A 57,671-nucleotide genomic window follows, 5' to 3' on the forward strand; every position below is an offset into this window, starting at 1 on the left:
CCTGGTGCTTGACTTGTTTCGCGTGTTCTGCGAGTATCTCCAGAATGAGAAGTTCGGCGACACGTCGTTGCTGGAAGACACGTTCGAGGGCGACAGGCTCCATCCCGACATGGTGACCACGGAACTGACTTCGGAGGCGAATTCCGACAACTTCATCCGCTTTGTGCGCGATAAGATTGAAGCCCACATGGCTCTGAACGACGGCTACAACAAGCCTTACGTGTTCATCCACGGCATCGGCAAGATGTTCCCTTACCTGCGTACCAACGTGTTTCTCACCCGGTACGAGAAATACAATGATACCTCGCGGTATAAGATTATCCTCTTCTATCCGGGACATCAGGAGGGAAATTCCTTCAGTCTGTTCGACATACTGGAGGATTCCCATACCTACCGTGCCATCTTATTAGTCAACAAATAACGCTTCCGATATGAAATTCAAAGAACTATATTCAAAAGGTCTCGACCGCAAAGTTAATCCGGCTGTGTCGGCATCCGACCTCAGTGAAGATACCGTGATGACTGAAATCGTGGAATACGTGTTCACCGAAGAAATCGTCATCAACCTCTATGACATTCTGGTCAATATCCGCCAGAACCAAGGCAGCCACGTAGGCATTTGGATTAACGGCTATTTCGGTACGGGTAAGTCCCACTTCCTGAAATATGTCAGCTACTGCCTCAATGCCCATTACAGCGAAATGGCTTTCATGCGTCTGGAAGAAGCCATCGAGGAAATCATGCGCAATTCCAATGGCATGACCAAGCTCGACGACCACGGCGTTTCCCTTTCTGAAATCCAAGCGTTGAAGAAATGGTATTCCACACAGGCCGATGTGCAGATGGTGATGTTCAACATCGGCGACGTACACGATGCCAACGCCAACCAGGCCCAGGCATTCACCACCATCTTCTGGAACCAGTTCAACGCGCAGCGTGGCTACAATTCGTTCAACCTCGCTTTGGCGCAGTATCTGGAAAAGGCGTTGGACGATGACGGCAAGTTCGGCGAGTTCAAGGATTATCTGAAATCCAAAGGTTATGATTGGGAACGTAACATCTCACGTTTTGCCGCCGGACGGTTAGACCTGGCCTTGCAGATGGCCAAGGAGGTAGACCCCACGCTGGCTACAGATGTTATTCGTACCAAAATTCTAAACAACGACATCAACGTATCTGTGGAATCGTTTGCGGCGGAGATGAAGGAATATATTGACGCCAAGCACAACCACAACTTCCGCTTGCTCTTCTTCGTCGATGAGGTGAGCCAGTTCATTGGCGAGCACCGCGACCTCCTGCTACAACTCCAATCGCTGGTCAAGCGGTTGGAAGAAGTCTGCGAGTCGCGGGTATGGATAGCCTGCACCGCCCAACAGACACTGGAAGAGGTGGTGAGCCACGTGGGCGGCAGCACCACCAACCCGGAGGATGAGGTCGGAAAGATTCTCGGACGTTTCGAGGTACGCGCTTCCCTGCAAGGCACTTCGCCGGAATATATCACGCAGAAGCGTATCCTCGACAAGAAAGGCGAAGCTGAAGTGATGCTGGCCGACATGTATGCGAAGGACAAGGCCAAGCTCGACGCGCAGTTTGTCCTGCCCAGCACCTACAAGACCTATCGCGACAAGGACAACTTCGTGGCCTACTATCCGTTCGTACCCTATCAGTTCCAGCTCATCAAGAAGGTACTCGACTCCTTCGAGACCATGAACTATGTAGACAAGCAGGTGAAGGGTAACGAGCGTTCGCTCATCAACATCACCTATTCTATTGCCCGTGAAACCCAGGATATGGAGGTGGGCGAGTTCATTCCGTTTGACAAGTTCTTTGGCGCTATGGTACAAGGCTCCATGCAGCACCTGGGGCAGCGGGCTTTCGAGAACGCGCGCCAGGCACTCGATGTCATCGAGGACGAGAAGAAACAGGCGTTCTACCGCCGCGTGGTCTATATCCTCTTTATGATATGTAACTTGAAGGAGGAAGACAAGCAGCAGTTCTCCGCCACCATCGACAATGTGGTCACCCTGCTCATGTCGAAAGTGGATGCCAGCAAGGCGGCCATCAAGCAGGAAGTGTCTGCCGTCCTGGCCTATCTCATCGACAAGGCCGTCATCCGGAAGGTGAAGACCGACGCAGGCAGCGAAATCTACGAGTTCTTTACCGAGGAAGAGTCGAAGGTGGCCCAGATTATCAAGAACCAGCAGGTGGACAGCAACACCTACAGCGACGAGCTGCGCAATATCTTCTTCGCCCATTTCGGCAATCCGTCCAACAAGGAGCAGTTCGCCACCCGTTCCTTCACGGTGGGCATCAGCATCGACGGACGGAATTACCTCAGTAATAATGCGGACATCCAAGTGGACTTCGTGACAACGGCCAGCACGGACAACCCCGACCTGTATGCCTTCAGCCTGAACAACAGTCCGCAAGGCACCCACTTGGTGTTCTTCCTTTACCCGTTGTTCAAGGAGAACCAGGAACTCCGCGCCAACTTCCTTTACTATTGCCGGGTGCAGCGGTTCGCCCAGGAGCCTGCCATCAGCGAGGAACGCCAGCGCACCAAGGAAATCTTCAAGCAACGTGCCAAGGAACTTTACGAAAAGGAAATTAAGCCCCAGTTCCAGCAGATGCTCGACACCTGTCCCGTCATCTCCTGCGCCAACGCCCTCTCGACTTCCGAGACGGGAACGGCACGGAAGGCCGAGCGTTACAAGACTCTACTCGCCCGGCACATGGAGATGCTTTATCCATTCGCCAAGCTCGCCGACAACAGGGAAGTGCCGCGCACCAACTCCGAACTGTCCGCCAAAATACTTCGCCCGATAGATCCGGGTCTGCTTGTGACACCCACTGCAGCAGAGGAGAAGGTGAAGAACTGGCTCGACCGCCAGCCGCACGATGTCACTGTGGCCGATGCCTTGCGCCAGTTTGCCCGTGTGCCTTATGGCTGGAGCGACTTCGCCACCATCTATTTCCTGAACGAGTTGGTGCGCCGCCATCTCTATGCCTACAACTACATGGGCAACCCCAACGTGAGCCGTGAGGACACGGCCCGGAACATTGTGCGCGATGCCGCGAAGTTCACCGTAGAACGGGCCAAGGCCATCTCGCAGGAACTGCTCAACGCATTCATCGAGGCGTGGAAGCACATCTTCAACGTGGTCTCCGTGAAGGGCAGCAACGACAGCACGGAGCTGTTCCGGGCTTGCAAGGAGACCGATGACAGTGCACTCAACCAGCTATTGAAGAACTATCGCGACCTTTCACGTAAAATCAACGGATGCCCCTTCGCGCATACCATCGACGAGGCCATTATGCTGATGGAGCAATGGCTCACGGTGCGCGACCCTCAAAAGTTCTTCGAGACCATCATTGCCGCCCGTGACGAGGCCGCCCGTCTGTTCGACCGCTGCAAGAGTATCAACATGTTTTACGGCGAACAGTTCGACCGCTACAACGGGGTGTGCAAGTTCATTGACGACAACCGCGACAACTTCGACTTTCTTCCTGCTGAGGGACAAGAGGCTGTCGCCGCCCTGCGTGCCATCCACACTGATGAAGAGCCTTGGACGAAGATGCCTGCCTACATTAAGATGAGAAAGGCCATAGAGGCACAACTGCAGCAGAAACGCAAGGAATTGGTGGAAACCGTCACTGCCCGCTACAACGCCGTGTTCGACGAACTGGAGAAGTATGCCAGAGAAATGCACGTGAGCCGCGACAAATTTGCCCGTCGCGATACCACCATTTCCCTTAATACGGGCACTAACAACTTCTATGCCCTGCAGGCCAATGCCGATACGTCGTCTTTCTACGAGGAACAGATGCACCGCATCAATGCCGCCATTCCTTCGAAGCCCTATACGCCTTCGATACCGCCTGCCAATGGAGGCGGCTCGGTACACGATGACGGCGGACAGCCAGCACCTCCACAGCCCAGGCCGCGTGTGCGGAAGATTGTCCGTTTGAACACGCACACCACCGAGCCGATGCACACCGAGGCCGATGTAGACCGTTACTTGCAGTCGCTCAAGGCGCAACTGATGCGGTATATCAATGAAGACAACGACATTATAGTAAGCTAAGCATGGAAACGAACAAACTGAAACGCTTCGCAACCGAAGCACGCAATATATTGATGCAGGGAGTGGTACACCGCTTCACAGCACTCGGCTTCCAACCGGACGGCACGCCCGTGGAAGAGCCGCAACTGTTGGGCGGCGGCGCCACCTTCATGGGCGACACCGTGACAGAAGATTTCTACCACAAGTGGCAGTCACTGGCCGCTGCCATCCGTCGGCATGGACTGAAAGACGTGGCGGAAGAAGCCGCCTACACGTGGTTCAACCGCCTGATGGCCATCCGCATCATGACCAAGAACGGACTGATACCGCCCGTGCTCCAGTACGAAAGTCCCGGTGTCTACGTGCCGCTCATCGTGAGCGAGGCGCGGCAGGGACGCTTGCCGCAGATGAGCGAGGAAGAGCGGAGCCGACTGATGCCGCTGCTCGACGACGACGGCCGGACGGCGGAGCAGTTCAGCCTGCTCATCGTGGCCTTCTGCCATGCCACGCCCATCCTCCACCGCTGCTTCGGCCACATCGCCGACTACACCGAGCTGTTGCTGCCGACCAACATCTTGGCCGAGGGTGGCTTCGTGGACCTCATCAACCACACGGACTTCATCGCTGAGGAGGACTACCGCTCCAGCGAGCTTATCGGTTGGCTCTACCAGTTTTATATCTCTGAGCGCAAGGACGAGGTGTTTGCCGCGAAGGGGAAGTTCACCGCCAGCGAGATTCCTGCCGCCACGCAGATATTCACGCCGGGCTGGATTGTGAAATACATGGTGCAGAACACCGTGGGTCGCATTTATCTGGACAACAATCCCTACGAGACGGAAGTAGCACAGGACTGGAAATATCTGGTGAATCCCTCTGAGCCTACCCCGAACGACCTTATCTTTCGTTACGATGACCTGACCGACCTGCGCCTGGCCGACCTGGCCTGCGGTTCCGGCCACATTTTGGGCGAGATGTTCGACATGCTCTATACATTATATATTAATGAAGGTTACAGCCGCCGCGAGGCCATCGAGCACATCTTCCGCCGCAACCTGACGGGCATAGACATCGACACCCGCGCCAAGCAGCTGGCGCAGTTCGCCCTGCTGTTGAAGGCCTGCCAGCGTGATGCCTCCTTCGCCGACTGCCACTGCATGCCGCGTGTGCTGGATATGCCCAAAGCCGGACTGCCCTTGCCGGCAGATACCCGTTTGGCAAACGAGATTGAAGCTATCAACAAGACGCTGGTCGATGCCGACACTTTGGGCAGCATCATGAAGTTCAGCCTCTCTCCGGCGGCCCGTGAATGGGTAGCTTCATTGGGAGAAGAGAACGAAGCGGCGCAGTTGGTGCTGGCACTGACGGAAAAGTACGCGGCATTGGTGATGAATCCTCCCTATATGGGTGGTGGCAATATGAATGCCGTGTTGTCTAACTATGTGAAGAAGAACTATCCTGAAGGTAAAGCAGATTTGGCGACCGTCTTTGTAGAAAGGATGCCGCAACTCTTGCAGAAAAACGGACGATATAGTTTTATCATACCGCCATCGTGGATGTTTCTCAGTACGTTTGAGGGCTTGAGAAAGCAAATCATAGAACATCAGACGATTGACTCGCTCCTGCATCTCAGTCGGGGTGTCTTTGGGGCTGACTTTGGCGCATCATCGGCTGTGATAGTCAATGCAGAGAGCAAGGAGGCATACGGTACGTATTTCCGATTGATTGAACGCACGTTCCAAGAGTTCGACCAAAAACATCTTCGTATGCTCTTTGAGCAAACATTGGCAGACCATGACTTTAAATACAACTTTAAGGAATACACAAAGGATGTTATTTCTCTGCCTTATTCTGAGGAAGGAAATCGCATCTACTATCCCCACGTCTCCCAACAGAACTTCGAGAAGATTCCGGGATGCCCGATTGGGTATTGGGTGAGTGAAAAAGTATTGTATGCTTTTAGAGAAGAAAATCTTATATCAAATAAAGCAATTGCACGTTCTGGCTTTTCAACAGGGGATAATAGTAGATACATAAGATTTTGGACAGAAGTATCTTTCAATAAAATAGGTTTAGAACTATCAAACAATGAAGAGTATAGAGCTTCTGATTTTAAGTTTGTGCCATTTACCAAAGGAGGAAGTTATAGAAAGTGGTATGGAAATAATGATTCTATAGTTGATTGGACTAATCCTGAATCAATGCATCGCCCACGTACAACATACATGAATTTGTATTTTAAGCCAGCTATTACATGGAATGCAATATCTTCAGGAAATTTTAGTAGTCGGTATTATGGAAAGGGATTCTTATTTGAGCATGCTGCTGCAAGCTTGTTTGTTAATAACAAATATAACAAAGAAGATTTTTTGGCTTTCTTAAATACGAATGTGTTTAATTATATTTTGAGAATCCTCAATCCAACACTAAATACTGGTGCAGAAGTTGTATCTTCTATACCTATTATAATAAATGAGGGAAGTTTCATTGATATAGTTCAGCAAAACATCTCTATCAGCAAATCCGACTGGGACGCTCACGAAACCTCTTGGGACTTCCAAGAGAACGAACTTGTCCGCCTCAGCAAGGAGCAGGGCGAAGGTTCGCACCGCCTGTCCGACCTGATGGATGCCTATCGGGAGCATTGGACGGAGCAGTTCCTTCAGCTTCATGCCAACGAGGAGGAGCTGAACCGCCAGTTTATCGAGATATACGGCCTGGAGGATGAACTGACGCCCGACGTGCCGCTGGAGGAAATCACCATCCTGCAACAAGGAGAGATATACATTGAGAACGGGCAAATTGTATGGCAAAATGATGTTATCGTGAAACAGCTTATCAGCTATGCCGTAGGCTGTATGCTGGGCCGCTATCGTCTTGACAAGCCCGGTTTGCACATAGCCCATCCTGAACCTACAGCTGAAGAAATAGCTGCTTATACCTTCAACGGAAAGCAATGGAGCATTGACGAGGACGGCATTTTGCCGTTGATGCCCAGCGATACAGACTTTGCAGATAATGTCACGGTGATGTTCAAGCGTTGGCTCGTGGTGGCCTTCGGCGAAGATACCTTGGTGGACAATCTCAACTGTGTGGAAGCCGCCTTGGGCAAGAGTCTTGACGACTATTTCGTGAAAGACTTCTGGAAAGACCACAAAAAGATGTACCAGAACCGCCCCATCTACTGGCTGTTCTCCTCAAAGAAAGGTGCTTTCCAATGCCTTGCCTACATGCACCGTATGAATGCCTACACAGCAGAGCGCATCCGCACGAAGTACCTGTTGTCCCATATAGAGTGGCTGGTACAGCAGCAAACCGAGATGGAAGCCAACGCCGCCAACCTCAATGCTCGTGAGCGCAAGCGGTTGGACAGCATCACGCGGCAGATAGCAGAGTGCCGCGAGTATCACGACCGCCTGCACACCGTGGCCGATGAGCAGATAGCTTTCGACTTGGACGATGGTGTGGTGGTGAACTATGCCAAGTTCGGAGATGTGTTGGCGAAATTGAAATAAATAGGAAAAAGTATGTTTGAAGAGCTTATCTCATTAGTTAGACGCGAACAAGTATCGCTATTTATAGGCGCTGGTTTCTCTAAGGAAGCCGGTGCCCCATCTGTTTGGGATCTCCAAAAGTCTATTTTAGAAAGAATTTACGATACAGAAAAAAGAAAATCCCATGAAAATGATAGTCTTGCTGATTTATCAAACTTTTTTGTTAATGAAATCCATTTAGGCAGTAGGAATCCGCTGATGAGGATATTGAGAAAGGCTTTTGATTTTGAGCCTACATGTATGGATGACCATAATTTGTTAGCAAAGATTCCACACTTTAGAAGAATCTTTACTACAAATTATGACACCCTACTAGAAGATTCTTATGCAAAGAATGATGTTTGCGTGGTCAGAAATGATGCTGATTGTGCTTATATGAATAAGCCTTTTACCGTTGTAAAAGTCCATGGAGATTTTACAGATCCTGATTCGGTAGTTATTACTTCCGATGACTATAAACAGTTTTTTACTGCCAGTAAAAATCCGATAATGTGGGATTTGGTAAAGACGGAGTTTGCAACAAAGAATATTCTATTTATTGGATATAGCCTTGAAGACAATAACATACTTGACATAATCCAAAAGGTTTCAGATGCACAAGGAAACAATCAAAATGAAATGTTTTTAATTGCTCCAGGCATTTCACCAGAAAAGCAGGAAAAGCTGAAAGAATTGAAGGTGCATTATTTTGATGCCGTAGCCAATGTTTTTTTGACGCAACTTATAGAGGAGTTGAAAGAGCATATTACTGAGGACTTCAAAAATAAATATATTTCCGGAGAAACTTGCACACGATTCTTAAAATCCTATCAGATTCTTCCCACAGTTCAAACTCCTGTTCAAGGAAATAATGCCATAAAAAATGTAGAATCGACAACCGAAAAGCCGTTGCTACATCAAATACAGATGTCTGTTAAGGCTGAAATTGGTGAAAAACTGAAAAATCTCGATTTTGAAAAGGATGGAGAACTTGTATCGAATCAATTCTTCCCACAAAGACCTTGTTTTAGAATTGCGGGAGAAAATCTACTGAAATGTCAACACCTTGTTAATGGCGTAGTCCTCACAAGTGATATTAAAGAAATTCTTGTTTCTCCTGTTGAAAAAAAATTTGATTTAACTTTCCAAATTCCATCGAGAGACTTTCTTGAAACAGTTACGGCAAAGGTTTATCTTTTGAACGATAAAGCGATAAGATTCTATGTTGATTGCGACGTTTATTTTATGAGAATAGAACTTCATGTTTTTCAAGAAGGTTCTCCTGCAACAGTTACATTTAATTTTGACTTCAAGAAACAATATAAGAATAACGATAATGCTATAAAGTGGATAGAGGTGCCATGTGCTTTATTTGCAAATGAAGCTTTTATTATTCAAGAGCTTTCAAAATTTCCATTAAATTTAACAAGTCCACTACAAAGTCTTGAGGATAATAATTATGAATGTTTTAAACGGTATTACAAAGATATAAAACGAATAGAACTGGCTATCGGAAAAAAATTCAAAGTCTATAATGAATGTACCGAACAAAGTTGGCGGATTGCAGCATACATATGTTCATATCTGTACCGAGAACCCATAAATGTTCGTTGTGATGATAAAGATGGACTCAATTTTTCTACGAAAACAGAAAAAGGAGGAGAACTTATTGAATCATTCAAAGTAAATGACCATATTTCTATTGTAACAACAGACGAAAGGGTATTTAAGTATGAATTGAATAATCGAACCTTTAATATTCCATTTGGATATAGAATACTTAATTCTTGCCAAATTACAAATATTCAAAAAGAAGAGAATGGTCTAATTTTTATAGAGTTTCACTACGATAGACCAACATTTTTGTTACTACTTTCAGGAAAATCTATGTCTGAAGAGTTCCCAGACATGAAACCATTGGATGCAATAATTAAAATGAATTGATTATGACAACAGAAGATATACTACGGCTCAGAGACCTCGGTGAAATAAGCAAGGTGCAGTTCAAGGAACGCATCTTGGACAAATATGACATAGGCTGCGAACTAGTTGCTATGAGTAATTATCGCGGAGGTCAGCTTGTAATTGGCATCAATGACAAGACAGGGGAATTTAACCCCTTGTCGTATGCTGAGGTGCAAGAAACGACCAACATGCTCGGCAATATCGCTTCGGAAAATGTCGTTCCAAGCATCTTGCTCGATATTGACACGGCTCAAGTGGAAGGCGGCAGCGTGGTGGTGGCTACCATCAAAGAGGGAAACAACAAGCCTTACCACGACAATAAAGGCATAGTCTGGATAAAGAACGGTGCAGACAAGCGCAAGGTGTTTGATAATGCTGAACTGGCGGAGATGATGTCCGAATGTGGCAGTTTCGCTCCGGACGAAGCGGTGGTGAAAGATGCTACGCTGGACGACTTGGATGAAGACACTCTCAAAGTATTCCTGCAAAACCGCTTTTCCATTGTATTGGAAAAGAAAGGTCTGGTCGGCGACGCTTTCCATGAGGCTTCTCTTGACGACATAGCCAATGCCATTGCCAAGGGACATGACCTGAACAAACTGATGCGTAATTTGCGATTTATTCGTCCGGACGGAAGTCTGACCGTAGCCGCCATGCTGCTGTTCGGTAAATACACCCAGCGTTGGCTGCCGGTCATGACGGCTAAGTGCATCAGTTTTGTCGGGAACCATATAGGCGGCAAGCAATTCCGTGACAAAGTGAACGATGCGGATATGGAGGGAAACCTGCTGCATCAGTTTGAAACCATCATGGCTTTCTTTACCCGGAATCTTAAAAACGTACAGGTGGAGAAAGAATTTAATTCGTTGGGCAGGCTTGAAATTCCTTATAGCAGCCTGGTTGAGTTTGTGGTCAATGCCCTTGTTCACCGCTCTCTGAACTGGAATGCACCTATCCGTATATTCATTTTTGACAACCGGGTGGAGATACACAGTCCCGGCATCCTGCCCAACGGCTTGCAAGTGGAAGACATAACCAACGGCACCTCCATGCCCCGTAACAATTTCCTTTTCAACAATGCCATCTATCTCCTGCCTTATACGGGAGCTGGTACGGGTATCCAGCGTGCCTTGGAAGATGGACTGCAAGTAGAGTTCAAGAATGACGAAAGGACACATGAGTTTTTGATTACGATAAAAAGGAATCCTAATTTAGAGGCGGACTCTGACACTATCCTTAGCAGAAACGAGGCTACCCCTGACACTATTCCCGGCAAAAACGAGACTACCCCTGACACTTTTGATGTGACCCCTGACACTCGCCCTGGCAAAAATGAGGCTACCCCTGACACTTTTGGTGTGACCCCTGACACTCGCCGGATGAAACTCACTCCCAAGCAAAAGGATGTGGTCAATTATTGCAACGTACCTCGTAGTAGTCGTGAAATACTTGAAAGAGCCGGGGTAAGTTATCATAGCAAGAATATCCAAACTTATATTACGGACTTGGTTGAAGCAGGGTATTTGGAAAGAACAATACCAGAAAGACCTTCCGACATGAACCAAAAATACCGGAAGAAATGAGCGCGATAGACAAAATATACAATTACTTTGATAGAGAGCCTGACTTGAAAGTCCTCTTTATCTTTAATGACGAGTTCCTGGCCGACGAGCTTCGCGAGGTGCAGTGGAAGGAAGGCTACCGCTTTGTGGACTTCCAGGGGGATTGGTTCACTGTGAAGTACAATCTGGACAACGCCTGGGCCGATGACCGGGTGGTGTTATACTTCCATCAGGAGTCCCCTTTGCAAAAGAAATCGTTGAGGGAGAATTTTCCGCTGCTCGACGTGCTGACGGCCAATATGGAATACAAAAGCCAAGATTATACCGCCTTTATGCAACAGTACGGATTACCCGACACGGACAAGCCGATGATGCGCTTTGTGGAAAGGAACATCATGGCGTTGCAGTCGGAAAGGATGCTGCGCCTGTTCGCCCCCTATTACCAGGACCGGAGCATCACGACCGACAAGCTGGTCCGAGGATTCATCAGCAGCTACATGGGCGTGCAGCGCATCCTGGAATGGGATGCTATCCTTTTGCGCGTCATCTTGTTGGGACGGGACGCGGAGCAACAGAAGCGGACGGACTTCTTCGTGAAGCTGCGCAAATGCAAGGATGCAGTCGAAGCCTTAGGACGGAAGCTGACAGACATTTTCGGCACAACCATCGATGACAATACGGAAGAAAAAGTGGCTGATGTGGTGAAGGTGTTGAAATACAACGCTATCGTGCAGAATCTTGCCCCCGTGGCAGCGGATAACTATAAGCAATGGCGCATAGACAACACCCTTGCCCTGCAACAGATGAACCGCCTCTTGGAACTGGCACTCAGTCAGGAAAAGACGGCGGACGCGCTGTTGGAGGTGATGGACGAACTGGGCGATGCCGTCCGCGATGATGAACTGATACGCTGGTACGGAACGGACGCCAACTACTATTTCGTGCCGCCACGCCTCTGCCAGCCCATCGTGGCCGGACTGCTCAAGGATAAGATGGAAACCGAGCCGGAGGCGGTCATCAGACGGATAGAAGACCTGATGCTGAAGCTGAACGGACGCGGCATGACGGCAGCGGCCATGGACTATTGCCTGACCGTGGCGCAATACTACCAGAAAGCATTGGCACTCGGCTCGCTCACGCTCAACACGCCCAACGAATACGTGATGCGCTATCAGGAGGATTATTACGTGTTGGACCAGCTTTACCGGCAGGCCACCGAACAGTATTTCAAGGTGGACCCTTCGTGCGGATTGTTCCCCGACATCCAGCAGGCCAAGCACAGTCTTGACCTGCATTACAGCAAGCTCAACAACCGCATGAATCAGGAATGGACTCGCTGCATTCAGGAAACCGGAGGCATGGGCGGAGTACACCTGTCCCGTCAGCAAGATTTCTATGAGAAGCGCATCCGGCCCATGCAGAAGAAAGTGGCCGTCATCGTGAGCGACGCCCTGCGCTACGAGGTGGCGCAAGAACTGATAGGCGAACTGGCCCGGTCCAAGCATGTCGCCACGCTGAAAGCCATGCTGGCCATGCTGCCCACGGAGACCAAATACGGCAAACCGGCGCTTTTACCCCACCGGGAGCTGAAACTCTATGGACAAGAGGACAGTCAGAATATGTCAGTAGACGACCATATACTGAGCACCACCGAAAAACGCTCGGAACACTTGCAAAGATACAAGGACGGAGCCATCTGTGTTCCGTTTGAAACCGTAGCGGAATACAACCAACAGAAGAACCGCGAGATATTCAAACATCCGTTGGTGTATATCTTCCACGACACGATAGACAAGGCCGGACACGACGGTACGGCCAAGCAAGTGACGCAGGCATGCCGGGAAGCCATCAACGAACTGGCCACGATGATTCCCAAAATCCTCGCAAGCTACAACGTCACGGAAGTGTATGTCACCAGCGACCACGGTTTCCTGTTCAATGACATCAACTTTGCGGAAAAAGACAAGCACAAGATAGAAGAGGAAACCATTGAGCGCAGCACCCGTTACTATCTGACCCGCTCGGATGCCGAAGCCACGGGGATGGTGAAGTTTCCGCTCAGTGAAGTGTCGGGTATCTTGAACGGAAGCGATGTGTATGTGGCCGTGCCGCAGGGAACGAATCGCTTGGCGGCACCTTCCGGGGGATATATGTTCACGCATGGCGGAGCTTCCATGCAGGAACTAATCATACCTATTATAATATGTCATCAGGAGCGCGATGACAACAAACAGCCTGTGGGGGTGATGGTGCTCGACCGCAAACTGTCCATCCAGGCATCCCGGCTGCGCTTCAAGCTGTTGCAGACGGAGGCTGTTTCCATGGACATGAAGGAAAGATACATCCGCGTGGCCTTGTATCACAACGACGAGCCGGTCACACCTGTCAAGGATATCCTGCTGGACAAGACCGACCCGTCGCTGGACAACCGGAAGATTCAGGTGGACCTGACCTTGAACCGGAACGTGGACGCCAAGGTGCTCCAACTGAAAGTGTTTGACGCAGCGGACGACCTGAATCCGCTCATCAAAGAAAATGTGACGAACAATACCTTAATTGAAAACGATTTTGACTTTGAATGATGGAACTGCAGCAAAAGATATTAGATGCCTTCATCGGCAAGGTGGTGCGGAAGGATCTGGCTTTCCTCGTGAAAGGCGGACTACCGGTACCCACCTACGTGTTGGAGTATCTGCTGGGACAGTATTGCGCCAGCGATGATGAAGAAATCATCAACGACGGACTGGAGAAAGTCAAGCAGGTGATACGAAACAATTATGTACACCGGGCGGAGGCGGAAAGCATCAAAGGCGTCATCCGCGAGCATGGCAAGCACAGGGTAATAGACAAAGTAACCGTCACCCTCAACGAGCGGAGCGACGAGTACAACGCTACCTTTGCCAATCTCGGCCTGTCGGGAGTGCCCATCGGGACGGAGTATGTCCGCAAGAATCCCAAACTGCTGTCGGGCAACGGCGTGTGGTGCATTGTCACCATCGGCTATGTGTCAGGCGAAGAGGTCAAGGTACGTTGGGAGATACAGAACCTGAAACCCATACAGATTTCCCACATCGACCTGGAAGGATACATCGAGCAACGCCGGAACTTCACCACGGAGGAATGGCTGGACTTCCTGATGCACACGGTCGGCCTGAACCCGGAGGTGATGAACCGCCGCGAGAAATTCATCACGCTGGCACGGCTGTTGCCTCATGTGGAAAACAATTACAATTTTGTGGAGCTGGGGCCTAAAGGCACGGGTAAGAGCCACGTGTTCCAGGAACTGTCGCCCTACGGTGTGCTGGTCAGCGGAGGTGATGTAACCTCTGCCCGGCTGTTTGTCAAGATGCAGGGCAACAAGGAGATATTGGGACTGGTGGGCTACTGGGACGTGGTAGCATGGGACGAATTTGAGCAGCAGAAAGGCCGCAACGTGGATGCCGTGCTGATAGACACCATGCAGAACTACCTGGCAAACAAGTCGTTCAACCGTGGCAAGGGAACGCATGAAGCCAGCGCATCGATGGTGTTCGTGGGAAACACCAAGCACACCGTGCCGTATATGCTGAAAAACTCACACCTGTTTGAGTCCATTCCCACGTCTTTCATCAAAGGAGCCTTCCTTGACCGCATCCACCTGTATAATCCCGGATGGGAAATCAGGATTCTGAAGAAGAACAGCTTCTCAACCGGATACGGGCTGATAACGGACTACATAGCCGCCGTGCTGCACGAGTTGCGGAATGACGACCGTACATCGGCGTTGAAAGAATATGCGCGGTTTGACGGCTCGCTGTCTGAACGCGACCATCTGGCCATCCGCAAGACTTTCTCCGGATTCAGCAAGTTGCTCTATCCAGACGGTCGGATGACCGATGAGGAAGCACGGGAAATCATAGACTTTGCCACCGAGGGGCGCAAGCGTGTGAAGGACCAGCTGTATGCCATTGACGAGACTTTCAATGCAGAGCCTGCAAAGTTTGTCTACACCTGGTTGCCCACGGGAGAAAGCGTGAAAGTGGAAACGCTGGAAGGCTTGGAGTTTGATTCTCAAAATGCCACGAGCCAAAATCAAGACAATGCCCATCCGTCTTCGGAGCAAGAGCAAAAGGCAGGCATGGAGGGAACCACATCCGAAACATCATCCTCTACCACCAAGGGAAAACGTCCCCGTATTCCTGCTTTGACTTCCAAGGTCATCACCATCCGCGAAAACCAGGGCGGCATCACCTATAAGGGACTCTTTGGCGACTATCTGCGCACGGCCAAGGAAATCAGGCTGACCGACCCGTTTATCCGTCAACCCTACCAGATAGACAACTTGGTAGACTTTATCCAGATGGTGCGTGACGTGACATCCGTGCAGGACACCATCAAGATTCACCTAAGTACACAGAACGAGGACGATGAGAAGGTGGCGGAAGTAATAGACAGCTTCAACGACCTGGCCGATGAACTGCTGCCCCTGGGCATTGAGTTCACCTACGACTTCAAGGCCGACCACGACCGCATGATACAGACCGACACGGGATGGACCATCACTTTGGGGCGCGGACTGGACATCTATGAAAAGTTCGGCCGTTTCTCCCTAAGTCGGGCCAACCAGCAGAACCGCCGTTGCAAGGCATTCAATGTGTCCATCAACCATACCCAAAACGAAACCAATAATTGAACAAATATGGAATACTTCAGACCCACATATACACCAGAAAGAATCACGAACCTAAGGGCGAATGAGATTTTTGTATTCGGAAGTAATCTGCAAGGAATGCACGGTGGAGGAGCGGCACGTATGGCATACGAAAAGTTCGGTGCCATCTGGGGCAATGGTGTAGGGTTGCAAGGTCAATGCTATGCCATACCGACCATGCAAGGTGGCGTGGAAACCATTCGCCCCTATGTGGATGAGTTCATTGCTTTTGCCAAGGAACGCAAGGAACTGACTTTTCTGGTGACTCCCATTGGTTGCGGAATAGCCGGATTCAAGGCAGAGGACATCGCTCCCTTGTTCAAAGAAGCGATAGTGGAAGAAAACATTGTGTTGCCGGAATCGTTTGAGGAGGTAATCATGCAAAGCCGTCCGTTAAGCAAGGCCGCTATTGACGTGTTGGCAAAGCGGATGCAAGCAAAGAATCCCTATTCCGCAGGTACGCTTTCTCACGGTATCTGGGAACATCAGCACTATTTTGAACTGTTGTGGGGCAGTTATGACCATTATGATTGGCACGAACACTTTGAAAAGTATGGTCTGTGCGAAGACTTTGAAAGAGGAGTGGTACTTACTGATGACCTCATGCACCAACCGGTCAATAAAGAATGGGTGTTCGGAATGTATATGTCGGCCGAGTTTCCACCACAGAAGCTGATGCTGCTGGAACAGTGCCATTATTATAAAGGAGAGCGATTATGTCCTTTTCGTTCACAGATGAAGGGCATGTTGTTTAATTATGAAAGATGCTGGGTGAAGTTCAATCTATTTCCACAAGACCATCCTCACATAGAAGAGGATTTGGATTATTACAAACATTGCGGACTTGCCGACTTATGCCCGGATGACGGTGTGCCCATGTCGATGAAAGCCCTGTTGCTTAACCGCTGGCTTCATTGGGGAGGTGATTTCGCGAATTTGGATAGTTTCAGGGAATGGTACCGCACTTTGGACTATACGAATGTGAATGGAGGATTAAGGAAAGAAGACCTCTATGATATTTCCAATCCGGATTTCTTGTTCTTTTGGGGACATCACGGCAAGCCGGGTGAAACGACCAAAGCCTGTCTCAGCCAATGGTTCCCTTGCAGGTTTACCGTAAATGGTATCCATTACAACTGTGCGGAACAGTTCATGATGGCAGAAAAGGCACGAATCATGGGCGATGAAGATACAAGAAAAAGAATCTTGGCATCTACAGATCCGAAAGAGATTAAGGCATTAGGTAGAGAAGTGCGGAATTTTGACGAATACAAATGGCAAAAGCATCGTATGGAAATTGTCATTACCGGCAATCTGCACAAATTCATGGATAATGAAGAGCTGAAAGTCTTTCTGCTTGGCACAAGAGATAAGATATTGGTGGAAGCCAGCCCCTACGATACAGTTTGGGGGATTGGCATGAAAGAAGATGACCCAGACTGCAGGAACCCCCGTTTATGGAAAGGAGAAAACCTGCTTGGGTTCGCATTGATGGATGTGAGAGAAAAACTCAATAAGATAAAATAAGTAGCATTCACTATGAAATCATCGGACAAGCATCAAGCGTTTCGTCTGGCTCACATCTTTGCCATAGACCGTCTACGGATGGGAACGGACGGCCATGGAATCACTACGTTGGTTTGTTTCATGGGTTGTCCGCTTCGGTGTGCCTACTGTCTGAACGACCGCTGTCATGAGGAAATCTATTCGTATGGCAACAATGGCCTTTCGTTGAAAAAAGAAATCATACAATTGGATGTCAATGAACTCTATGACCGTGTGAAGGTAGACGACCTTTACTTTCAGGCAACGGGAGGTGGCATCTGTTTTGGGGGCGGCGAGCCGACCCGATACGCCAGTTTCATAGAGGAATTTCGTCGGATATGCGGTAATGTCTGGAAAATCACATTGGAAACCTCACTTTACTGTCCTGAAGACACCATCCGACAACTCGCACCGATAGTAGACCATTGGATAGTGGATATAAAGGACATCAACCATGTTATCTACGAACGATATACCGGGCATCCGAGCCGTATCCGTGACCACTCACTGAGCGTACTGCTCCAGACCTGCCGGGTGAAGGATATCACCGTGAAAGTCCCCCTTATTCCTGGTTATAATACGGATAAGGATGTGGACTACAGCCTTGATGAACTGGAAAGAATGGGGTTTACGAATTTTGAATGTGTACGCTACCTTCAAAGAGAATCAAAATATCACCCTCAAACAAAAGGACTGCAACATGAACGGAAAGGATAAATGCAATTTGCTCAGAGAAATCCGAAAGCGGATAGCCACGCAGTATGGATTGACCTATCAGCCAGCAGAATGCCGCCACGAAGGGGATTGCGCTGGCACATGCCCCAAATGTGACACTGAACTGCAAGACCTGCAAAGGCAATTAAAGGAGAAAGGTATTGAAAATATTGAACTTGACCGACAGATGAAGGAGATGGTTGACACCTTCAATCCGGGCGGTGATACGGACAATGACCTCATTGCCCTACAAGGTGATGTTGCCCCACCCAAATACAATGACAAAATAGAAATTACAGAAGGTATGCCTGTACCGCTTCCTGAAGGAATGTCCAATTTTCCCGAACCCAAAAAGAAAAGGGCGTTTTTCAAGGAATGTGCTGTTGCCGGCTGGAACTTCCATCATCCGGAAGACTTTTGGGATGAGCTGTATGAAGGTGCGGAGCTAGTCTTGATTCGCGAGCGCGCCAATAAGCATGACCGCAATGCGGTGGCCGTGGCATTAGCCGATGATATGGAAGGTGATATGGAAAATTTTGACTTTGATTGCATCATCGGCTATGTACCACGAAAGGAAAACGAAATGGTGGCGAAAATGATGGATATGGGATGGGGTGACGCCTTTACTGCGGAACTTACCACTGTCAAGGATAATGGAACTTACGATGAACGCTTACGTATGACCATCTATATTAAAAGCAAGATAGAGAGTACGGAAAGTTGGTATGTACAAAAGATGGATAACAGTTCCTGCCAAAACCTTTTGGAATTTCTTTATCAAGATGGTATCACACATTTCCGTTGGGGTGGTTTCCCTCCTTGGGAAAGAGATTTACCCCGAAAAGGTGACAAGGTGGTATTCATTCACCAATGTGGAGCGGATGCTGAACTCTACCTGATGCACACAATTGCCATAGGCGAGGATGCCATGCTTTTCTTGGAGAATCCGGAGGAGGAACTGAACATGGTTGATGATTGCGCCCCGTATGTACTGACGTTGGTCAAAGGGCCGATTATAGTTGACTTGCAGGAACTAAACTTCTTGAGCAACTGTAAAATCGGTTCTTGCCAACCGGAAGAAAAACTGTCTGAAGATTGTATTGCCAAATTAAAAGATTTATTCTTCAAAAAATAACGCCTATGCCCAAACTTCGCTGTGTAGTGGAACGCATCACCTATCAGAATCCGGAGAACGGATATTCTGTCATGAAAGTCAAGGTGAAAGGTTATGACGACCTTGTGACCTTGGTGGGCAACCTGTTGGAGGTGCCTGCCGGAAGCGTGCTGCTGTGCGAAGGTGACTGGAAGGTGGACAAGCGTTATGGCAGCCAGTTCGTCTGTCTGACTTGGGAGGAAGTGATGCCTGCCACTGTCTATGGCATTGAGAAATATCTGGGAAGCGGTCTGGTGAAAGGAATCGGGCCGAAGTTCGCCCAACTCATTGTGAAGCAGTTCGGGCTGGATACCATCGAGGTGATAGAGACCGACATCGAACGGCTGTATGAAGTGCCGGGCATCGGCAGGAAGCGTGTGGAGAAAATCCGCGAGAGCTGGGAGAAGCAGAAGGACATCAAGAACGTGATGCTTTTCCTGCAAGGCTATGGGGTAAGCACGGCCTATGCAGCCAAGATATACCGCCAATACGGCAAGGAGAGCATCGACAAAGTGAAAGAGAACCCTTACCGCCTGGCGGATGACATCTGGGGCATCGGCTTCAAGACAGCTGACGGAATCGCAGGGAAGATGGGATATGAGAAGAACGACCTGTGTCGCTGCAAGAGCGGCATCATCTATACCTTGAACCAACTGGCCAATGAGGGACACGTGTATGCCGAGGAGGAGCAGCTGGTGAAAGCCGCCATCTGTCTGTTGGAAGCGGATGAGGACTCCATCCGCAAAACCCTGACCGACATGGCACGGACGGAAGACCTGAAGACAGAGGATGAAGCCATCTACCTGCCTCCGTTCTACTTTGCCGAGGTGGGCACGGCCAACCGTCTGCTTGCCCTGCTCCGTGAATCGGAAAGCAATCTCTTTGCGACCCGGTTCAATGCAGCGGAACTGTCCAAGGAAACTGGCATCACGTATGACGAGGTGCAGTTGCAGGCCATCGGGGAAGCCCTTCGCTCCAAGGTTATGGTGCTGACTGGCGGGCCCGGCACAGGCAAGACCACTACGACCCAAGGTATCATCGCCGCACTGAAACATCTGGGGCTACGCATCCTGCTGGCCGCTCCCACCGGACGGGCTGCCAAGCGGATGAGCGAGGCTACGGGCATGGAGGCCAAAACCATCCACCGCCTGCTGGAGTACAATCCGAAGGACGGCTACAAACGCAACGAAGAGAATCCGCTGGAAGGCGACGCGCTCATCGTGGACGAATGTTCCATGATAGACATCATCCTGATGAACAATCTGATGAAGGCGGTCTCCACTTCCATGCGCCTCGTCATGGTGGGCGACATCGACCAATTACCCAGCGTAGGAGCCGGCAACGTATTCCGCGATATTATCGACAGTAAAAAGATACCCGTCATCCGCCTGACGCGCATCTTCCGGCAGGCACAGTCCAGCCGCATTGTGATGAGTGCCCACGCCATCAACCAGGGCCGTTTCCCCGATACCAGCAACGGCAAGGACACCGACTTCTTCTTCATGCAACAGGAAGCCCCGGAGAAGGTAGCCGAGGAAATCGTGAACCTCGTGAAGAACCGCCTGCCCAAAGCCTATCACCGGAAAACAGCCGACATCCAGGTGCTGACACCCATGCAACGGGGAATAGTAGGCGCGGCCAATCTGAACATGGCCTTGCAGCAGGCGTTGAACCCTTCGGGCGTGTCGCTAAACCGCAGCGGCTATTCGTTCCGTCAGGGCGACAGGGTGATGCAGCTGCGGAACAATTATGACAAGGACGTCTTCAACGGGGACTTGGGCTTCGTAGAATCAGTCGATCTAGAAGAGCGCACCTTATACATCAACTTTGAAGGGCGCATCGTGAAATACGATGTTTCCGAACTGGACGAGCTGACACTGGCCTATGCCACCACCATCCACAAGTCGCAAGGTTCGGAATATCCCATCGTGGTGATGCCCGTCCTGATGACCCACTATGTGATGCTGCAACGCAACCTGATTTACACGGGCATCACCCGTGCCAAGAAGATATGCGTGCTCATCGGCACGAAGAAAGCACTCGCATTTGCCATCCGCAACATGACGGTGCTGAAACGCAACACGAGGCTGAAAGAACGGTTGAACCCGGCATTGGGGCAATCCGTATCACCCAAACAGATACGCCCCTACATCTTGGGAAATCCGGAGGATGAAACAGCCATTGCCGCCGAACCTACGGTGGGTTATGACAAAGGAGACAAATAAACATGAATACCGAACGCCAATACATAGCCATTGACCTGAAGTCATTCTACGCCTCGGTAGAATGTGTGGAACGGGGACTTGACCCGCTCAACACGTGCCTGGTCGTGGCCGACCCGTCGCGGACGGAAAAGACCATCTGTCTGGCCGTATCGCCTGCGCTGAAAAGCTATGGAATCGGCGGCAGGCCACTGCTGTTCGAGGTGGTGCAGAGGGTGCGTGAGGTGAACCGGCAGCGGGGACGCTCCGGGAAATCGCACTCGAAAAAGGAACTGGACGCACACAAGGAGCTGGCCGTGGACTATCTGGTGGCACAGCCACGCATGGCGCATTACATCCAATACAGCACACGCATTTATGAAATATATCTCCGCCACATCGCCCCGGAGGACATCCATGTCTATTCCATCGACGAGGTTTTTATGGACGTGACATCCTACCTGAAGAATTACCGGATGACGGCTCACGAGCTGGCCATGAAAATCATCCGGGAGGTGCTGGCCGAGACAGGCATCACCGCCACCGCCGGAATCGGTACGAACCTTTATCTCTGCAAGGTGGCAATGGATATTGTGGCCAAGAAAATGCCCGCCGACAAGGACGGCGTGCGCATCGCGGAACTGGACGAGATGACCTACCGCCGTCTGTTGTGGGAGCATACACCGCTTACGGACTTCTGGCGCGTGGGGCGTGGAATTGCCGCACGGTTGGCCACCTACGGCATCCTGACAATGGGCGACATCGCCCGCTGTTCCATTGAGCGTGAGGACTTGCTGTATAAACTGTTCGGGGTCAATGCGGAACTGCTGATAGACCATGCCTGGGGATGGGAACCTGTGACTATGGACTTGATAAAGGCATACCGTCTGGAAACAAACTCAGTCAGCAGCGGACAGGTGCTCCAGTCGCCCTATACGGCAGTCAAGGCACGGAATGTGGTACTGGAAATGGCGGACAGTGTCTCACTCGACCTGGTTGACAAGAAACTGGTGACCGACCAGCTTGTGCTGACCATCGGCTATGACACCGAATCGCTGACGGACAGGGATATCCGGGAAAAGTATCAAGGCAAAATAGCGACCGACCGCTACGGCAGACAAGTCCCGGTTCATGCTCACGGAACAGTAAACATGGAGCGTCCGACCTCTTCCGAAACAATCCTCATGGAAAAGGCCGGCGGACTGTTTGACCGCATTGTAACCCCCGACCTGCTGGTGCGCCGCATCACCCTGTCGGCAAACCATCTTATGCACGAGACGGATATACAGCCAAACAGCCATGTAGTCCAGCTTGACCTTTTCACCGACTATGAGCAACTAGAAAAGGAACAGCAAGCCGAAGAAGAGATGCTGGCCAGGGAACGCCGCCGTCAGGAGGCCGTGCTGCAGATAAAGAAGAAATTCGGTAAGAACGCCATCCTCAAAGGGTTGAACTATGCGGACGGAGCCACCCAAAGGGAACGCAACCAGCAGATAGGAGGACACCATGAGTAGATATGACGACATCATCCACCTGCCGCACCACGTTTCCAAGACCCGGAAGCCGATGCCGATGATAAACCGTGCTGCCCAGTTCGCGCCCTTCGCCGCCCTGACCGGGCATGACGAGGCGATAGCCGAGACCGCACGGCAGACCGCTCCGAAGCGGAAACTGTCATCGGACGAACAGGAGATACTGTCCAAGCGTATGGCCTATGCCATTAGCCATATCGGTGAGCGTCCCAACCTGACATTCACCTATTTTATTCCTGATATGTTGAAAGACGGTGGCAAGTATGCCAAAATTACCGGAGTGATACGGAAGTATGATGAATTGGGAAGGACTGTCATTTTAGAGACAAATGAAATCCTATTGATTGACAACATCTTATCAATTTCAGGAGGGATGATGGAAAAATTACAACAAGAATAACGAGTTTTCTATAAATTATATTTACCGTTGAATTTCAAAGATGTATGAGTAAAACTACATTCAATTATAAATGTACCATTAAATTAAGGTGATTATATACGACAATACCCTAAATTTTGCCACGGCAAACCTTTCCTGCCTCTAAAGTAGTTACGTGGCGAAGTTTGGGGTATGCCACGCTTTTTAGGGGCGTGGTTTATGTTATGCTAATGATAACGGTGGGGAGTGGCACTATTCTTTCGATAAATTTTGAACTATAAAATCAATAGGACTACAATCATTTGAATCATCAACATCTTGGGACAAATAATTGGCACTCGCAGGTTGTATAGGATAGCCTTTTATTTTGAAAAATGGCATTGTTTTTAATTCGTTTTGAAAATCCTTATACTTATTAGTGGAATCACTCCATATGAATGAAATCGAACTGGCTATTAAATCTGCTAATTGCACTCCAAAATTTGTAGCAGAATCAACCATAGTAATGGAATTAACAGGCAAAGGAAATGAATGTTTACGCGTATCATATCCAATATTCTGTTGTTCACAAGTAAGTTGCGACAATTGCTTTATTATCTCTAATCCTGCTGCTATTTGTTTAGAATTATCCGTTATTATGTTTACCTTCATTCCCAATTTTTTGAACCAATGTTCAATCATGCATACTAATGAAGTTACAGTCGTATCTAAACAAAATTTATTATCTTCAACTAATACATCATTTAATATACGATGACTTAATCTAATGTGCTGCAAAATGTCAGTCAAGTACTCGTTGGAATTTTCGCAGAGAATATCTACATTTGAATAAAAATCTTCTACGCTTTCTTGTGTTTGTTCTCTCATCATATTTACAAAAGAAGATAGAAAATCTTTTATAGATTTTTGGTCTGGATGATTTCGGCAAAATGTGTATAAGCAATTAGCAAGAATAATATTGCCACGCTTTTTATACAAATCATCATTATATATAAAGTGAAAAACAGGCTCAATTGTCATGTCAATAATTTGTGCATATATACAGAATTGCTTATCGACAAATTCAAATGAGATGTGTTCTTCATTCATTAATGGATGCTGCAAAACTTGTTTGATAACAGTTCTACCTTTAATGCTCTTCTTCATAGCTACAAAATGCATTTCTTTGTCATAAGAAATGTCTTTTTGAATGCACGCTAATTCTTCATTTGTGAAATGTATTGCGGATAATACAAAATATGGTTGGTTGATATTAAGAATATCAGACCCTGTATTGCCTGCTTCGTCTATGTAAATGTTAGGACATGTGTTCATATGCTGAATATATTAAAAGATATAAATATAACAACTGTCACGCTATTCATAATGCAAAATTACTGATTTTTTTGCTCAAAGCAAGGTGATAAGTCTTTTATTTATAGCATTATAATTCATTTACCTATCAGCAAAGTTCACCCAAAAAAGGATATAAAAAAGAAAAAGGATACATACTGCCACCGAAGACGTCAGACGAATTACAGAAAGTAGCAAATAACGTAGTTTGGTTGGATACTGAGTGTGGCTCATTCGGATATTGAAGCGTGCAGGATTTGTCATTAATGAGGCATAAGTTATGCGTTGTCTTAAAAATATGTATCTTTGTAATCCCATTAGCATCTTTGAATACTTAACAAACTTCAAAGGGAAAACTGTGGCGTTAAAATTATGGTAAAACATAATAATAGACATCTTCACTCCTTTTAGAACTGTTAGAGTGAGGCTCTGTCTCAAAACAAAAGAACAGTCCAGTGCTGTTGCGACAAGCCTGTACATGTTCGCTCCTATGTCCGTTTCAGATTTGGTAAATGGGAGCATGTGACAGAACATTGTAGAAGATTGCCACGCAGGTAATCAGTCGCTATTGGGGCTTCTACTATCGGCAATAGTAGAAGCTCTTTTTTAAGCAACCTTTCATTACCATTTTTCAGGATATACCCATACGACTGCTGGGGCATCAAAAGTAGAATATGCAATCCAATGTTTTGCCATAATTTCTATTTCCTCATCTAACATAAGTTTACGCGGTTTATAATTAAGCAGAATAGACTTTGCTCTAATATCATCAATAACTGTTATATTCGATGGACGTTTCAAATGTTTTCTGAACATCTCAATAAATTCCATTAGGGTGTTTTCGTCTTTATTTGGTGACTTATATAAAATCATATAGTTATCAACTGTTGGTCTTTGCTCAAAATTGACAATCTCATGTGTGTAATCGAATGATAATTTGGTTGCTTTTAACTGGTACAAATTCTCAATACGTTCTACTTGATAGAAATCTATACCACGTCCAGACATTTTCTTTATTATTTCACGTCTGTCTTCCAAACCTATCCTTAGTCCAAAATAAATGGCAGTTACGGCATTTTCAGGTATAATTTTTTCACCACATTTTTCAAACACTAAACGCACTTCATTTTCATACTTCCATGCTAATGATTTTGTTCCAAAAACCTTCTTTTGTATTTGAATAACATTGTCATTCCCAAGAACTTTTGGCCTTTCGTCTTCATATGAAACGTGTAAAACGTGACTTATGTCATAATTTGATTGTGCATAATTAGAAAGTTTATCTAAATCATACTCAATACAAAAGCCTTTATGTGTATTAGCATAATGCGCCCAAAGTAATTCATTGCACGGAAATGTTTCATCGTTTTTCGGCTTAGACAAAGAATAAATGCCTACGCTATACAGCTTTTGTATTATAGGAGTTACCCAATGTTCATGCTCATATGATTTAGGCAATTCAACAGAGCCTTCAAATGGGTCATTCAACTTTTGTATATCAGCTGCATATAAAATGTTCTTTGATAGTAAGGCGGTATCTCTTTTCTTCCCGTCTATTACCATATTTGCCCTGTATTTATATGCCTTATTCATAAAGATAGTCTTAATTTGCCACTCAACGATGAAAGAGTGGTTTAACTTGGACTGGAAGCGGAAAGTCTTTTACGCAGAAACCACAATTACATCATCTACGGCAACTGATTGAGTTGTTTGCTTTACACCGACTGCAATAAAATTGCCTTCATTGGAAACATCAAATACTTTTATAAATCTTGCCATTCAATCTCCGTGTATAACTTTTACACATGAGCCAACTTCTATTTTATCTTGCTCCAAATTGGCGATTTATCGAGTATAAGGCACTTCCTTTTTATTTCCGCAATGTCTGTCCCCAAAGGACTGTGCAAAGGTACGAAAGTTATTTGAAAGTTGTTATAAGTCAGGCAGATTTTGTATCTTTGCAAATAGCAAATTTTTACAATTATGAAGAATATAATAAAAGAAATCCAGTTTGATAACTTTGATTCTTTTGTAAAAGCCATATCATATGGTGGCGAAATTTATAACACTATCTATCCGAATTTTATTTTCAGAGGTGAATCTTCTGATAAATTCAAACTTATACCATCTGCATTGAGAGAAGATAATAGAAACAAGGTAATGCGATTGGGCAATTGTAATGGTTTAGAAAATCAGATGATGAGAATTGCCGCAGAATACAATATACTAAGGAAATTCTATTATTCATGCGATGATGCAAATTTATATGTGCCTAATTGTCGCATCAGAAAATACCCCATTGATGATGTTTCCGTTTTCTTGAATCATGAAACTTGGCTCCCTGAAGATTTATATGAGATTACTGGCCTTGCTCAACATTATGGATTGCCTACACGACTATTAGATTGGAGCAAAGACATATATGTATCTCTATACTTTGCTTGTTTAGGTGTGATGAATGAAATAAAGAAAGGAAATTGCATAAATGATGATAATATCGTTTTATGGGCTTTGAATGCAAAGAAAATAGAATCAGACAAGTCCATTGGTAAAATGATACCCTTGAAATTTATTAAACCATCCTATCATGGAAATCCAAACTTAGGCGCACAAAAAGGACTTTTCACTTTATGGGAGTTTGTTACAGATGAACAAAGACAAAATAAGGTTGAAGTAACTCCATTAGATACATTCTTAATAAATAAAGCAATAGATGACCAAACTTTGCTATACAAATTAACTTTGCCGACAAAATTCGTTCTTTGCCTATATGTTATGCTCCGCAATTTAGGATATGATGCTTCTCGAATCTTTCCTGGTTATAACGGAGTATCTCAACTTATTTCTGAAGATTTGTTATACAAACAAATTTATTCTATTATTGTCACCTAATCCACGCCCAACGTTACCCTTATTACTACATAAGCCATAGCGGAAAGCGTGGCATACCCCAAACTCCGCCACGTAACTACCTCAGAGGCAGGAAAGGTTTGCCATGACAAAATTTAGGGTATTGTCGTATATAGTCACCTAAATTAAATTCATTATGAGAAAGATTTTCGTGTTATTGACAGTGTTACTTTTGACAGCACAGCTTGCGTGTGCTAAAAAACTGTATGTGGAGATAGAATACAAGAAAAATTCCATAAAACTTGATGATGGCACAGATAGAAAGCCGCAAACTGTCAAGGGAACTGATGGCAAAGATTTGAAATTCAACTCCCTGATAGGGGCATTAAATTATATGTCTCTTCAAGGATGGGAATTAGTCGATACGAAATCTGTTACCACTGGGGGCGGATTTGTAGGCACATATGGAGGAGCAAGCTCAACCAGCACAACAGTATATTACATTTTTTGCAAGGAAGTTCCTGACGAAGAATTAGAAGAAACCGTGGCGAACTCTTACAGGAAAGACTGAACCACAGCAGCCATTACAAGTTGAACCTATAATGCAATTAGCTTATGATAATCCGCAAACGACCTATCATATCTTGGTTGCTCAATATTGATAATGTGGAAGATGAAGGAAAATTCGGTGTGCCCATGCTGAGCAACAAGCAACACTTTGGATATTTGGCCAACGGCCTGAAATTCTTGTCTGATGTCCGCCAGACACAACCGGATTGGGGCTTACCCGAACTTCTCATGCCTTCTTTTGAGGAGGTTATGAAGAAAAGTGCAAAATCATTTTATGGTATTGACCATCAGCTTTTTCAAGAATTTTACAAAGATAATGTCTGTGGCATACTACTTTCCAAAGACTGCGGGACGATTGTTTACGGATTTGGAGAAAATACATTGTATGTGTGGTTATTCAGGGAAGATGGCGGCATTAGCAATCTGTATATGTACTTTTACATAGAGTCAACTAAGGACAATGTTCGTCATATATACACGTGGCCGACATTGACGGAAGACGACCAGCTGTTTGCCGGAAATAAGGAGGAACGGGAGCAATTTTATGAGAAGTTGGCTAACAAATTGATGGTATATCTTGCAGTCAAAAAATATGTAAAGGTAGAAACAATCATCGTACCCGTTGGAACAACCACTAAATTGGATGATAAGATTTTAGGGTATAAAAAAGAAAAGGTCAGAAATGAGAGCGGTCAGGAAGTAATCGTAATGGATTCAAGGTGGTTCCGTAAGATTGTGAATGACAATGAAATATTTGTCAGAGGATTTTTTCGTTTCCAAAATAAAAAGGATGAAAATGGAGAATGGTACAAGGAATTGATTTTTGTGGACTCTTTTGTACGGCACGGTTATCATCGTAATGCCCTGATAGAAGAAGAAAATAATAATGAAGAGTAGAGCGGCACAATCCTTGTATCGGTTCTGTTTCACTTTTGGTGGAAGTCGGTGTGTAGTTTATATTTTCCTTGTGGATTATAGTTTGTATTTATCTGGATGTATGGAAAGCTTCATTCAGACTTCGAAAAATGAAAATATTGAAGCACAGTTTCACCTAAAGTGAAACAGAACCATTGTATCATATCAATCAATGAAATACATTACCCCGACCCGCGCCTCACGGCGCAGGTCGGGGTAAGAACATTCAAGGAATTATGCCGGTGTCCTCGCCTCCAGGAAGCGGTAGGCGTTGGCGTTTACAAGTCCCACAATCCGGTCGTGGTATTCCGTATTGGAGTTGCACAGCCCTCGGCTCTGTATGACCTTGCCCTGGCTCAACGAGAACTCCACGGTCTCGATGCGGTTGCCCTGACGGTCGTGTGCCGACAGGATAACGCTGTCCTTTTTTGCGTAATACTCGCATTGGAACACGCAATGGTGAAGGCTGCTTCCCTCGGCCTGAAAAGCCTCGATAGAGTCAAGCACGGATATTTCAATGTCATTGTCGCTGATGACAATCCCGAAGAAGCATGACTTTTCCCTGTAGAAGTCAGCCTCTTTCGCCTTGGCTCTCAACATCTGTTCCCTGTCTCTACGCTTCTCCTCCGCCTTGTTCCTTTTGTCCAGCCAACGGTCATGCGCGGCTTTGAGGTCTTTGGGACAGATATACTTGGCGTTGTGGATGTCCTTCCCACATTGCTCCAACAAACGGACGGTATCGCACCACAGGCCGTAGTCTGACGGGCGGTAATGATGCCGTGCGGCCACTTTGTACGACTGCCAGCACGTGTCCAAATCCAGCGGACGGCTCACAAAGTAAGCCACGGCCTGCAAGTCCTTGGACTTCATCATCGTCTCTATCCGGCTGTCCGTCAACAACGCTTTCATCAACCTTGCCGGATGGCAGTCATCGGGAAGCCTGCCTTTTATGCCGTTGCGCCTCAGTTCGGGAAGTACCTTGTAACGTGGGTAAACGTATGTGTCGGAAATCACCCAATGCACCTCGGACAAAAGCTTCAGGTCAATTCCTGTACACCAATTGAAACTGTCCACATACCAGCCCAATGTCCTCGCCCTTGATGTTACCGCCATCCTGCCCTCTGTATTGAGCCATAGGCGGCACACCTCCATGCAGGACGTTTCCAACTTCATCCCTTTCCGGCATACGGCTCTCAGCAGGAACACACGCTGCACCTGTAGGCCGTCCGCTACTTCAAGGGAAGAGAAGTAGACGGACTGCAACTCCTTACGCTTCAACGTGTCCTTTACCTGCAAGCGGTGTCCGCAATGGGGACAGCATACCGACTTGCCTTTTCCCCTATGGTCAAACTTCGCTCCGCAGTCACCGCAAGTGCAGTTATGGCCGGACGTGCGGAACGCAATATGTACAATGATATTTCCTAATGCCCATTCAATAGCCTTGGGGCTGACGGTTGACAGCTTCATGTTGGAAGCCGCCACCGCCTTTTCAAATCTGTTCCTCGGTTTCATGGCTCAAAATTGTCAAAGAGTGATGGTTGCAGTTTGGTTTCTTGTGCCTTGGCAGATTTTGGTTTATGGTTGCGTACCTGCAACTTGCGCAGTTCCCCGTCTTGGTAACGTTTGAGTGCGAGTGACCTCTGTTCTGCCTTTTCCTCTTCCGTCAGTTCCACATGGTGGTTGACCCACCACGTTGCAGGACTGCGGCTTGCCTATTTCAAGTTCCGGCTCGTCTATGCAGTGGACGGCCATTGAATAGATTTCATCGTCGGCAAATCCGCAGCAGCCCGACTTCTGCACTTCATTGAGGATGAACACCACCACATCGTCAATGGTGCGTGTCGTGGTTTCATACTTGGCACGGAAAAGTTCATCTTCCTTTGCCCTTTGGTCAAGATAACCCTTGATAATCTCCTTGAAATGTTCTGTTCCTTTCATATTTCCTTGCTTTTTTGTTGATAAATCCATACAGGTTAAATCGGCAGACCTGCCAGCAGTTCCAAAAGCGGTATGGTGTTGATGTCCTTGTCGAAACGCACCTGCCAGTCCGGCCTTGCGAGTAAAGACGGCATGAACTTCTTTACCGCAAACCGTCCGTTGTCGTTTGAATAGCAGTCGATGCTGGCGAAGTTCGCCCCGTCCTTGCGGATGTGGGAAAAAAACGGAGGCATACCGCAGAAACACTTGCGGATGCTTTCCCTGTCCCACAACAAGGTAAGCTCATAAATACTGCCATTGTAGCTTACACTCTCCTTTCTGTCAATGAGTTCTATTGCCATAATGCTTGATTTTTTGAAGTTCTAATCTTTTCCCTTTTGTTTGAAGCCTTGCGACTTCCAGCTCCGGGATGTTTTTACGATACAGGGGAACGGAGGGCGGAAGTGCCACAATGCAAACGTGGCAGGCGGAAAACACACGGAATACCCGATTTGGCACAAATCGCGGAAGGCTGCCGTGCGTTTTCCGCCACAGCCAAGCCTGCGCCGTTTGCAGACGGCACGCCCTCCGTAAATTCGTATCGGAAAACCCACGGAGCCGGATGCCATGAGGGGCAGGAAACGGAAAATCCCGATGCCACATTGAAATGACACCGGGATTCCCCATATATTTTGAAACAAATTCCTTATGAACCCTACGGCAAGGGTATCTCAAACGACTTCACCACGCACTGCGCCTCCTTGTCCAGGATGAACCAGTATTCGGAATGATAGCCCTGGCCGTCCGCGTCCACACCCTCGAAGTCAACCTTGACCTTCCAGCCGGAGAACGGTTGCGGACTCCCGTCAAGCTGGCCGCTGAAATCCATTAGCCGCCTCAGGCTCGACATGGCCGACATCTGCCGCTCCATCAGAGCCGCTGTTTCCTTGTCGTCCGGGTCGAAATCCTCCAGCCCGTCCGTAGCCTCCATCACCTTCTTGTTGATTTTAACCATAGCCATGGAGAGGGCCATCTTCTCCTCCTGCGTGATGTAGGTATGCCCGAACACGGAATCCGGTTTGCTGACGCCCAATATCCGTATGGATTCGGGATTGTGCACCGACGCCCTCAATGCCTTTTCCGCCATGTCCGTCGCACGATTCTCCAAGTTGTCCGCACAGCAGACAAAGCAGAACACCCCGATCCAAAACAACACGATGGAAACGAGTATTATCCAGATTTTCATTCCCGGTCTCATATCTTCACGATTTGAAGTTTGTCCGGCGATACGCCGAGCCGCTTGCGGTAGATGCTGCCGTCCTCCCGGTACATCTCCAGCTCCGAAGATGTGATGCCCTTCTCGCATATTTCCACGGCTTCCTCCAAGGTGAGCTGGTGGCCGCCGATGTTGCGCCAGATGGCGAAGGAGCAGGGTGCGTTCTGGTTGGCATAGTTGGAGCAGTTGAACGCCCGGCTTCCCACACGTATTTCCCCTCCGCAATGCGGACACCTGCCGATGACCGGCTGCATCAGGATATTGCCGTCGTCGGCCAGCTCCAGCACGGTCGGGAACGTCTTGCCCTCCTTGGAGGCGAAACCGTCCAGCAGGATGCGGCGTTTCTCCAAAAGTTCCGCCATCTCCGCGTCCGCCATCTTGCGGTTGCCAATGATGGCGTTGATGTTCAGTACGCAAGAAGGGTTGTCGCCTATGTTGTGCTCACAGCGGTACCCCTTGCAGGTCTTGACCACGTTGCCGCCGCACAAGGGGCAGCGGCCGATGATTTTCTTTTCTGTTTCCATTTTTTATTCGTTTATTGTTTTCTAATTGAACCCACGTTTCCAGTCTGCCACGATGCCGCCGATGATGTTCTTGCCGGACATCACGCTGGCCCATCCTTCCGGGTCGAGCGAGAACCAGAGGTCGTTCCACGAGAGCGTGCGCACCTGCCATGCCAGGATGAACAGGTCGGTGTTGATGGCTTCGAGCCTTGTCACCACCTCGTTGGCGATGTAATAGCGTTCCGAAGAGTCCAGCAGGTTGACCTTGTGCTTCCCATTCTTCCCGTCAGCCCCTGCCACATCGTAGCTGCCCGAAGTCACGAGCTGCCTCATGAAAGGATAGAGCGCCGCCATCTGCGTGGCCGCGTCCGTCAGCTCGTCCGACACGATGGCCGCTATCGCCGTGCCCTTGAGGTTGCTCCCCACCGATTTGAGCAGCAGGTTGCAGTTCTGCGGTATCTCGGTCGTCACCAGTTCCCCTGCTCGTTTGATTTGGTAGAGATTCTGCACCACCCCCTGTGCATTGGAGAGATATTCCAGCATCTTGTCCTCCACGCTGTGTACCCGGTCGAGGGCGACAGTCACGGCGGCTTCGGCGGCGATAATCTTCTCCTGCGTCTTCCTGCGCTTGTCGTGCAGGCTTTTCAGTTCTAGCGTCTGTGCCGTCACCGCGCCGGTCAGTGCCGGATCTATCTGTTGGGCGAATGCCGGAAGGGCATTACCTCCGGCCAACCACAGGGCCAACGCCCCAGCGGCCATTTTCAGTCTATTTGCTTTCATCTATATTTAATTTTACGTTACATTTTAAGGCTTCCCTTTCTCCGTTCCGCCAGATTCTGGTCACGTTCCTCCTTGCGTGGGGCGAGAACTGGGGTTATCGGCTTGTTCAGGAGGCAGTCGTTCCAGTCCTTGAACGCCTTGGGCGGCAGCCATTGCCCGGTACAATAACGGATGGGTAAGTGTGCGGCAAGCTGTGAGGACAACGCCTTTATCGGATTGACGGTAAGGCTTTTGCCCCCGGCTCCCACTTGCAGGCCGCCCTCCGCCTTGCTGATTTTCATCGGGATGCCCTCCAGCAGGCCAATCATGCGAAGACCATAGATGCGTCCGGCGATGTCGTTGTCAAAACAGTCGAAAGCCTTGGCATTCGGGAAACGGTCCATCACGCCGACAATCTGGTTGTCGGAAAATGTCCCTCCGAGGGAGACCAACGCCACATCCGGGTGCAGCTGTCCCTTGTTCATTTGGTGGAAAGCCATCGCGTCGAAGGCGGACTCACAGAAGAACACGCTTCTGACCGCTTCCGGATTGCCGCCGGAAAGGTCGGCCACCCATGCCGATGAAGAGGAATCCGTGCCAGCGGCCTTTGATTTGTAACCTCCGTAACCGCGTACTTCATATCCTTTCACCTGATTATCCGTGTCGGTATAGGGAAAGCCGATGTTGTAGCCATCAAAATTCCCGTTCCGTCTGTCCCGTATGAGAAAAACGAATGGGGCAAATTGTCTGACCGTTTCATCGGATAGTCCGCGTTGGTGGAAGATCTGAGGAATGCGCTCCATGTCTATTTGCTTCACTTCATATCGTGAAATATCAAAAGCTGATGCAGCCTTGGCTGATTTCAGGTATTCCCAATCTTCATGGTATTCCGGTTCGGGCATATTGGCGAAGCGTGCCATGACCTTGGCAGTCTTCTGCCAATCGTCCTTACCGGTGACGAAAAAGGCACCCAGATTCTCACGGATAAGTGTCAGGACATCCCCTTTGGAGCCGTCCCGGCGGAAGAACGTCTGGGTGCCCCTGTCGTTGGGATGGCTGACAATGATGGTGTCACGCTTCTCCCGTCCGTCACCCAATACCAGCTCGATGTAACGTCCCACGCCGGCCTTGCGGTCAAGGCGGTAGCCGAGGGCGTAGGCCACATCGGTCACGCCGACACGTGACTTGAGTTCCTTGAAGTTTACCTTGTAGTCCGGCATACGGTATTACTTTGTTTGGATTAGATACTCATCTTGGCGCTTACGGCCTGCGTCCTGCCCATCATGGCAATCTCCGGTCCGAAGGTCTTGCGTGCTGTCATGTTCAGGAAGGCCGCCTTGTCCTTGTAGTCCGTAAGCTGGAAGTAAGTCCGGGCCGTGCCTTTCGACACCTTCTTCAGACCCAGCTCCACGCCGTCATACGAGGCACGGATGGCGTAGTCGCCGCCGCGTGTCTTGACGATGGCCGCGTTCCTGAAGGGCACTTCCTCGCCGGGGGCAAGCGGGGCGAGCGGGTCGTTCTTGGCCAGGTAGGGCTGTTCGTTCAAGGCCAGCCGCTGCCTGTCCACATGGTCGAGTATCATGTCCGAAGCCCTGTTCACGTCCGCCATGACCGAGACGATGAATTTCGGCTCCTGTTTCAACACGCCGATCCACGAATCCAGGTAGGCGGCCGAGTTGTCCGTGACCTTCGAGTCAAAGCCCATCGAATGGCTTATCATCGCCGCCGTCAGTTCGGCGACAAGCTCCTCCTTGGCATACTTGGGGTCTCCGAACCTGCCCATGCCGTCGCGGTTGAGCCGCTGCGGTGTCATGGTGGAGTGGGCCATCTCATGCAGCATGGTGGAATAGAACTCCATGCCGCCACGGTAGATTTCATCGGGCGTACTCCCAATGTTGAACTGCGCCTTCATGGGCAGCACCACGATGTCCTGTCCCGGCGAGTAATACGCCCCGTCCACACGCTTGTCCGCCTGTATCGGGCAGACCCAGCCCTGCGTTTCGACCATCCTGTCAAGCGCGGCGTGGGCGTACATGCCTTCCGTGTCGCGGAGTTCGGGTATCCTGAACCTGTCCATGAGCTTTTGCATCCGTTCGGGCTGCACTTCGGCCAGGTTGGTCTGCGCCACGTTGTACACGGGAAACGCCTTGACGAACGGGATGACCTCCATGCCTTCCTTCTCCTCTTTGCTCATGGCCCGGTATTCCTCCGAACTGACCTTCCTGCCGTCCTTGTCTTTCACGAGCATGTCCCAATAGATGACGGGGAAGGCCTTCTCGCCTTTGAGCACGTGGGCTTTCAGGTTGTGCGCCTGCTTGAAGGTGAGGAACACGGGCAGGTCGTAGCCGTTGGCCGCCGTGTGGAGCTGCAGGAAGAAGGAGTTGGAGCCGGAATAGTTGCGTCCGCCCACGTTCTGGGGCAGACCCGCATATCCCGACGCTCCGCCTATCCAGCCCTTCTTCCAGTCGGACGCCTTCATCTGCTCCATGCGCCCGATCATCATCTCGGCGAAGCGGTCTATGGCCGCCTGGCCGGAGTTGGCAGATGCCGGGTTAGTTCCAGATGCCATAGTCTCCGTCGTCGATTAGCTGGCGTTCCATCTGCATGATGTCCGTCTGTTCCACATAAAACTCGGCGGACTCGTCCGACGGGTCCGTGCCGTGCGCACGGCACCACTCCAGATAGTCCTGTTCGCTTTCGCCCTCCAGCACGAAGCGGAGATAGCCTATCTTGCCTTCCTGGAGGAGTTCAACAAGCTCCTCGTGATTCATTGCTTCTGACATAATAATACTATTTTGTTATGAGTAAGTGATTTACATTTTCATTGAGTTTGATTTCTCCAGCCTGTTGGTCTGGGCCGAGAGCAGCCCGTTGATTTCCGGAGTGAGGTACTTGGCCGCAATCTGCTCGCGTGTGGCGGTACGGGTCTTGAAAAGCGAATAGCCGTCGTCAAAGGAGATTTCATGTCGGGCGGTCTTGCCCTTGTCGCCCATGTCCACGTACACCTTCCATTTGTTGTCGGTGTGGTCTTTTGCCACACGGACACCCTTGGGGTCAACGCCTTCGGGAAGCCGGTACTTCTCGTAGGCGGACTTCAGGTGCAGCCGCTCGCCGAAGTTCTTCTCGATGAGCTGGTTCGGGGTCATCACCCGGTCGAAGTAGGCGTTCAGGTCCTGGCGAGAGGCCACGGCGGACATCCTTGCGCCGTCCACCTGGGCATAGAACTTGTACCGCCCGAAGTCGGGACGCTGCTCGTCCTTTTCCTTGTAGACATTGAACTTCTCGATGGCAACCGCTCCTTCCGCACCCTCCATCTGCCGTGGGAACCTGTAGGTGTCCTCCGGCACTTTCGGCATCAGCTTCGTCGGGTAGTAGCGTTCCATCAGCTGCGGCACGGTCAGCTCCTTCTTCTGGTAGGCGGCGAGGTCGGCGGCGTCCATCTTTTGTGGCTTGAGCTGCTGGCCGTCAATTTTAGCGGTGAAGTACCAATCCTCCGGGTTGTCCTTGCCCTGGTAGGCATGGCCGTGGGTCACTTTGCCGCCGTCGGCTGTCACCATCTGCGGTTCGCGCGGCTTGCGTTCCTTTTTCGCCCCGGCCTGCTGTTCCACATTGGCATCCGCCTTTGCTTCGGGTTGCCGTTCTGTGCTTTTCTGACGGGCAGGTTTCTCCTGTACCTCATTCGTGGCCGTCTGGACAGGCTTGTCCTGCATGGCCTGGTCTTTCTTTTTCTTTGCCATATCAGTATTGTTGGGTATGATTTCTTCTTTTATCTTTGACTTTTCTCCGGCTTCTTGTATGGACCGCTCATCCTTTTTCAGCTTGTGAGTTTCGAGTTGGTCACAGATGGCCACCCTCTGCCCGGAGCGTATCAGCTTGGGAAGATATACATCCAAGGCGTGGTAGGGAAACAGGGTGTACTTGACAGGTTCTTTTTCTCCGGGAAAGGCTCTGCTCGTCAGTGTGATGGCCAGGATGGCGGCGGCCTTGACTGCATCCTCCCGGTACATCTCGTAGAAGTCCCCCTTGCGGAAGAGGAGCATCGCGTCGGGATGCTTCTGTTTCAGCGTGTCGAATTGCCGCAACATGTCTGCGGTGTTTTCCTGTTCTTGTTTCTTTGCCATAAGCGGACGGATTTAGCGTTTGAGACTTTGGCTGACATTCTCTTTGGGGGAGTGCAGTTTCATGGTACGTTCCTGTGACTGCCTGTCCACGACCTTCTGGTATTCCCAACGGTTGCTGTCGGTCTGCACCAGTCCGAGGTATTCCGGGTGCAGCTCGTCGTAGCGTAGCTTCTGCTGGCGTTCCCATTCCTTCAGGTCGCCCCTGATGACCTTGAAGCCCTGCGGCTCCCTCAGGTCAACGCCGACCGACACCTTCTCGCCGCCGACATTGAGTTCCACGGGCTTGCCGTCACGCACCTGCTGCTTCTGTTGCGTGCCCAGCTCGATGTCGTTCACCTTCTCCATGTCCTTCAGCTTCTGTTCCAGCTGTATATCGGTCACACGGCGGTGGATGACGGATTTAGTCTCAGGGTCGAGCTGGAGATACTGCCGGGTCTTTTCGCCGTCCACATCCACGGCCTTCTGGATGACTTCTCCTTTTTTGAGGCGTTCCGCTTCCTGTTCAGTCAGGCCGAGAGCCTGGTTGCGTTGCGTTTCTAGGGCCGCCCTGACGGGATAGGCCATCAGGGCCGGGTTGCCCAGCCTGTCTGACACCAGCTGGAGTTTGAGCGGCAGCGTGACGGCATTGCCGTTCTGCGCACGGATGGAAACCTGCATGAGAGGCGTGACCTCGCCGGAGAGCAGCTTTTCCTTCACCTCCTGCGGCAGAAGGTCTGCCTTCTCCCTGTCGATGCCCAGCATCGCCAGCTTCCCGTAGGGTAGCGTTTCGGATAAATTTCTGTTGTCCATTTCGTTATACTTGTTTTTACGGGTTAATTTTGCGGCCGAAACCGCTTGAACACCCTGCAAAAGTATTTTCACCCAAACAAGAAAAAGAAATGCACAACACTATTCTGCCATTCCTGATGCTGTTGCTGATGCCCTTTAGCGCATCGGCACAGTTCTATACCATTACCAAAGAGTCGGAGTTTATACCATGTTCTGTAAGTAAAACGATGAAAGCGACTGGAAAAGAGAATGATACAATCAGTAATAATGCGCAAGATGTCAGAAACGACACCTTGCATATCCATGTGGCGACAAAAGAAAAGAAGAAGGTGAAAGGCCAAAAAGATGACAAAAGGACATCCCAAAAATCCATGCCTCCCGAATTGACTATCCTCAACCTCTATGCGGAAATCATACGGAACGGCATACGGCATCCGAAAATCGTATTGGCTCAGGCCATCCTTGAAACCGGGTGGTTCACCTCCCCGGTATGCCGGAACAAACACAATCTGTTCGGCCTGACCAACCCACGGACGGGAAAATATTTCGAGTTCGGACATTGGACGGAGAGTGTCCGGGCCTATTACACCAAGGTACAGTACAAGTATAAGGGAGGAAACTACTTGTTATGGCTCAGGGATATAGGTTACGCGGAGAACCCCAATTACATTCGGGAAGTAATCGGGGTTCTAAGAATGATTTAAGATACAAAATCTTATTATCATCTTTTTATGTATCTTATTGAACTTCCGCTACCAAATGGATATTCTGATACATCAGTATTTAAGTAGGGTGAGTCAGGAACAGGAATCCCTTCAAATCCATAACGCGTTTTCTTAAATTGCATTCCATCATCCGCACATTTGTAAGTCTGCCATTTTGTTGGCTTATATACAGTTCTTACAATACCCTTATACACACCTAGGACATAAGTGATTTTTGTAATCATAGATTTACTTACCGGCCAATATTTACGGGTTGATTCATAATCGTTTGCTCGCCTATAAATGCCAGTTGATTTAGATTGGTTATAACTTCTATTAAGACTTACAAGAAGCAGCAATTCGCCTTCTTGGGGGGATATCTTTGGGCAATCATATAATAAACACAATTCTTCTGTGGTTTTTATGCCCTCATCCCATTGATGGTGACCACTTGTAATGTTAGTGAGAAGATTGTCCTTATTGAATTTAGTGTATGACAACATATCAATAAGTACAGATTCCACCAAAAAAGCGGTTTCGTCTGACAGCTTATGCCTGATAATATAATGCTTAACTTTTAAGCCGTCCTTATGGATGGAACGAATAGTTTCAAGTTTAAGATTATGACTGTCAGTATTCTCTTGAAGGGCGTCTTCTGTATGTTGGAATACCCTGTTCCCCTTGCCCTTTCCAATGTAAAAGATACAGTCATTTCTTGGGTCAACCAGTGCATATACATAAGACTGCAATTCGTCTATTACTTTTTGTGTGAACATCCCTTTATAATTGATTTTAATTCATTGGTTGATACATTCGCCCTGTGCAGCATAGAATGACAATTAGAACAGACCATTAAAAAATCAGAAGGCTCTATTTTGTGTTCACCATCTGTCGTTGCTAATCCAATTTTATGATGAGCTTCTATGAAATCTTCACCAATTTCACCGTAAACGGATTTAAAATTGAATCCGCAGATTTCACAATACAACTCGTTATTATGCTTCCTTTTGAAGATAGATTTAGCTTCAGCAACAACTTTTCTGTTACGTTCTATTTTCATATGGGTCACTAATTTTCTACCTCCCTCAAAGAAGTGATTATTGCTAGATTCCCATGGAATTTCTTCCTCTAAGCACCAATAACTTCTGTTATTTTTAGATGATTGTTTGCCTAACCAAGCACAATAAGTTTTATAGGCATCTTCCAGTTCTTGTGAATATATATTGGAATGGCCAAGAATACGGGTAATATGCTGTGTCGTTATAGTTCCGTGTTTATCCGGATTTTGTCTGTGTTGTTCTAGTGTGTTGTTGGCATAGCCAATGAATCTACTCGGCGCAAAATGAAAATCACCATCTATTTTATAGGCGATGAATACCCGTCCATGGCTTATATATTTGGCCATTATATCAAAATCATTATCTGAATCACCCATCAAATACTTTTCAATGGTTTTGATATTTGTGATAATCTGATTTTTATTCAATACCAATGATGTTTTCATATTCAATAAATTGGTTGTTAGCATTAAATACCTTCGCTATACAGACTTAGCAAAGATTATTGCAAAGTTAGCCAATTTTTAGAATCATTTTGCAATAGCCTTAAAATAATGATTGACAGATAATAAGAAAGGACAGTAAATGCGCCGGATAAAAGGCATAGAAGCCATACTTGGCCACGTTTCCGTGGATGAAACCTCTTGTGCCGTCATACAGGAAGATGACTACACAAGCAAACAACGCACCGATTATGCCGTAGTGCATCATCAGCGGAAAGGCAAAGAGCAGCTGCAACATCCTGCGCAAAGTGACCGGCGTATTCTTGACCATACCCAACAGGTAGAATACCACAATCATCAGGACACCCCGCCATTCATAGTCCGTTCCCAACCATGCAGCCAGCCATGCCGTCAGCAGAATGGAACAACAGCATAAGATGCGATGCTCCCGAAGCCTCTCGAAAGCGGCCAACGCCAACACTCCCAAGGCCAGCGTGAACATCACGTTGTGCGTGCCGTCCGCTCCGTTCAGCAGATACCACGGCACTTCGCTGATGGCAGCGAACAACAGGAGGGAAAGGAAGTAGCGCATCCGGTTGCGGGTATGGGCAAATCCTTCCGCAACCAGGAAAGCGAACACGGGAAAGGCGACACGCCCGAAGCACCGCATTACCTCATAAGCCCAGGTATTGCCGTCCATGAGATAGTATGCGCAGTGGTCTGTCATCATTGAAAGCACGGCGATGATTTTCAATGCGCTGCCGCTAAATAAAGGAAGCGACTTTAACGGATATGAAGTTGAACTAATATCCATATATTATTATCATTCAATTTATTATCAAGGACAGTTAGACAAATCCTTAACTCATTCCCAGCAGTTCCTTGACCATGTTCTCCACCTCCTGATTGACCCGTTTGAAGTTGCGGTTGAGCAGGATTTCCTTCTCCCTGTCATTCTTGAACTCGTAGATTTTGGGCAGCGGCACGTAGTGTTCCTCCTCGTCCTTAATCTTCTTCATGTCGAAGTGTGTCTTGCAGAAATACTTGGTGGTCTTGAACTCCTCCGACTGCTCGATGTCGAACCTGTCCAGCATCTTCTCGTCCGTGGCGGTGAAGTCACGCGCCGCCTGTCCGGCCAGCCATCCCGTGGCCATGTCCGCTATCTTGGCGGCAGGAACGAGGTAGTCCATCTTCTCCGATATGGTGGTGGAAACCTTCTGGTCGTTGATGGAGATGGAGCGCGAGGTCTGCTTGGCCTTGCCGAACACGTCGTTCTGTGCCCATTCCAGCGTCTCCTTGTTGCGTGCCGCCCCCATGAAGATGTTGCCGCACGTGGTGATAATCTTCTGCATCCCGACCTTGCCGTAGTCGGCCTCCAGTTGCGGAAGCTCCTGGAAGCCCAGTGTAACGGCCACCTTATTGGAGCGTGCCGTGCCGATAAGACGGTCTATCTTATGGAAATAAAGGGTGGGCAGCTCGTCCACGATGATGCTCACCGGGATGTTCCCCTTGGAGTTCACACGGGTTATCAGGCGGTTCAGCACCAATGCGTTGAGCGAGCCGATGACCTGCTCCTTCTCCGGGTCGTTGGCGATGACAAGGTAGCTGGGATGCTCCCTGTCGGAAATCTTCAGGTCGAAGTCGTCCCCGGTGAACACCCAATAGGCTTCAGGCGACACGAGTCTTGCCGCATTGACGCGCAACGTGCCCACCATGCCTTCCAGCTGGTCGTTGGCCTTGTTCTCGTAAGCACTCTTGAACGGCGCCATAAGCGAGGCTATCTTGTCATCCTGCATCAGGATGTTGAACACCTGGTCGTATGGCCTGCCGAGAAACGAGAGGACGTGCGGCATGTCCGAATATTCCCCCGTGACAGTGTCCGGCTCCACCACGTTGCCGTCCTTGTCCTCATACCAGCAGCGGTCGATACGTATCAGCTTCCCTGTGCGGTCTTTGTAGCTGTAACCATTCAAGTCCACGAACATCCTATCTTCGTCAGTGGAAACGTCATTACCTTTTTCGTCCACAAAATCCAGCACTACGTTGCCGTCCTTGTCAATGGCATTGAAGTCGTCCCAATTTCTGATGACGATTTCCAGCTTCTTTCCCTCGTGTAGGATGAAGTGCCTGAGCTTCCTACCGTCCTTGAAGCCCACGGGGTGGAAGTTCACAAAGAAGTAGATGATGGCCGCGAGGAAGTTCTCCGCCGAGTTGGTGAAGAACGCCTCCGAACCGCCTTTCTTCTCGCCGCCGCCCTTGTTGAGCGATGCCAGCAGGGTAGCCGCCGTTTCCGACGCCGCCGCAAGGTCGGGGATGTACTTCCGCTGTATGGGATTGATGCGGTCGGAATACTCCACATCGGTAAAGTTGATGGTGCGGAAACCGCAGTTGGCAGGCAGCCTGCCGGCCTTCCGATTCTTGCAGAACTGGTAGAAGAGCGTCTTTGCAAGCGTGGGATACTTGAAGTCATAGACCATCATGGCGAACCCCTTGGCGGCGTGCTGCCGGATGAACGGGTCAATGACACCGAAGGACTTGCCCGAACCGGGCGTTCCCAACACGATTGTCCCACGGAAGGGGTTGATGATGTTTATCCATCCCCTGTGCATCTTCCGCTTCCAATAGTATATCATGGGGATGTTCACCGAGTAGTCGTTGGCGACCAACACCTCCGACTGCTGGAACGACTCGTTCTCGAAGTTGAAGCGGTCTTCGCCGACCTTGTTGTTGTAATACTTGGCGATGCCGTCCAGCCCCTGGTGTACCAGCATGGTGCCCACCACCGAACAGAGAGCGTACAGGATGCGGTTGGCAGGGAAACCGAACCAGCTGATGCCGAAATACATCCCGTGGAACACGAAGCACAGCCCGACAAGGGTCAACCCGGCCAGCACGGGATAGACCACCATCGTGCGCACATTGAACTTCAACGCCTTCTTCGCCTTGGTGCCGATACAGACGATGCAGATGCACACCAGCTCCGCCACCTTGCAGCCCGATACGGTGTTGAATACCTTGAAACGCCCCAACAGATCGAGAATGAACTGCGTGATGCGGTTGTCCGCCGTGACAGGCAGGTTCATCACAATCTCTATAATCAGGAAGATGTAAATGCAACTGCGGAAATAGTTGTACATCTGCTGCTGTTCCCTTGTCTCTTCAAATGCCATGCCTTCTGTTTTGTTTACAAGTGGTTAAAAAGGAATTCTCATTCCAAGCAACAACCCGTTGCGGAACGTGTCGCCGTGCAGGAAGTTCACGTTGTTCTTCTGTATCAGGGCGAACTCCCAGCCGTTACGGAATACATAGCTGTATTCAAACCCTCCCTCCAACCCGATGAAGAACCGCTTTTGTACCGCGCCGAACTGAGGGCCGAAGCGGAAACGGAGCATTCCGTTCTTGTAACGCACCAGCCGGTGCTTGTAGACAATGCCGCCGTCCCAATAGTAGCCTTTCCAGAAATCCTTTTCCTGCCAATGGGTACCGGCCTCGCCGTACAGCTCCACGGCATTTCCGTATGACAGCGGATGCTCGTAACCTACGGTCGCGTTCAGTGTGGAGGGAAACAGGAAGCCGGCGTTTACCGCCAGCTTGCCGTCCTGTGCGGACGCGCCAATGGCAACGACCGCACTGAATAAGGTGATTAAAAACTTCTTCAAAAACTTCTTCATTGCTTGTCGGAATAAGAGATATAGTAATAAGGATAGTAGGCTGCATCCTTCAGGATGTCGGCATCGAAGCCGTCCGCATGGAGGATGTCCTCGTATTCGACGGTCAGCACGATGACCCGTCCGCTGATCTGATTCTCGGATATTTCAATGCGCAGCACCTTCTCGTCGGGAAAGGTCAGCTTGGGCAGCACCATCACGTTGCGGTAGTCTTTCCTGAACTTCCTCGTGGAGTTGAGCGTGAATACGGGCGACAGCTCGATAGTCTGCGAGTTGGTCGCCTTGGTCTCCTTCTTGTCCGTGAGCTTCACGCGGATTTCCTCGATGTCGTAGGGAATCTTCGTTTTGTTGCGCAGCGAAAAGTCGATGAAGAAGTAATCCCCGACGGCGTAGATGTTGTTGACCGTGGCCTTCATCCCGTGCGCCCTCGTCACGATCTGGTTGTACTTGCGCCTGCTGCCGTACACCGCCCACGCATAGCGTGCCATCTCGGACATGGGCATGGTGACTTCTGGGTTGATGTAGGACTGCGTGTGGGTGTACGGCACCTCGAAGATGGCGGCCGCCTGTCCTGGCTCTTCGGTATAAAGGACGTCATATTGCGCGATGTGTCTTTCCCCGATGAGCGTGATGGTGCCCAGCAGCTCGTTCTCCGTGTAGCCGCCGGACCGTATGGAATCACCCTCATCATGGTACGGCTTGATGCGGACGATGTTGTCCGTACACTGATTCCCGGCAATCTTCGGGGTGGAGATGTCCACCAGCTTGATGGGTTCGGGCATGACGATGTGTGTGGTCACATCCCGGTTGACATAGATTTTCTCGTTGGCGTAGGCGGCCATGCCCACGGCACAGAGCAAAGTCAGTAAGATGGTTCTTGCTTTCATATAAGTAAGTATGTATTTGTTTTTCAAATCATGTTCACCTTGCATCGTCCGAGTTGATGAGATAGACGATGGTGTTGTACTTGATTTTCGCCTTGTTCTTCCGGATGTTGGAAGACAGGGCGGAAGTGGCGGAGTTGTACATGTTCTGCAGGGCCTGCAAGGCAATGGCCTCGCCGGATATGCCGGAACCGTAGCCGCCGTCGGACTCGATGTTGATGTCCTGTTGCACCACGTTGGAGCTAGCGTTCTTCACGAAATCGCGGAACGAGGATTCGGGCACGTAGAAGCCCTCCATGCCGTCGTTGTCGAATACGGACAGCTTGACCTTGATGAACTTGTCCCCGGCAAGTATGCTGGTGATGGTAGCCTTCACTCGCTGGCTGGAGAATCCCGTCACCGTGCCGTAGAGGTAAGTGCCTTTCCTCAACTTGGTGCCGCTCACCGTCACGTCGTCAAGCAGCTTGAAGCGCAGGCGCGTGCCTTCCTTGGCCTTGGTGGTCTGGTCTATCATGGCGCGTATCAGCCTGGCTTCCGCCGTACCGTCGGGAGCGGCCACCGTATGGAACTTGTCCGCATTGGTGTCGGCAGACTTGATGACAAGGTTCGGGCGGTTTCGTTCCGCCTCTTCCTTGCGGATTCTCGCCAGCGAGTCGGCACGCTGCCTTTTGGTCGCCTCTTCCGCTTCCGGGTTGCCGAACCCAAGGCCGCGCCCGATGGCCTTCTGCCTCTCGTAGCTGCGGCGCTGGATTTCCTCCAGGTCACGGGCGAAGTCGTCCTGCGAAGTGTAGCCCATGCCACTGCTTCCATCAGACATACGGTCTGAAGGTGCATTGTTGCCATAGGCGTATGAATTGATGTGTCGCCTGGACTCCGCCAACGAGCGTTCCAGTTCCTCCATTTCCTGCTGCCTACGGATGCGCTCCGCTTCCGCTGCGTCCAGTCCGTCCAGTTCCTCCTCGCTGTAGCCGTGTCCCGGCTCCTCTTTCTCCTCCTTTTCCTCGCCAATGCCTCCCACGGCGGTAAAGGCGTCCTCGTCGCCGAAGCGGCGCGACATCTCGTACATTTTGTCCCCGGCTTCCTCGGCGTGTGCTTCGGGCAGTTCCGTGTTGATGCGGTCGGTGGCCACGGCTTGTTCCGGCTCTCCGCCGCCCCCAAAAGTCTGCATCACGAAATACACCAGGGCGCACAGCGGTATGAAGATGACCGCCGGGAAGATGTACTTGGGTTGTTTGAAATTGACTTTAATCATGTTCTCCGTTATTATTGATGAATTTTACAATGTTCTCCAGCCGCTTGTACTGCCTGACAATCCGCAGGGAGTCACCGTGCGTTTTCCGAGGCATGGCTATCAGGGAGTCAAGTTCCCGTCGGATGGCCCGTCCGCTGTCCGCCAGCTCCTGTATCGTGGCACGGTGCAGGCCTTTGTTCGACTGTATGGTGCGGAAGCCTTGGAACAAGGGTTCCATATTGGCAATGACGCCGATGCCGTGTGCGTTGTCCGTCCCGTCCGGCCTGCTATTGTTCATGATAAGGGAGCATACCAGTAAGAGCGACAATGTTCCCGTAACACAGGCAAAAGTCCTTTTCGGATGCTTCCGTGCCCAAATGTTCGCCAGACGGATGCGACCGGCCAACCGGAGTCTTTCCCCGGCCTTTCCCAGTTTGGGTTGCAGCCATGCGCGGATTTGCAAGTGCGTCCTTAGCCTGCTTTCCCGAAGTTTCTTTCTGATTCTCATATCCAAATTGCATTTAGTAGTCCAAATCCTTGTTTTCGAGCGTCCTCCAGTTGGTAATCAGCAATCCGTGGGGATTGTTCCGCGTCCTTGGCACGGACTCGACATATCCGGTCGTGACCAAAGAACGCTTCAGGTCACGGGTGCGCCGCTTGATGAGCTGCGTGCCGTAGTAGGTGAACTTCCGTTCCTGTTCGTCGAAGTCGATGGAGTCGCACATGACGGTGCAGACCGCCGACGAGGAGATGATGTCGGAGTAAAAGCCGTTCTCGTCCATCGCCTGCTTCTGTTTCAACGCCGTGCCGTCCGCCATGTACATGGCCTTGCCGAGTGTCCACTTGATGTAGTCGTTGTCGGGCGGCAGGTTGAAGAAATACTGATGGAAGAGCTGGATGTGCGCCTGGGCCTCCATCGTGAAATTGGCCTCCAGCTGCGCGCGCTCGGCGAGGAACGGGATGTCGCCGTCCAATATGTATATCTGCTCCCTTTCCTTGTTTACGAGGGAGATGCAGCACCATACGGTGAAGCCGCAGATGACGGCGCATCCGCCTATGGTGGCCAGCACCGTCACCATGGCGAGCCTTGTTTTCTGTGCCAGTGATTCTATGAGCATATTTCTTTATTTTTATGATTTTATCTTCCAGATTTGGGCTTGACCATGGAAACCGCTCCACCGGCCACCGAACCGGCCGCGCCTCCAGCCATGAAAGCGATGCCCGTAGCCGTGGAGCCTGCCGCCGTGGCCGCGCCCGAACTTACGCCGCCGGGGATGAGCCACGAGGCCACTTCCGGAACGAAACGTATGATGTACGCGCCGACCAGCATCCCCATGGCGTACATGCAGTTGGAGCCGATGCCCTGCAGCCCCAATGCGCCGATCTGCGACCATGAGTTGACCGAACCGTGCAGCAGGTGGTCGTAGGCCACGAGGTCTTGCTGGAGGTTGTAAAGCAGGATGAAGTCAACGTAGTAGAGGCACATGTAGGTCACGAAGCCCCACAGCGAGAGGGAAAGGAACTTGGACATCCACTGGCTCCACGCCGAGTTCCACGGCGGGGCGAGGGAAAGGGCGAACATGATGGGGCAGAATATCATCATGATGGCCATGAAGATGCGCTGAGCCACGAGGATGCCGTAGTAGGACATCTGAAAAATCAGCTCTCCCACGAAGCGGATGACATCGTTTATCCATTCGCTGACCTTGGTCTCCGTGGCCACCACCGCCCGTTGGGCGTAGTTGTTGATGGTGTTGCCAAGGTTCTCCACGTTGTAGATGAGCTTGTCCCACCATGCGGCGTCCTGTCCGATGGCGGCCACCTGCTGCGCGGTTGCGATGGAATCCTGCACGGTGCGCAGCCGGTCAAGGTACTCGCTTTGTTTTTGAGCCACCTTCAGCTCGAAGGCGGCCACCTCCTTGTTCTTGGCCTGCGCCATCGCCTTGCTCGCGCTTTCAAGTCCCTTGCCGGGCACCTGCAGGGCGTCACATATCCACGAGGAGGAAGAGATGCAGATGGAGATGCCGACGATGCGGAGGAGCTTCATTACGTCCATGCCGCGCCGTCCGAGCATCATCATCCAGCACTCGTAGGAACCCACGCAGAGGGCGAGCAGCAGCCCGATGATACGGGCCAGTCCCACCGCGTCGCCCAGCACGGCCACGTTGGGGAACGTCTCCATGGCGACAAGGAGCTTGTCCAGGCTCTCGTCGATGGCCGGAAGGCCTATGGTCAATAAAACAGCAGACAGTTGCATAATCGTATTCTTATCTTCATGTAATACATTTTAATTCTAATAATGTGTGGCGGCCACGGCGCAGAGGTTGGCGGTCTGTTTCACGAGTGCCTCCATCTTTCCTTTGGCTTCTTCGTAGGCTTGCTGCCGCTTGGCGTTCTCCAGTCCGTAGCCCACGCCCGTCTTGCGGATATAGGCAATACCTGCGCAAAGGATTTCATTCTGCCTGCCCAGTTCGTCCACCTGCGGCTTCAACTTTCCGCCGCTTTTCGTCATGCAATAGAGCAGGCCGTCGGTGATGCAGTCCTGCATCCGGTTGAACTCGTCCTTGTAGGCCGGATAGACCAGGTCAACGGCGCGGTCGGCCTCCCGGACAAGCTCCTCCTTGTACAGCTCTTCCACATATTTGCGTTCTTCCTCCACCTTCTCCAGCTTCTGCCGCTGGGTCTCCTCGGATATGACCCGTGTGGGCATGATGCGTTTGATGTTCGACTTGGATTCCTTGAAGCGGACACGGAAGCCGGACTTGAAGCCCGCCCATTTCCAATACATTTCCGCGCCGGAGTAACCCTTGTGCAGGAAATAATAGTACCAGTCGGGCGCGAAGTCCCACGGCCCGTTCTCCATGGACTGCCATTGTTTCTTCTTCTCGTCATCACGGACGGGTACTTGTGCCTGAATGCCAGAGGCTGCCAACAGGCTGAACAGGCAAAGTGTTATTACTCTATATCTCATATCCTTGGTTCCATTTGTTGATAATTGTTTTTGCTATCTCGTCCTTGACTTCGGAGTTCAGTATCTCCCAGATGTAGTCCGGCTTCCATCCGCAATCGGTAACAAGATAGCAGTAAAGGTTCGCGTTGTCGATGATGTACCTCGCCCTGTCAATGGTGCTTTTCAGCGTCATCACCAGGTTCAGTTTCTCGTCCATGGAAGCCTTCATCAGGTTGATGCCGGAAGCGGCCACCGACGCATAGAGCTTGTAGCAGTGCTTCACCTCCCTCGATATGGCCAGGTTGGCGTCGGCATAGTACCACGCCACGAAGGGCTTCTTGCTGACATGGCCGAACGTGTTTGAAGTGAAGTCCTTGTATTCCTTCACCAACTGGTACAGGGCATTGGCCGTGGAAGAGATGGCACCTGCCAGCACCAGGTTGGAATGGGCGTTGTCCAGCTTTGTGTTCAGGGTGGTGCGCACGTCGTTGAACTTGCCGGCCCCCTTAGTGATGAGCGACTGCTCGCCGAAGCTGGCGGCCACACGCTGCATGGCCTTGTCCTCGTCCTTCTTCACCGCCTTGTGCAGGGCTATCAGGGCCTCGATAGTCGGGAGGTCTTTGGGTATGACTCCGGCCGATACCCTGACGGGAAGCGACAGTACGGCGATTGTCATAAAGGCAGCAACAAAAACCGCCTTGCAATTTCCTATACCTTTTATATTATAGTCCATGGCTCTTGTTGTCTGGTTCAGTAATTGGAAGCTACAAGCCCGTTCCATGACTGGACAAGGCTACCGACACGGTTCTTCATGGTCACCACGTTTGCCCAGCCCTCCGGGTCGATGGCAAAGAAGAGGTCGTCCGCTGTGGCATACTGTGCCATGAGCATCATTCCCTCCACCTTGTAGCGTATCTTCGTAAGGTCAGTATATATGCGATTGGCCAGGGTCAGCCGCTCGTAGCGGTCGAGCAGGTTGTACCCGTCGCTTTTCCTCTCCGCCGTGGCTTCCCCTTTGAGCGGGTTCTGCACCCTGGCGTTGTTCACGATGTTCACGAAGTCGCCCACCAGTTGTTGGGTCTCGGCTACGAGGTTGCCGAGTTCATTGAGGCAAAGCAGCTTGTTCGTAAACTTCGCCCTGCCCACCGTTTCAATAAGTTCCGGCACGTCTTTGAGGATATCGAAGGCGCAACTTCCGATTTCCTTGTAGTAAAGACTCTCCGTACCGAAACCGGAGATGTTTTCCATCGAGAGCTTGTACAGCTCCTTGATGGTGGCCATGCTCACGGTGTAGAGTTCCACCTTCTGCTTCTTGGAGGCGATGGAGTCCAGCCGTTGGTTGTGCTGCCCCTCGATGAGCTTCTGCGAGGCCAGGTTGGCGCCCACCGTTGCGATGCAGTTACGGTCTATGACGATGCGCCATCCGGCAAACGTGGGGGCGGACGCGGCAAACAGGAATGTTCCTAACAATATGTTTTTCAGCTTTCCCATAATGACATTACTTTTTGATGTTGGTTGACTTGTCTGGCGAACTCCAGGTACTTGGGGCTGCCCGCTTTTTTACGGTCGGCCTCGATGCGCGTGATGGCCTCCTGCACCGTGCCGTAGTGCCGCAGGTATGTTTTCAACGCCTCTTTTTCCGTCCGCTCGGTGGTGTAGGCCCAGTAACATTCGGGGGCTTCCTCCACGCCGTACACATCGGAATGCTGTCCCCGGCATATCCACACCTCCTTGAAGTAGCTGCGCCCCTCGTGGTTGTCGAGCGCGTTGATGGTGAATATCTGCTGCCGCTGCACGGGGGTCAGTCCCAGTATGGCGGCTATCTGTTCGTACCTGTCCTTGAATTTGGACTGGTCGAGCAGTATTTTCACGTCGGAGTTGTTGATGATGGCCTCCTTGACGATGGGCGAATCTATCACGTCGTTCAGTTCCTGCGTGACCACCCCGGCGATGCCGTGGAACTTGCGGACGGTCTTGTACAGGTACTTGATGTACTCCGCCATCGTGGGCGAGGCGATGGCCTTCCACGCCTCTTCGATTATCAGGGCCTTGCGCCCCTTCTTGATGCGCATTTTCTGGAGGAACACGTCCATGATGATGAGCACCACGATGGGAAAAAGTACAGGGTCATCTTTTATCTTGTCGATTTCGAAGACGATGAAACGCTCGTTGAAGAGGTCAACGTCCAGGTCGGCGTTCAGCGTCATTTCCAGCTCGCCGCCCCGGTAGAACTGCTTGAGGATGGCGGCGAAGTTGTGTATGTCGAATGTTATTTTCTCTAGGGAAGTGATTTGCGGGATGCGCTCCACGGCGAACTCGTAGTAAGAGTTGAAGGAAAGTTCCCTGACCTTCAACCGCCGTTTCTGCTCCTCCATGCGGTCTATCTGCTTGTCTATCTTGACAAGCATGGTATTCTCGTACAGCTCCTTGCGGTATTTCTCCACGATATGTGCGGCGTGTTCCCTTTCGGACTCCGAGGCGGCCTTGTCTCGTATGAGTGCCATGAGCGAACGGCACTGGCGGACGAGTTTCATGCGCCTGACTTCCGAGGGGAGCAGCAGGGCGCGGCTTTCCGGCACTTCCGGCTGGTCATTGGCGTTTATCAGGCGGTCGATGTCCTCCATCTCGTGGTTGTATTTCTCGTAGTCATCCTCCATCTTGGCGTCTACAAGTAGCTTTTGCCGCAACTCTGCACGCTGCTTTTCCGTGAATTTCTCGAAAGGATGGAAATAGGCATCGTAATATTCTACGAGGGTCTGGTTGACTATCATGTCCTCTATCTTGCTGGGGAATGTGCTGCCCTTGAGGATGAGGAACACAAGCGATTTGAGGAAATTCTTCTTCTCGCCGAAGTTCAGCCCGTATTCCTCCGCCGTGACCTTGAAGGGGTTCATGGAGATGGGTTTCTCTTTGGAATAGGAGATGTACGTGCCGCCGTAGTAGCCACAGATGCCCTCGTAGGAGTCGCCCGTGTCCACCATGACCACATCCGTCTGCTGTTCCAACAACTGGCGGACGACTGAGTTCATATGAAACGACTTGCCGCTTCCGCTTGGCCCGATACAGAAGAAGTTGGCGTTGTCGGTCATCTTCACCTTGCCCTCCTTGCCCGTGATGTCGATGCAGACGGGCAGCCCCTGCCGGTCGGTGTAGTACGTGGTCAGGGGCGTGTCCTCCGATTTCTTCAGGTGTTCCTTGAAGAAGAAGCACAGGGCGGCGTCCGACAGGGTAAGGAACAGGTCGTAGTCGGGATTGAAGGCGTAGGCATTGCCGGGGAAGCTGTCGGTGAACAGCTCCAGCTGGTTGTAGGCCGTGCGCGAGGGCATGATGCCGCACCCGTACAGCTTGGTTTCCAGGTAGGAAGTGACGGGCGTTACCTTGTCCGCCGGGCAGCTCACTAGGATGTTGAAGTTGGCGTAGACCAGCAGCGAACTGTCCACGGCAAGCTTTTCCAAGACCTCCTCGATGTCTGCCTTGGCTATCCGGTTGCTCGGGTCGGGCATGGAGCCGTGACGCTTGGCCTTGGCCTGGAGCTTGCGGAGCAGCTTGCGCTGTCCGGGTATCTGCACCACCTGGTTGTACACCACGCAATCCGCATGGGGAACGCTTGTCAGAAACGAGAAAAGGTCTGTGGCGATGCCGTAGCCGTTGACGCTGGCCTGCGTGTAGGGCCTGATGCGTGAGGGCAGGTTTATCTCGTCGATGTCCACCAGCGGATAGGAGCGCACCACGCGGCCGCCCACCTTCAGGTACTCGTCCGAAGCCTTGAAGTTGCTCATGGAGAACGGGCCGTGGCGGAAGCGGAAGGCCATGAAGCGGTGGCAGTATTCGTCCACCTCGTCCCTTGTCAGCCGCCTGTGGCGGATGTGCCTCTCGCTCAGGATGTCCTCCGCCTTGGCCACCTTGGAATGGAACTCCGCCCACTTCTTCGGGTCGTACTGCACGAACTGGCCGCGCTGCGCCTCCTGCGTGATGACAAGGTAGGTGCGTATCTCGGTGAACTCCCTTCCCTCGAAGTAGCGGAAGTAGCTCCGCGTCAGGAACTCCGCATCCTCCGGCACGTCGTGGTGGTAGGCCTGTCTGCAGAAGATGTCCTGCTTCTGCAGGGCGTAGCCCTCGCCGAGTGTCTGTACGAGGTTGGAGAGCACGTCTTGGAAGCGCAGGTACTGCTCCGCGTCCGTGCATAGCTGCTGCACGGGGTTGGCCGTCTCGAATATGACCGAAGGCTCGCCCCTGGCGGAGAAGAGGACGGCATGGCCGTCCGTCTCTTCCAGCTGGGCGTAAAGCCCCTCGAATGCCCGTTTCCTGTTCTGTGCCATAGGATGCTTTCTGTTTTTATCAGTTCTTCAATACTCTTTAATCCGTTTTCCGGATGTTCTTATAGACGTAGATTCCCTTCGCCCGTTTCTTGTTGTGCAGTCCGCCGCGCTGCTTCACGAAGATGGTGGCCAGCCCTGCGGCGGCCATCACCAGCATGGCGACGAACCCGGCGAGTTTCCCCAGGACGATGGAAAAGGCGATGAACCCCACGAAGGACACGCCTATGGCCACCGCCGCCAGCGTGAGGAAACGGCCCCGGATGCCCATGAACTCCAGCGGTTTCTGGAGTCCCTTGAACACGGGGAAGCCGTCCTGACCGTTCTTGTTTTCCTCCATGGCCTTACGTGAAGAAAAGCGGCAAAGCCTCTGACAAAGCGATGAATGCGATACATCCGCCGATGGTCAGCATGATGGTCTTCTTGACATCCTGGTCGCCGTTCTGCATCTTGAAGTAGACATTGAACGCGCCTACCAGCACGATGACCGCCGCGATAGCCTTCATGAGGTTGGAGACGGGTGTCTGGTAGGAGCTTACTTCCTGGGTGGCCTTGGTGAAGCCCGCCGCCCCCTTGCTACCAGCCATGACGTCGCCGGCGGCGAGGGTGAGTGCCACGAGGGCGAGCGTGCCCTTCCGGGCGAACGCGGACTGTTTGAAACGGACGAATGCGCGTAGGCATTTTCTTTTTAGTGTCTGCATTTCTTTAATCATTAAATGGTTGTTTCATCGCCGAAGGAACAGGGGTCGCTAAAGGAACGTGTGATTCTCACCTTGCGTTCTCGCAGGTGTATATGACCAGGCCGAGGTCGCTGGTGCCGCTTTCCGCCAGCCTGTCGATTTCGTGGATGAGGTCGTCCACAAGGATGCCGTCGGTCATGACGGCCTCACGGTAACCGGGACGGCGGAAGCCTTTTTCTTGGGGTGAGTCCGGTTCGGATTGCCCGTTGCCAACCGCCTCTTCCTTCTTTTCCTCGTCCCTGCTGACTCTGGTCGGGCGGAAGCTCTTTGCCTCGTCCGATATGTCTATCTCTTCTTCCGTATGGTTCTCCTTTTCCGCGTTCTGAGCCGCCTGCGCTGTCCTTATGTCCGTGAAGATGAGGAAGACGTAATAGCAGGCCATTGCCACGAAAAGGATAAAAACGATTTGTCCGTACTGCATGGCTATAGGGCATTGGATAATGGTGTGTTGTCTCCGGGAAAAGGCTGGAAGGCCAGTCCGAGCCTGGCGGCTTTGGCTTCCAGCCGGGCTTTCCGGCATGTGGCTTCGGTGAAGTACAGTATGTTCCGGTGTACGCCGGTAATGTAGCCCTTGGCTTTCAGCCGGGAGCGTATCCTGACCTTGGCGCGGTGTGAGATGACCTTGAGGCGTGTGAGGGGGTCAAGCCCGAAGATTGCCCTGCGCCGTTCGCGGCGGACCATCTCGCGGCGAACACGGGACGACATCGCGTAACCCATTTCCTTGCTCCGACTCAGCTCCAGCTTGCGTGCCATGCGGCTGACTGTGGTGCGGCTGATGCCCAGGTCGCAGGCCATCTCGGCGTAGGAGCGGTTGTCGAAGTGGCGGCTGATGTGTCCGGCACGTTCCAGCCACCGGCTCTTGACCAGCTTCTCCAGTCCGAGTTCGCGAGCTTTCTCCTTCACGGCCGTCACGCCTATCTGGAGCATATAAGCAGTATGTGCAGTGGTCTCCACGGGGTAAAGCTCGGCAAGCCGGGAGAGCATGGCTTCTGTCCAGTTGATTCTACGCATGGGATTCGGGGTTATAGTTGTTGAACAATGATTTCTTCTCGCGGCGGTATTGCGCCAGCCGGAAAAGGTGGTTCTCGAAGAACGAGCGGACGATGGCGTTCACGAGGTCGGAACGGCAGCGGCCACGGATGTCGCAGTCGTCAAGCGAGTCGGCCAGGTCGCGGTCGAGTTTGCATACCAGACGGTCTGCCTTGCCGTTCCCGTCCGTCGGCGCTTCAAGGTAGGCCATGAAGTCCTGCCAGCACTTGTCGCCGGGATGTGCGGTGCCTTGCTCCGCTTGTCCTTCTCCCTTGAATGCAGATTCGTCGTCATTGATGCCTCTGGTGAGGTCGTCTATTTGTAATTCCTTGTTCATTACGCTATAGTCATTGATGGTTTATGTCTTTGGGGCTGTCGTCGCCGAAGATTCCGGCGTATATCCTGTCGAATACCGGGCTTACGATTGCGGCTTGCATGTCCAGTTCCGCCACCGTACTGAAGCGTTCCATGTCGGCCCGCTTGGGAATCTTGTCCGTCACCAGCCCGTAGTTGGCGAAGGTCTTCCCCGTGTTCTCCCACAGTTCCAGCTCGGAGCGTTTGCCCACCCGTCCGTCATGGAGGTTGGGGACGATGAAGAGCCGGGCTTTCATCCGTCCGCCCACGGCCTTGCGCAGGCGGTCGATGAACAGGAGGAAGCTCGCGGTGGAGGGGACGGTCACCAGGTCGTAATGGAACGGCACGACGATGATGTCCGAGTTGACGAACATGGGTATCAGCCCCTCCGCCTTCAGGCTGCCGGGCGAGTCCATGAGCACCACGTCTATGCTGGGGTCGTTGTGCAGCTTCTCCATGAGCGCGGTCATGGCCTGCTTGTCGTTGGCCTCGTAGGCCAGCACGTCGTAAGGTACGGCTTCCTCGCCGTATTTCTTGATGTCGGCCTTGCGGCACTTCAGGATGGAATGCTGGAAATCGCAGTCGATGACCACGGCACGCACGCCTTTCGTCACAAGGTAGTTGGCGAAGGTGACGCAGAGGGTCGTCTTGCCGACTCCCCCTTTCTGGTTGGCGAATGTCACGATGACGGGTGTCTGTATCATTTTGTCCACGGTCGTTTGGTTCGGTGCAAAAGTATGCACCGGAAAGGACGGTGACGAAATGCACAACACTTTTGTGTTTCCGGTCTGTCTGACCGAAGTGTTTAGGGTAACATAACAAGCAAAAGAATGGCCTATGCGGCTAAAAATGTGACAAAAGGGAGTCTCCGTTTTCCCATCCTGGGCTACCGTTTGAGGTTGCGCCCGTCGTCAATGTCGTCGTAGTCGCCCTTGCTTCCGACTTCCCACTCACGCTTTTCGGCATGGCTTCCGGCACCGGAATCCTTCAGTCCATGTAGGTGCATCTTCTTTCCTCCGTTTCCAGTGGAATGTATCTGCCGGGGCTGCTGTTTTCGTGGCCGGGGCTTCAACCGTTCCGTGTCAAGCCCTTCCGCCGCAAGGTCTATCACGATGTGCCTGTCGAAGTTGACGGCGTATGCCGCGCCCGCTTCCTTCCGGATGATGAAGCCTTCCTCATGAAGGGCGTTCCGCACGGAAAAAACGTTCACATCATTGAAGATTTCATGCAGGCGGCTGACGGCATCCGTGTGGGATTGCGGCCTGCCGCCTGACAATTCCACCAGGTCGGGGCGGCTCACCTTGAAGATTTTGCAGAGCAGGTCGCGCTCGGCTTCGGTAACCGGGTGGAACATCTCAATGATACGGATGCGGTTGTTCCGGTCGATGGCTTCCGCCATGAACGGCTTTAACGGGCGTGTCTGCCCGTCGAAGTGGATGACACCTTTCTTGATATAGGCACGCTGTTTTCTCAGCTTCTGGAAAATCTCGCCCTGTGTGATTTTCGGATTGAGGGTGAGCAGCCGGTCTATGTAGTCCTCTATGCGTGCGAAGCGTTGCTCCGGGGTGGCGAAGTCCAGCAGTTCTTCCGTGGCCAGCACCCTCGCCCCGTTGATGACGGTGCGGTGGGCGTGGTCGACAATCATGTAGCCGTAGGGAACGTCTTTCCTGCCGAAGAAAACGAGACTGATGCCGAACTTTTCTTTCAGCTCTTTCTGCAACTCTTCTTTGCTGCCGCTCACGTCCCGGTATTTTTTGAAGATGCTCCGCAGCTGGCGGCAACGGGCGCGTTCCCTGTAGCCGCTTTTGAAAAGCCGCTCGACTTCGGCCAGCGGAATTTGCCGCTGCACCTTGCCGCCATGCTTGATGAATACTATCCCTTCTTTCTGATATACCTCATATCCCATAGAAACCATGATTGCCTTAAACTGGGCAAAAGAAGAAAAGGT

At 50.6% G+C, this 57,671-nt stretch carries 50 protein-coding genes and 2 pseudogenes (2 of these 52 running past the window's edge); 18 read left to right on the forward strand and 34 right to left on the reverse strand.

Annotated elements, in window-relative coordinates:
* The 14 genes and pseudogenes from M3087_RS02200 to M3087_RS02265 all read left to right on the forward strand — a co-directional run.
* Positions 1–421, forward strand: the 3' portion of a protein-coding gene (locus M3087_RS02200; protein ID WP_022384499.1) for a DUF1788 domain-containing protein. It extends 188 nt beyond the left edge of the window; only the last 421 of its 609 coding nucleotides appear in the window; the start codon falls outside the window, past its left edge; its stop codon occupies positions 419–421.
* Positions 422–431: 10 nt separating this feature from the next.
* Entirely contained in the window at positions 432–4,085 is a 3,654-nt protein-coding gene (gene brxC, locus M3087_RS02205) for a BREX system P-loop protein BrxC (RefSeq protein WP_249093422.1), read from the forward strand.
* Between the two features lie 2 nt (positions 4,086–4,087).
* Positions 4,088–7,576 (forward strand): BREX-1 system adenine-specific DNA-methyltransferase PglX, encoded by a 3,489-nt coding sequence (gene pglX, locus M3087_RS02210; RefSeq protein WP_249093424.1) that lies wholly within the window; start codon positions 4,088–4,090, stop codon positions 7,574–7,576.
* A 12-nt stretch (positions 7,577–7,588) separates the two neighbouring features.
* Positions 7,589–9,538: an SIR2 family NAD-dependent protein deacylase gene (locus M3087_RS02215; RefSeq protein WP_125105111.1), complete on the forward strand. Its 1,950-nt coding sequence runs from the start codon at positions 7,589–7,591 to the stop codon at positions 9,536–9,538.
* 2 nt (positions 9,539–9,540) lie between these two features.
* Positions 9,541–11,142: an RNA-binding domain-containing protein gene (locus M3087_RS02220; RefSeq protein WP_204430313.1), complete on the forward strand. Its 1,602-nt coding sequence runs from the start codon at positions 9,541–9,543 to the stop codon at positions 11,140–11,142.
* A complete protein-coding gene (pglZ, locus tag M3087_RS02225) occupies positions 11,139–13,703 on the forward strand; it encodes a BREX-1 system phosphatase PglZ type A (RefSeq protein ID WP_249093426.1) in 2,565 nt (854 codons plus the stop codon). Before M3087_RS02220 ends, pglZ begins: the two co-directional genes overlap by 4 nt.
* A complete protein-coding gene (gene brxL / locus M3087_RS02230) occupies positions 13,700–15,793 on the forward strand; it encodes a BREX system Lon protease-like protein BrxL (protein WP_317236687.1) in 2,094 nt (697 codons plus the stop codon). The genes pglZ and brxL overlap by 4 nt, the downstream gene beginning before the upstream one ends.
* Positions 15,794–15,799: 6 nt before the next feature.
* Positions 15,800–16,189 (forward strand): annotated as a pseudogene (locus M3087_RS02235) (hypothetical protein); the annotation flags it as partial.
* 504 nt (positions 16,190–16,693) lie between these two features.
* A complete protein-coding gene (locus M3087_RS02240) occupies positions 16,694–17,338 on the forward strand; it encodes an NADAR family protein (protein ID WP_172774797.1) in 645 nt (214 codons plus the stop codon).
* A gap of 12 nt (positions 17,339–17,350) precedes the next feature.
* Positions 17,351–18,073 carry a radical SAM protein gene (locus tag M3087_RS02245; RefSeq protein ID WP_217718384.1) on the forward strand — a complete coding sequence of 241 codons (723 nt, stop codon included), beginning with the start codon at positions 17,351–17,353 and terminating at the stop codon, positions 18,071–18,073.
* A complete protein-coding gene (locus M3087_RS02250) occupies positions 18,057–19,205 on the forward strand; it encodes an HIRAN domain-containing protein (protein ID WP_249093428.1) in 1,149 nt (382 codons plus the stop codon). Before M3087_RS02245 ends, M3087_RS02250 begins: the two co-directional genes overlap by 17 nt.
* Positions 19,206–19,210: 5 nt before the next feature.
* Positions 19,211–21,448 (forward strand): ATP-dependent RecD-like DNA helicase, encoded by a 2,238-nt coding sequence (locus M3087_RS02255; RefSeq protein WP_249093430.1) that lies wholly within the window; start codon positions 19,211–19,213, stop codon positions 21,446–21,448.
* Between the two features lie 2 nt (positions 21,449–21,450).
* Positions 21,451–22,938: a DNA methylase gene (locus M3087_RS02260; protein ID WP_249093431.1), complete on the forward strand. Its 1,488-nt coding sequence runs from the start codon at positions 21,451–21,453 to the stop codon at positions 22,936–22,938.
* The gene (locus tag M3087_RS02265; RefSeq protein WP_249093433.1) at positions 22,931–23,356 is read left to right on the forward strand and encodes a hypothetical protein; all 426 of its coding nucleotides are present in this window, start codon (positions 22,931–22,933) and stop codon (positions 23,354–23,356) included. Before M3087_RS02260 ends, M3087_RS02265 begins: the two co-directional genes overlap by 8 nt.
* 231 nt (positions 23,357–23,587) lie before the next feature.
* On the opposite strand, the gene M3087_RS02270 is transcribed toward M3087_RS02265, so the two are convergent.
* Positions 23,588–24,649, reverse strand: a complete 1,062-nt coding sequence (locus tag M3087_RS02270) for a DUF3800 domain-containing protein (protein WP_249093435.1) — start codon at positions 24,647–24,649, stop codon at positions 23,588–23,590.
* Positions 24,650–25,288: 639 nt separating this feature from the next.
* Positions 25,289–26,260, reverse strand: coding sequence for a DUF2971 domain-containing protein (locus tag M3087_RS02275; RefSeq protein ID WP_249093437.1), 972 nt, complete (start codon positions 26,258–26,260; stop codon positions 25,289–25,291).
* A gap of 390 nt (positions 26,261–26,650) precedes the next feature.
* On the opposite strand from M3087_RS02275, the gene M3087_RS02280 reads away from it, so the two are divergent.
* The 3 genes from M3087_RS02280 to M3087_RS02290 all read left to right on the forward strand — a co-directional run bounded on the left by M3087_RS02280 (position 26,651) and on the right by M3087_RS02290 (position 28,984).
* Positions 26,651–27,559, forward strand: coding sequence for an FRG domain-containing protein (locus tag M3087_RS02280; protein ID WP_249093439.1), 909 nt, complete (start codon positions 26,651–26,653; stop codon positions 27,557–27,559).
* A 154-nt stretch (positions 27,560–27,713) separates the two neighbouring features.
* Positions 27,714–28,088, forward strand: coding sequence for a hypothetical protein (locus M3087_RS02285; RefSeq protein ID WP_249093441.1), 375 nt, complete (start codon positions 27,714–27,716; stop codon positions 28,086–28,088).
* A 44-nt stretch (positions 28,089–28,132) separates the two neighbouring features.
* Positions 28,133–28,984 (forward strand): hypothetical protein, encoded by an 852-nt coding sequence (locus tag M3087_RS02290; protein WP_249093443.1) that lies wholly within the window; start codon positions 28,133–28,135, stop codon positions 28,982–28,984.
* A gap of 252 nt (positions 28,985–29,236) precedes the next feature.
* Here M3087_RS02290 and M3087_RS02295 read toward each other — a convergent pair whose 3' ends face one another.
* From M3087_RS02295 to M3087_RS02345, 11 genes and pseudogenes are all read right to left on the reverse strand, one after another.
* A complete protein-coding gene (locus tag M3087_RS02295; RefSeq protein ID WP_249093445.1) occupies positions 29,237–30,514 on the reverse strand; it encodes a PcfJ domain-containing protein in 1,278 nt (425 codons plus the stop codon).
* A pseudogene (locus M3087_RS02300) lies at positions 30,511–30,940 on the reverse strand (PcfK-like family protein). Before M3087_RS02300 ends, M3087_RS02295 begins: the two are co-directional and overlap by 4 nt.
* 35 nt (positions 30,941–30,975) lie before the next feature.
* Positions 30,976–31,281 (reverse strand): hypothetical protein, encoded by a 306-nt coding sequence (locus M3087_RS02305; RefSeq protein ID WP_249093448.1) that lies wholly within the window; start codon positions 31,279–31,281, stop codon positions 30,976–30,978.
* Positions 31,282–31,634: 353 nt separating this feature from the next.
* Positions 31,635–32,177, reverse strand: coding sequence for a hypothetical protein (locus M3087_RS02310; protein ID WP_249093450.1), 543 nt, complete (start codon positions 32,175–32,177; stop codon positions 31,635–31,637).
* Positions 32,174–32,719, reverse strand: a complete 546-nt coding sequence (locus tag M3087_RS02315) for a topoisomerase C-terminal repeat-containing protein (protein WP_249093452.1) — start codon at positions 32,717–32,719, stop codon at positions 32,174–32,176. The genes M3087_RS02310 and M3087_RS02315 overlap by 4 nt, the downstream gene beginning before the upstream one ends.
* Positions 32,720–32,740: 21 nt before the next feature.
* Positions 32,741–33,478, reverse strand: a complete 738-nt coding sequence (locus tag M3087_RS02320; protein ID WP_410796791.1) for a hypothetical protein — start codon at positions 33,476–33,478, stop codon at positions 32,741–32,743.
* 17 nt (positions 33,479–33,495) lie between these two features.
* Positions 33,496–34,677, reverse strand: a complete 1,182-nt coding sequence (locus tag M3087_RS02325; protein ID WP_249093454.1) for a DUF3991 and TOPRIM domain-containing protein — start codon at positions 34,675–34,677, stop codon at positions 33,496–33,498.
* Positions 34,678–34,697: 20 nt separating this feature from the next.
* The gene (locus M3087_RS02330) at positions 34,698–36,026 is read right to left on the reverse strand and encodes an ArdC family protein (protein ID WP_249093456.1); all 1,329 of its coding nucleotides are present in this window, start codon (positions 36,024–36,026) and stop codon (positions 34,698–34,700) included.
* Positions 36,010–36,240, reverse strand: coding sequence for a hypothetical protein (locus M3087_RS02335; RefSeq protein ID WP_249093459.1), 231 nt, complete (start codon positions 36,238–36,240; stop codon positions 36,010–36,012). The genes M3087_RS02330 and M3087_RS02335 overlap by 17 nt, the downstream gene beginning before the upstream one ends.
* Before the next feature lie 30 nt (positions 36,241–36,270).
* Complete coding sequence (locus M3087_RS02340) at positions 36,271–37,578, reverse strand: DNA mismatch repair protein MutS (protein WP_249093460.1); 1,308 nt, start codon at positions 37,576–37,578, stop codon at positions 36,271–36,273.
* Between the two features lie 12 nt (positions 37,579–37,590).
* The gene (locus M3087_RS02345; RefSeq protein ID WP_249093463.1) at positions 37,591–38,367 is read right to left on the reverse strand and encodes a DUF3945 domain-containing protein; all 777 of its coding nucleotides are present in this window, start codon (positions 38,365–38,367) and stop codon (positions 37,591–37,593) included.
* Between the two features lie 89 nt (positions 38,368–38,456).
* Here M3087_RS02345 and M3087_RS02350 point away from each other — a divergent pair, with 89 nt between their 5' ends.
* Positions 38,457–39,050: a glucosaminidase domain-containing protein gene (locus M3087_RS02350; protein WP_217718360.1), complete on the forward strand. Its 594-nt coding sequence runs from the start codon at positions 38,457–38,459 to the stop codon at positions 39,048–39,050.
* A gap of 17 nt (positions 39,051–39,067) precedes the next feature.
* Here M3087_RS02350 and M3087_RS02355 read toward each other — a convergent pair whose 3' ends face one another.
* The 21 genes from M3087_RS02355 to M3087_RS02455 form a co-directional block, all read right to left on the reverse strand.
* Positions 39,068–39,826, reverse strand: a complete 759-nt coding sequence (locus M3087_RS02355; protein WP_217718358.1) for an LEM-3-like GIY-YIG domain-containing protein — start codon at positions 39,824–39,826, stop codon at positions 39,068–39,070.
* Entirely contained in the window at positions 39,808–40,554 is a 747-nt protein-coding gene (locus M3087_RS02360; protein ID WP_249093466.1) for an HNH endonuclease, read from the reverse strand. The genes M3087_RS02355 and M3087_RS02360 overlap by 19 nt, the downstream gene beginning before the upstream one ends.
* 100 nt (positions 40,555–40,654) lie before the next feature.
* Complete coding sequence (locus M3087_RS02365) at positions 40,655–41,365, reverse strand: TraX family protein (RefSeq protein ID WP_249093469.1); 711 nt, start codon at positions 41,363–41,365, stop codon at positions 40,655–40,657.
* Between the two features lie 46 nt (positions 41,366–41,411).
* Positions 41,412–43,721, reverse strand: coding sequence for a type IV secretory system conjugative DNA transfer family protein (locus M3087_RS02370; protein ID WP_249093471.1), 2,310 nt, complete (start codon positions 43,719–43,721; stop codon positions 41,412–41,414).
* A 24-nt stretch (positions 43,722–43,745) separates the two neighbouring features.
* Entirely contained in the window at positions 43,746–44,210 is a 465-nt protein-coding gene (locus M3087_RS02375; protein WP_249082485.1) for a hypothetical protein, read from the reverse strand.
* Between the two features lie 8 nt (positions 44,211–44,218).
* Positions 44,219–45,106, reverse strand: coding sequence for a conjugative transposon protein TraN (traN, locus tag M3087_RS02380; RefSeq protein ID WP_249093473.1), 888 nt, complete (start codon positions 45,104–45,106; stop codon positions 44,219–44,221).
* Between the two features lie 34 nt (positions 45,107–45,140).
* On the reverse strand, positions 45,141–46,355 hold the full coding sequence (traM, locus tag M3087_RS02385) for a conjugative transposon protein TraM (protein ID WP_249093475.1): 1,215 nt from the start codon (positions 46,353–46,355) through the stop codon (positions 45,141–45,143).
* Positions 46,348–46,632 carry a hypothetical protein gene (locus tag M3087_RS14400; RefSeq protein ID WP_410796794.1) on the reverse strand — a complete coding sequence of 95 codons (285 nt, stop codon included), beginning with the start codon at positions 46,630–46,632 and terminating at the stop codon, positions 46,348–46,350. The genes traM and M3087_RS14400 overlap by 8 nt, the downstream gene beginning before the upstream one ends.
* A gap of 223 nt (positions 46,633–46,855) precedes the next feature.
* On the reverse strand, positions 46,856–47,452 hold the full coding sequence (gene traK, locus M3087_RS02395) for a conjugative transposon protein TraK (protein WP_087330330.1): 597 nt from the start codon (positions 47,450–47,452) through the stop codon (positions 46,856–46,858).
* A gap of 20 nt (positions 47,453–47,472) precedes the next feature.
* Entirely contained in the window at positions 47,473–48,591 is a 1,119-nt protein-coding gene (locus M3087_RS02400; protein WP_249093477.1) for a hypothetical protein, read from the reverse strand.
* Between the two features lie 36 nt (positions 48,592–48,627).
* Positions 48,628–49,305 (reverse strand): DUF5045 domain-containing protein, encoded by a 678-nt coding sequence (locus M3087_RS02405; RefSeq protein WP_204396264.1) that lies wholly within the window; start codon positions 49,303–49,305, stop codon positions 48,628–48,630.
* The gene (locus tag M3087_RS02410) at positions 49,295–49,960 is read right to left on the reverse strand and encodes a hypothetical protein (protein ID WP_249093479.1); all 666 of its coding nucleotides are present in this window, start codon (positions 49,958–49,960) and stop codon (positions 49,295–49,297) included. Before M3087_RS02410 ends, M3087_RS02405 begins: the two co-directional genes overlap by 11 nt.
* 74 nt (positions 49,961–50,034) lie before the next feature.
* A complete protein-coding gene (locus M3087_RS02415; protein WP_087249863.1) occupies positions 50,035–50,775 on the reverse strand; it encodes a hypothetical protein in 741 nt (246 codons plus the stop codon).
* Positions 50,763–53,603 carry a TraG family conjugative transposon ATPase gene (locus M3087_RS02420; protein ID WP_249093481.1) on the reverse strand — a complete coding sequence of 947 codons (2,841 nt, stop codon included), beginning with the start codon at positions 53,601–53,603 and terminating at the stop codon, positions 50,763–50,765. Before M3087_RS02420 ends, M3087_RS02415 begins: the two co-directional genes overlap by 13 nt.
* Positions 53,604–53,640: 37 nt before the next feature.
* On the reverse strand, positions 53,641–53,940 hold the full coding sequence (locus tag M3087_RS02425; RefSeq protein ID WP_249082466.1) for a DUF4133 domain-containing protein: 300 nt from the start codon (positions 53,938–53,940) through the stop codon (positions 53,641–53,643).
* Positions 53,941–53,944: 4 nt separating this feature from the next.
* Positions 53,945–54,301 carry a DUF4134 domain-containing protein gene (locus M3087_RS02430; protein WP_087330397.1) on the reverse strand — a complete coding sequence of 119 codons (357 nt, stop codon included), beginning with the start codon at positions 54,299–54,301 and terminating at the stop codon, positions 53,945–53,947.
* A 67-nt stretch (positions 54,302–54,368) separates the two neighbouring features.
* On the reverse strand, positions 54,369–54,761 hold the full coding sequence (locus tag M3087_RS02435; protein ID WP_125105079.1) for a hypothetical protein: 393 nt from the start codon (positions 54,759–54,761) through the stop codon (positions 54,369–54,371).
* A gap of 2 nt (positions 54,762–54,763) precedes the next feature.
* Positions 54,764–55,351: a MarR family transcriptional regulator gene (locus M3087_RS02440; protein ID WP_249093483.1), complete on the reverse strand. Its 588-nt coding sequence runs from the start codon at positions 55,349–55,351 to the stop codon at positions 54,764–54,766.
* Complete coding sequence (locus M3087_RS02445) at positions 55,344–55,706, reverse strand: hypothetical protein (protein ID WP_125105078.1); 363 nt, start codon at positions 55,704–55,706, stop codon at positions 55,344–55,346. The genes M3087_RS02440 and M3087_RS02445 overlap by 8 nt, the downstream gene beginning before the upstream one ends.
* 10 nt (positions 55,707–55,716) lie before the next feature.
* Complete coding sequence (locus tag M3087_RS02450) at positions 55,717–56,427, reverse strand: ParA family protein (RefSeq protein ID WP_125105077.1); 711 nt, start codon at positions 56,425–56,427, stop codon at positions 55,717–55,719.
* Positions 56,428–56,609: 182 nt separating this feature from the next.
* Positions 56,610–57,671 carry the 3' portion of a relaxase/mobilization nuclease domain-containing protein gene (locus tag M3087_RS02455; protein ID WP_249093486.1) on the reverse strand. The gene runs 498 nt beyond the window's last position, so the window shows 1,062 of its 1,560 coding nt (coding positions 499–1,560); its start codon lies off the right edge, out of view — the gene reads right to left on this strand; the stop codon is at positions 56,610–56,612.

Origin of the sequence: Mediterranea sp. ET5 (assembly GCF_023337025.1) — a bacterium.
Taxonomy (GTDB): Bacteria; Bacteroidota; Bacteroidia; order Bacteroidales; family Bacteroidaceae; genus Phocaeicola_A.

What these genes read in the sequence shown, in the direction of transcription:
- brxC (WP_249093422.1), top strand. Translation starts at nt 432, where the DNA reads ATGAAATTCAAAGAACTATATTCAAAAGGTCTCGACCGCAAAGTTAAT.
- pglX (WP_249093424.1), top strand. Translation starts at nt 4,088, where the DNA reads ATGGAAACGAACAAACTGAAACGCTTCGCAACCGAAGCACGCAATATA.
- M3087_RS02215 (WP_125105111.1), top strand. Translation starts at nt 7,589, where the DNA reads ATGTTTGAAGAGCTTATCTCATTAGTTAGACGCGAACAAGTATCGCTA.
- M3087_RS02220 (WP_204430313.1), top strand. Translation starts at nt 9,541, where the DNA reads ATGACAACAGAAGATATACTACGGCTCAGAGACCTCGGTGAAATAAGC.
- pglZ (WP_249093426.1), top strand. Translation starts at nt 11,139, where the DNA reads ATGAGCGCGATAGACAAAATATACAATTACTTTGATAGAGAGCCTGAC.
- brxL (WP_317236687.1), top strand. Translation starts at nt 13,700, where the DNA reads ATGATGGAACTGCAGCAAAAGATATTAGATGCCTTCATCGGCAAGGTG.
- M3087_RS02240 (WP_172774797.1), top strand. Translation starts at nt 16,694, where the DNA reads ATGAAAGCCCTGTTGCTTAACCGCTGGCTTCATTGGGGAGGTGATTTC.
- M3087_RS02245 (WP_217718384.1), top strand. Translation starts at nt 17,351, where the DNA reads ATGAAATCATCGGACAAGCATCAAGCGTTTCGTCTGGCTCACATCTTT.
- M3087_RS02250 (WP_249093428.1), top strand. Translation starts at nt 18,057, where the DNA reads ATGAACGGAAAGGATAAATGCAATTTGCTCAGAGAAATCCGAAAGCGG.
- M3087_RS02255 (WP_249093430.1), top strand. Translation starts at nt 19,211, where the DNA reads ATGCCCAAACTTCGCTGTGTAGTGGAACGCATCACCTATCAGAATCCG.
- M3087_RS02260 (WP_249093431.1), top strand. Translation starts at nt 21,451, where the DNA reads ATGAATACCGAACGCCAATACATAGCCATTGACCTGAAGTCATTCTAC.
- M3087_RS02265 (WP_249093433.1), top strand. Translation starts at nt 22,931, where the DNA reads ATGAGTAGATATGACGACATCATCCACCTGCCGCACCACGTTTCCAAG.
- M3087_RS02270 (WP_249093435.1), bottom strand. Translation starts at nt 24,649, where the DNA reads ATGAACACATGTCCTAACATTTACATAGACGAAGCAGGCAATACAGGG.
- M3087_RS02275 (WP_249093437.1), bottom strand. Translation starts at nt 26,260, where the DNA reads ATGAATAAGGCATATAAATACAGGGCAAATATGGTAATAGACGGGAAG.
- M3087_RS02280 (WP_249093439.1), top strand. Translation starts at nt 26,651, where the DNA reads ATGAAGAATATAATAAAAGAAATCCAGTTTGATAACTTTGATTCTTTT.
- M3087_RS02285 (WP_249093441.1), top strand. Translation starts at nt 27,714, where the DNA reads ATGAGAAAGATTTTCGTGTTATTGACAGTGTTACTTTTGACAGCACAG.
- M3087_RS02290 (WP_249093443.1), top strand. Translation starts at nt 28,133, where the DNA reads ATGATAATCCGCAAACGACCTATCATATCTTGGTTGCTCAATATTGAT.
- M3087_RS02295 (WP_249093445.1), bottom strand. Translation starts at nt 30,514, where the DNA reads ATGAAACCGAGGAACAGATTTGAAAAGGCGGTGGCGGCTTCCAACATG.
- M3087_RS02305 (WP_249093448.1), bottom strand. Translation starts at nt 31,281, where the DNA reads ATGGCAATAGAACTCATTGACAGAAAGGAGAGTGTAAGCTACAATGGC.
- M3087_RS02310 (WP_249093450.1), bottom strand. Translation starts at nt 32,177, where the DNA reads ATGAGACCGGGAATGAAAATCTGGATAATACTCGTTTCCATCGTGTTG.
- M3087_RS02315 (WP_249093452.1), bottom strand. Translation starts at nt 32,719, where the DNA reads ATGGAAACAGAAAAGAAAATCATCGGCCGCTGCCCCTTGTGCGGCGGC.
- M3087_RS02320 (WP_410796791.1), bottom strand. Translation starts at nt 33,478, where the DNA reads ATGAAAGCAAATAGACTGAAAATGGCCGCTGGGGCGTTGGCCCTGTGG.
- M3087_RS02325 (WP_249093454.1), bottom strand. Translation starts at nt 34,677, where the DNA reads ATGCCGGACTACAAGGTAAACTTCAAGGAACTCAAGTCACGTGTCGGC.
- M3087_RS02330 (WP_249093456.1), bottom strand. Translation starts at nt 36,026, where the DNA reads ATGGCATCTGGAACTAACCCGGCATCTGCCAACTCCGGCCAGGCGGCC.
- M3087_RS02335 (WP_249093459.1), bottom strand. Translation starts at nt 36,240, where the DNA reads ATGTCAGAAGCAATGAATCACGAGGAGCTTGTTGAACTCCTCCAGGAA.
- M3087_RS02340 (WP_249093460.1), bottom strand. Translation starts at nt 37,578, where the DNA reads ATGGCAAAGAAACAAGAACAGGAAAACACCGCAGACATGTTGCGGCAA.
- M3087_RS02345 (WP_249093463.1), bottom strand. Translation starts at nt 38,367, where the DNA reads ATGGACAACAGAAATTTATCCGAAACGCTACCCTACGGGAAGCTGGCG.
- M3087_RS02350 (WP_217718360.1), top strand. Translation starts at nt 38,457, where the DNA reads ATGCACAACACTATTCTGCCATTCCTGATGCTGTTGCTGATGCCCTTT.
- M3087_RS02355 (WP_217718358.1), bottom strand. Translation starts at nt 39,826, where the DNA reads ATGTTCACACAAAAAGTAATAGACGAATTGCAGTCTTATGTATATGCA.
- M3087_RS02360 (WP_249093466.1), bottom strand. Translation starts at nt 40,554, where the DNA reads ATGAAAACATCATTGGTATTGAATAAAAATCAGATTATCACAAATATC.
- M3087_RS02365 (WP_249093469.1), bottom strand. Translation starts at nt 41,365, where the DNA reads ATGGATATTAGTTCAACTTCATATCCGTTAAAGTCGCTTCCTTTATTT.
- M3087_RS02370 (WP_249093471.1), bottom strand. Translation starts at nt 43,721, where the DNA reads ATGGCATTTGAAGAGACAAGGGAACAGCAGCAGATGTACAACTATTTC.
- traN (WP_249093473.1), bottom strand. Translation starts at nt 45,106, where the DNA reads ATGAAAGCAAGAACCATCTTACTGACTTTGCTCTGTGCCGTGGGCATG.
- traM (WP_249093475.1), bottom strand. Translation starts at nt 46,355, where the DNA reads ATGATTAAAGTCAATTTCAAACAACCCAAGTACATCTTCCCGGCGGTC.
- M3087_RS14400 (WP_410796794.1), bottom strand. Translation starts at nt 46,632, where the DNA reads ATGAACAATAGCAGGCCGGACGGGACGGACAACGCACACGGCATCGGC.
- traK (WP_087330330.1), bottom strand. Translation starts at nt 47,452, where the DNA reads ATGCTCATAGAATCACTGGCACAGAAAACAAGGCTCGCCATGGTGACG.
- M3087_RS02400 (WP_249093477.1), bottom strand. Translation starts at nt 48,591, where the DNA reads ATGCAACTGTCTGCTGTTTTATTGACCATAGGCCTTCCGGCCATCGAC.
- M3087_RS02405 (WP_204396264.1), bottom strand. Translation starts at nt 49,305, where the DNA reads ATGAGATATAGAGTAATAACACTTTGCCTGTTCAGCCTGTTGGCAGCC.
- M3087_RS02410 (WP_249093479.1), bottom strand. Translation starts at nt 49,960, where the DNA reads ATGACAATCGCCGTACTGTCGCTTCCCGTCAGGGTATCGGCCGGAGTC.
- M3087_RS02415 (WP_087249863.1), bottom strand. Translation starts at nt 50,775, where the DNA reads ATGGGAAAGCTGAAAAACATATTGTTAGGAACATTCCTGTTTGCCGCG.
- M3087_RS02420 (WP_249093481.1), bottom strand. Translation starts at nt 53,603, where the DNA reads ATGGCACAGAACAGGAAACGGGCATTCGAGGGGCTTTACGCCCAGCTG.
- M3087_RS02425 (WP_249082466.1), bottom strand. Translation starts at nt 53,940, where the DNA reads ATGGAGGAAAACAAGAACGGTCAGGACGGCTTCCCCGTGTTCAAGGGA.
- M3087_RS02430 (WP_087330397.1), bottom strand. Translation starts at nt 54,301, where the DNA reads ATGCAGACACTAAAAAGAAAATGCCTACGCGCATTCGTCCGTTTCAAA.
- M3087_RS02435 (WP_125105079.1), bottom strand. Translation starts at nt 54,761, where the DNA reads ATGCAGTACGGACAAATCGTTTTTATCCTTTTCGTGGCAATGGCCTGC.
- M3087_RS02440 (WP_249093483.1), bottom strand. Translation starts at nt 55,351, where the DNA reads ATGCGTAGAATCAACTGGACAGAAGCCATGCTCTCCCGGCTTGCCGAG.
- M3087_RS02445 (WP_125105078.1), bottom strand. Translation starts at nt 55,706, where the DNA reads ATGAACAAGGAATTACAAATAGACGACCTCACCAGAGGCATCAATGAC.
- M3087_RS02450 (WP_125105077.1), bottom strand. Translation starts at nt 56,427, where the DNA reads ATGATACAGACACCCGTCATCGTGACATTCGCCAACCAGAAAGGGGGA.